General features: G+C 76.1%; 57 protein-coding genes (1 of these 57 running past the window's edge). 30 read left to right on the top strand and 27 right to left on the bottom strand.

The window, feature by feature from the left end; all coding sequences use genetic code 11:
- Positions 1 to 1,706, top strand: partial view of an HAD-IC family P-type ATPase gene (locus E9549_RS02640; RefSeq protein ID WP_236825023.1) — the 3' portion only. The gene continues 988 nt to the left of window position 1, outside the view; 1,706 of the gene's 2,694 nt are visible here — the last part of the coding sequence; the start codon falls outside the window, past its left edge; its stop codon occupies positions 1,704 to 1,706.
- A 94-nt stretch (positions 1,707 to 1,800) separates the two neighbouring features.
- Positions 1,801 to 3,465 carry a cation:proton antiporter gene (locus E9549_RS02635; protein WP_236825022.1) on the top strand — a complete coding sequence of 555 codons (1,665 nt, stop codon included), beginning with the start codon at positions 1,801 to 1,803 and terminating at the stop codon, positions 3,463 to 3,465.
- Between the two features lie 32 nt (positions 3,466 to 3,497).
- Here the strand turns inward: E9549_RS02635 and E9549_RS02630 are convergent, their stop codons facing one another.
- On the bottom strand, positions 3,498 to 4,034 hold the full coding sequence (locus E9549_RS02630; RefSeq protein WP_236825021.1) for a hypothetical protein: 537 nt from the start codon (positions 4,032 to 4,034) through the stop codon (positions 3,498 to 3,500).
- A 99-nt stretch (positions 4,035 to 4,133) separates the two neighbouring features.
- Between E9549_RS02630 and dtd the strand changes: the two genes are divergently transcribed.
- A complete protein-coding gene (gene dtd / locus E9549_RS02625) occupies positions 4,134 to 4,616 on the top strand; it encodes a D-aminoacyl-tRNA deacylase (RefSeq protein WP_374201697.1) in 483 nt (160 codons plus the stop codon).
- A 277-nt stretch (positions 4,617 to 4,893) separates the two neighbouring features.
- Entirely contained in the window at positions 4,894 to 5,877 is a 984-nt protein-coding gene (gene sigB / locus E9549_RS02620; protein WP_308113054.1) for an RNA polymerase sigma factor SigB, read from the top strand.
- 78 nt (positions 5,878 to 5,955) lie between these two features.
- On the opposite strand, the gene E9549_RS02615 is transcribed toward sigB, so the two are convergent.
- Together E9549_RS02615 and E9549_RS02610 are read right to left on the bottom strand one after the other, a co-directional pair.
- On the bottom strand, positions 5,956 to 8,649 hold the full coding sequence (locus tag E9549_RS02615; protein ID WP_236825019.1) for a bifunctional GNAT family N-acetyltransferase/acetate--CoA ligase family protein: 2,694 nt from the start codon (positions 8,647 to 8,649) through the stop codon (positions 5,956 to 5,958).
- Positions 8,642 to 9,823 carry an acetoin utilization protein AcuC gene (locus E9549_RS02610; protein WP_236825018.1) on the bottom strand — a complete coding sequence of 394 codons (1,182 nt, stop codon included), beginning with the start codon at positions 9,821 to 9,823 and terminating at the stop codon, positions 8,642 to 8,644. Before E9549_RS02610 ends, E9549_RS02615 begins: the two co-directional genes overlap by 8 nt.
- 154 nt (positions 9,824 to 9,977) lie before the next feature.
- Between E9549_RS02610 and E9549_RS02605 the strand changes: the two genes are divergently transcribed.
- Positions 9,978 to 10,703, top strand: a complete 726-nt coding sequence (locus E9549_RS02605) for a metal-dependent transcriptional regulator (protein WP_236825017.1) — start codon at positions 9,978 to 9,980, stop codon at positions 10,701 to 10,703.
- Between the two features lie 145 nt (positions 10,704 to 10,848).
- Positions 10,849 to 12,927 (top strand): S9 family peptidase, encoded by a 2,079-nt coding sequence (locus E9549_RS02600; RefSeq protein WP_236825016.1) that lies wholly within the window; start codon positions 10,849 to 10,851, stop codon positions 12,925 to 12,927.
- A gap of 9 nt (positions 12,928 to 12,936) precedes the next feature.
- Here the strand turns inward: E9549_RS02600 and E9549_RS02595 are convergent, their stop codons facing one another.
- The 3 genes from E9549_RS02595 to E9549_RS02585 all read right to left on the bottom strand — a co-directional run bounded on the left by E9549_RS02595 (position 12,937) and on the right by E9549_RS02585 (position 15,171).
- Positions 12,937 to 14,031, bottom strand: coding sequence for a DUF4192 domain-containing protein (locus E9549_RS02595; RefSeq protein ID WP_236825015.1), 1,095 nt, complete (start codon positions 14,029 to 14,031; stop codon positions 12,937 to 12,939).
- Positions 14,032 to 14,109: 78 nt separating this feature from the next.
- On the bottom strand, positions 14,110 to 14,850 hold the full coding sequence (locus E9549_RS02590; protein ID WP_236825014.1) for a hypothetical protein: 741 nt from the start codon (positions 14,848 to 14,850) through the stop codon (positions 14,110 to 14,112).
- A gap of 27 nt (positions 14,851 to 14,877) precedes the next feature.
- Complete coding sequence (locus E9549_RS02585; protein ID WP_236825013.1) at positions 14,878 to 15,171, bottom strand: Dabb family protein; 294 nt, start codon at positions 15,169 to 15,171, stop codon at positions 14,878 to 14,880.
- A gap of 94 nt (positions 15,172 to 15,265) precedes the next feature.
- Between E9549_RS02585 and E9549_RS02580 the strand changes: the two genes are divergently transcribed.
- Genes E9549_RS02580 through E9549_RS02560 form a run of 5 tightly spaced genes read left to right on the top strand, consistent with a single transcriptional unit; the run spans position 15,266 to position 20,198 of the window.
- Positions 15,266 to 16,519 (top strand): glycosyltransferase family 4 protein, encoded by a 1,254-nt coding sequence (locus E9549_RS02580; protein WP_236825012.1) that lies wholly within the window; start codon positions 15,266 to 15,268, stop codon positions 16,517 to 16,519.
- A complete protein-coding gene (locus tag E9549_RS02575) occupies positions 16,513 to 17,277 on the top strand; it encodes a class I SAM-dependent methyltransferase (protein ID WP_236825011.1) in 765 nt (254 codons plus the stop codon). The genes E9549_RS02580 and E9549_RS02575 overlap by 7 nt, the downstream gene beginning before the upstream one ends.
- Before the next feature lie 10 nt (positions 17,278 to 17,287).
- A complete protein-coding gene (locus E9549_RS02570; protein ID WP_236825010.1) occupies positions 17,288 to 18,376 on the top strand; it encodes a prenyltransferase in 1,089 nt (362 codons plus the stop codon).
- A complete protein-coding gene (locus E9549_RS02565) occupies positions 18,373 to 19,254 on the top strand; it encodes a glycosyltransferase family 2 protein (protein ID WP_236825009.1) in 882 nt (293 codons plus the stop codon). Before E9549_RS02570 ends, E9549_RS02565 begins: the two co-directional genes overlap by 4 nt.
- Complete coding sequence (locus E9549_RS02560) at positions 19,251 to 20,198, top strand: glycosyltransferase family 2 protein (protein WP_236825008.1); 948 nt, start codon at positions 19,251 to 19,253, stop codon at positions 20,196 to 20,198. Before E9549_RS02565 ends, E9549_RS02560 begins: the two co-directional genes overlap by 4 nt.
- 76 nt (positions 20,199 to 20,274) lie before the next feature.
- Here the strand turns inward: E9549_RS02560 and E9549_RS02555 are convergent, their stop codons facing one another.
- From E9549_RS02555 to E9549_RS02540, 4 genes are read right to left on the bottom strand one after another with little or no spacing between them, the layout of a single operon-like run.
- Positions 20,275 to 20,607 carry a TraR/DksA C4-type zinc finger protein gene (locus E9549_RS02555; RefSeq protein WP_236825007.1) on the bottom strand — a complete coding sequence of 111 codons (333 nt, stop codon included), beginning with the start codon at positions 20,605 to 20,607 and terminating at the stop codon, positions 20,275 to 20,277.
- 48 nt (positions 20,608 to 20,655) lie between these two features.
- Positions 20,656 to 21,273 (bottom strand): class I SAM-dependent methyltransferase, encoded by a 618-nt coding sequence (locus E9549_RS02550; RefSeq protein WP_236825006.1) that lies wholly within the window; start codon positions 21,271 to 21,273, stop codon positions 20,656 to 20,658.
- 14 nt (positions 21,274 to 21,287) lie between these two features.
- Positions 21,288 to 22,565 (bottom strand): YibE/F family protein, encoded by a 1,278-nt coding sequence (locus tag E9549_RS02545; RefSeq protein WP_236825005.1) that lies wholly within the window; start codon positions 22,563 to 22,565, stop codon positions 21,288 to 21,290.
- Positions 22,566 to 22,613: 48 nt separating this feature from the next.
- The gene (locus E9549_RS02540; RefSeq protein WP_236825004.1) at positions 22,614 to 23,090 is read right to left on the bottom strand and encodes an STAS domain-containing protein; all 477 of its coding nucleotides are present in this window, start codon (positions 23,088 to 23,090) and stop codon (positions 22,614 to 22,616) included.
- 144 nt (positions 23,091 to 23,234) lie between these two features.
- Between E9549_RS02540 and E9549_RS02535 the strand changes: the two genes are divergently transcribed.
- The 7 genes from E9549_RS02535 to E9549_RS02505 all read left to right on the top strand — a co-directional run bounded on the left by E9549_RS02535 (position 23,235) and on the right by E9549_RS02505 (position 28,597).
- On the top strand, positions 23,235 to 23,735 hold the full coding sequence (locus tag E9549_RS02535) for an Hsp20/alpha crystallin family protein (RefSeq protein ID WP_236825003.1): 501 nt from the start codon (positions 23,235 to 23,237) through the stop codon (positions 23,733 to 23,735).
- Positions 23,736 to 23,847: 112 nt separating this feature from the next.
- Complete coding sequence (locus tag E9549_RS02530; protein ID WP_236825002.1) at positions 23,848 to 24,174, top strand: MerR family transcriptional regulator; 327 nt, start codon at positions 23,848 to 23,850, stop codon at positions 24,172 to 24,174.
- A gap of 118 nt (positions 24,175 to 24,292) precedes the next feature.
- Positions 24,293 to 24,562 (top strand): metal-sensitive transcriptional regulator, encoded by a 270-nt coding sequence (locus E9549_RS02525; RefSeq protein WP_211435140.1) that lies wholly within the window; start codon positions 24,293 to 24,295, stop codon positions 24,560 to 24,562.
- A 26-nt stretch (positions 24,563 to 24,588) separates the two neighbouring features.
- Entirely contained in the window at positions 24,589 to 24,801 is a 213-nt protein-coding gene (locus E9549_RS02520; RefSeq protein WP_236825001.1) for a heavy-metal-associated domain-containing protein, read from the top strand.
- Positions 24,802 to 24,814: 13 nt separating this feature from the next.
- Positions 24,815 to 25,708 carry a DUF748 domain-containing protein gene (locus tag E9549_RS02515; protein ID WP_236825000.1) on the top strand — a complete coding sequence of 298 codons (894 nt, stop codon included), beginning with the start codon at positions 24,815 to 24,817 and terminating at the stop codon, positions 25,706 to 25,708.
- Positions 25,709 to 25,758: 50 nt separating this feature from the next.
- On the top strand, positions 25,759 to 28,041 hold the full coding sequence (locus E9549_RS02510) for a cation-translocating P-type ATPase (RefSeq protein ID WP_236825118.1): 2,283 nt from the start codon (positions 25,759 to 25,761) through the stop codon (positions 28,039 to 28,041).
- A 196-nt stretch (positions 28,042 to 28,237) separates the two neighbouring features.
- Positions 28,238 to 28,597 (top strand): hypothetical protein, encoded by a 360-nt coding sequence (locus E9549_RS02505; protein ID WP_236824999.1) that lies wholly within the window; start codon positions 28,238 to 28,240, stop codon positions 28,595 to 28,597.
- Here the strand turns inward: E9549_RS02505 and E9549_RS02500 are convergent.
- Complete coding sequence (locus E9549_RS02500) at positions 28,583 to 29,506, bottom strand: M56 family metallopeptidase (RefSeq protein ID WP_236824998.1); 924 nt, start codon at positions 29,504 to 29,506, stop codon at positions 28,583 to 28,585. The two genes, E9549_RS02505 and E9549_RS02500, sit on opposite strands and share 15 nt — an antisense overlap.
- Positions 29,507 to 29,521: 15 nt before the next feature.
- Positions 29,522 to 29,890, bottom strand: a complete 369-nt coding sequence (locus E9549_RS02495) for a BlaI/MecI/CopY family transcriptional regulator (protein WP_236824997.1) — start codon at positions 29,888 to 29,890, stop codon at positions 29,522 to 29,524.
- A gap of 113 nt (positions 29,891 to 30,003) precedes the next feature.
- Between E9549_RS02495 and E9549_RS02490 the strand changes: the two genes are divergently transcribed.
- Genes E9549_RS02490 through cydC form a run of 3 tightly spaced genes read left to right on the top strand, consistent with a single transcriptional unit; the run spans position 30,004 to position 35,995 of the window.
- A complete protein-coding gene (locus E9549_RS02490; RefSeq protein WP_236824996.1) occupies positions 30,004 to 31,584 on the top strand; it encodes a cytochrome ubiquinol oxidase subunit I in 1,581 nt (526 codons plus the stop codon).
- Between the two features lie 32 nt (positions 31,585 to 31,616).
- Positions 31,617 to 32,660: a cytochrome d ubiquinol oxidase subunit II gene (gene cydB / locus E9549_RS02485; protein ID WP_236824995.1), complete on the top strand. Its 1,044-nt coding sequence runs from the start codon at positions 31,617 to 31,619 to the stop codon at positions 32,658 to 32,660.
- Positions 32,657 to 35,995 (top strand): thiol reductant ABC exporter subunit CydC, encoded by a 3,339-nt coding sequence (gene cydC, locus E9549_RS02480; protein ID WP_236824994.1) that lies wholly within the window; start codon positions 32,657 to 32,659, stop codon positions 35,993 to 35,995. Before cydB ends, cydC begins: the two co-directional genes overlap by 4 nt.
- Before the next feature lie 195 nt (positions 35,996 to 36,190).
- On the opposite strand, the gene E9549_RS02475 is transcribed toward cydC, so the two are convergent.
- The gene (locus E9549_RS02475; protein ID WP_236824993.1) at positions 36,191 to 36,820 is read right to left on the bottom strand and encodes a hypothetical protein; all 630 of its coding nucleotides are present in this window, start codon (positions 36,818 to 36,820) and stop codon (positions 36,191 to 36,193) included.
- Positions 36,821 to 36,839: 19 nt separating this feature from the next.
- Here E9549_RS02475 and E9549_RS02470 point away from each other — a divergent pair, with 19 nt between their 5' ends.
- Both E9549_RS02470 and E9549_RS23955 read left to right on the top strand, forming a co-directional pair.
- Positions 36,840 to 37,073: a hypothetical protein gene (locus E9549_RS02470; protein WP_236824992.1), complete on the top strand. Its 234-nt coding sequence runs from the start codon at positions 36,840 to 36,842 to the stop codon at positions 37,071 to 37,073.
- 100 nt (positions 37,074 to 37,173) lie between these two features.
- Positions 37,174 to 38,478, top strand: coding sequence for a PP2C family protein-serine/threonine phosphatase (locus tag E9549_RS23955; protein WP_236824991.1), 1,305 nt, complete (start codon positions 37,174 to 37,176; stop codon positions 38,476 to 38,478).
- Here E9549_RS23955 and eutC read toward each other — a convergent pair.
- The 5 genes from eutC to E9549_RS02440 form a co-directional block, all read right to left on the bottom strand.
- Positions 38,475 to 39,203, bottom strand: a complete 729-nt coding sequence (gene eutC / locus E9549_RS02460) for an ethanolamine ammonia-lyase subunit EutC (protein ID WP_236824990.1) — start codon at positions 39,201 to 39,203, stop codon at positions 38,475 to 38,477. The two genes, E9549_RS23955 and eutC, sit on opposite strands and share 4 nt — an antisense overlap.
- Entirely contained in the window at positions 39,200 to 40,615 is a 1,416-nt protein-coding gene (locus E9549_RS02455) for an ethanolamine ammonia-lyase subunit EutB (protein WP_236824989.1), read from the bottom strand. Before E9549_RS02455 ends, eutC begins: the two co-directional genes overlap by 4 nt.
- Positions 40,612 to 42,075, bottom strand: coding sequence for an ethanolamine permease (gene eat, locus E9549_RS02450; protein ID WP_236824988.1), 1,464 nt, complete (start codon positions 42,073 to 42,075; stop codon positions 40,612 to 40,614). Before eat ends, E9549_RS02455 begins: the two co-directional genes overlap by 4 nt.
- A 111-nt stretch (positions 42,076 to 42,186) precedes the next feature.
- Positions 42,187 to 43,086, bottom strand: a complete 900-nt coding sequence (locus E9549_RS02445; protein WP_236824987.1) for an SDR family oxidoreductase — start codon at positions 43,084 to 43,086, stop codon at positions 42,187 to 42,189.
- Between the two features lie 81 nt (positions 43,087 to 43,167).
- On the bottom strand, positions 43,168 to 43,569 hold the full coding sequence (locus tag E9549_RS02440) for a hypothetical protein (RefSeq protein ID WP_236824986.1): 402 nt from the start codon (positions 43,567 to 43,569) through the stop codon (positions 43,168 to 43,170).
- Between the two features lie 76 nt (positions 43,570 to 43,645).
- Between E9549_RS02440 and E9549_RS02435 the strand changes: the two genes are divergently transcribed.
- On the top strand, positions 43,646 to 43,915 hold the full coding sequence (locus E9549_RS02435) for a DUF2277 domain-containing protein (protein ID WP_236824985.1): 270 nt from the start codon (positions 43,646 to 43,648) through the stop codon (positions 43,913 to 43,915).
- A gap of 457 nt (positions 43,916 to 44,372) precedes the next feature.
- Here E9549_RS02435 and E9549_RS02430 read toward each other — a convergent pair whose 3' ends face one another.
- On the bottom strand, positions 44,373 to 44,642 hold the full coding sequence (locus E9549_RS02430) for a hypothetical protein (protein ID WP_236824984.1): 270 nt from the start codon (positions 44,640 to 44,642) through the stop codon (positions 44,373 to 44,375).
- A 106-nt stretch (positions 44,643 to 44,748) separates the two neighbouring features.
- Between E9549_RS02430 and E9549_RS02425 the strand changes: the two genes are divergently transcribed.
- Positions 44,749 to 45,261, top strand: a complete 513-nt coding sequence (locus tag E9549_RS02425; protein WP_236824983.1) for a GNAT family N-acetyltransferase — start codon at positions 44,749 to 44,751, stop codon at positions 45,259 to 45,261.
- Entirely contained in the window at positions 45,258 to 46,712 is a 1,455-nt protein-coding gene (locus E9549_RS02420) for a glycosyltransferase family 39 protein (protein ID WP_236824982.1), read from the top strand. The genes E9549_RS02425 and E9549_RS02420 overlap by 4 nt, the downstream gene beginning before the upstream one ends.
- A gap of 11 nt (positions 46,713 to 46,723) precedes the next feature.
- Here the strand turns inward: E9549_RS02420 and E9549_RS02415 are convergent, their stop codons facing one another.
- The 6 genes from E9549_RS02415 to E9549_RS02390 all read right to left on the bottom strand — a co-directional run bounded on the left by E9549_RS02415 (position 46,724) and on the right by E9549_RS02390 (position 52,817).
- On the bottom strand, positions 46,724 to 47,425 hold the full coding sequence (locus E9549_RS02415) for a glycosyltransferase (protein WP_236824981.1): 702 nt from the start codon (positions 47,423 to 47,425) through the stop codon (positions 46,724 to 46,726).
- A complete protein-coding gene (locus E9549_RS02410; protein WP_236824980.1) occupies positions 47,422 to 48,273 on the bottom strand; it encodes an NAD(P)-dependent oxidoreductase in 852 nt (283 codons plus the stop codon). The genes E9549_RS02415 and E9549_RS02410 overlap by 4 nt, the downstream gene beginning before the upstream one ends.
- Positions 48,270 to 49,073 (bottom strand): aldolase, encoded by an 804-nt coding sequence (locus E9549_RS02405; RefSeq protein WP_236824979.1) that lies wholly within the window; start codon positions 49,071 to 49,073, stop codon positions 48,270 to 48,272. Before E9549_RS02405 ends, E9549_RS02410 begins: the two co-directional genes overlap by 4 nt.
- A gap of 20 nt (positions 49,074 to 49,093) precedes the next feature.
- Positions 49,094 to 50,203 (bottom strand): ABC transporter ATP-binding protein, encoded by a 1,110-nt coding sequence (locus tag E9549_RS02400; RefSeq protein ID WP_236824978.1) that lies wholly within the window; start codon positions 50,201 to 50,203, stop codon positions 49,094 to 49,096.
- The gene (locus E9549_RS02395; protein WP_236824977.1) at positions 50,200 to 51,702 is read right to left on the bottom strand and encodes an iron ABC transporter permease; all 1,503 of its coding nucleotides are present in this window, start codon (positions 51,700 to 51,702) and stop codon (positions 50,200 to 50,202) included. The genes E9549_RS02400 and E9549_RS02395 overlap by 4 nt, the downstream gene beginning before the upstream one ends.
- Before the next feature lie 107 nt (positions 51,703 to 51,809).
- A complete protein-coding gene (locus E9549_RS02390) occupies positions 51,810 to 52,817 on the bottom strand; it encodes an iron ABC transporter substrate-binding protein (protein ID WP_236824976.1) in 1,008 nt (335 codons plus the stop codon).
- Between the two features lie 94 nt (positions 52,818 to 52,911).
- Between E9549_RS02390 and E9549_RS02385 the strand changes: the two genes are divergently transcribed.
- Both E9549_RS02385 and E9549_RS02380 read left to right on the top strand, forming a co-directional pair.
- Entirely contained in the window at positions 52,912 to 53,157 is a 246-nt protein-coding gene (locus E9549_RS02385; protein ID WP_236824975.1) for a hypothetical protein, read from the top strand.
- Between the two features lie 9 nt (positions 53,158 to 53,166).
- On the top strand, positions 53,167 to 53,871 hold the full coding sequence (locus E9549_RS02380; RefSeq protein ID WP_236824974.1) for a hypothetical protein: 705 nt from the start codon (positions 53,167 to 53,169) through the stop codon (positions 53,869 to 53,871).
- A gap of 61 nt (positions 53,872 to 53,932) precedes the next feature.
- On the opposite strand, the gene E9549_RS02375 is transcribed toward E9549_RS02380, so the two are convergent.
- Positions 53,933 to 54,532 carry a hypothetical protein gene (locus E9549_RS02375; protein ID WP_236824973.1) on the bottom strand — a complete coding sequence of 200 codons (600 nt, stop codon included), beginning with the start codon at positions 54,530 to 54,532 and terminating at the stop codon, positions 53,933 to 53,935.
- A 185-nt stretch (positions 54,533 to 54,717) separates the two neighbouring features.
- Between E9549_RS02375 and E9549_RS02370 the strand changes: the two genes are divergently transcribed.
- Positions 54,718 to 55,101: a PaaI family thioesterase gene (locus E9549_RS02370; protein WP_236824972.1), complete on the top strand. Its 384-nt coding sequence runs from the start codon at positions 54,718 to 54,720 to the stop codon at positions 55,099 to 55,101.
- Between the two features lie 10 nt (positions 55,102 to 55,111).
- On the opposite strand, the gene E9549_RS02365 is transcribed toward E9549_RS02370, so the two are convergent.
- Entirely contained in the window at positions 55,112 to 55,342 is a 231-nt protein-coding gene (locus E9549_RS02365) for a hypothetical protein (protein ID WP_236824971.1), read from the bottom strand.
- Positions 55,343 to 55,474: 132 nt separating this feature from the next.
- Between E9549_RS02365 and E9549_RS02360 the strand changes: the two genes are divergently transcribed.
- A complete protein-coding gene (locus tag E9549_RS02360) occupies positions 55,475 to 55,756 on the top strand; it encodes a DUF427 domain-containing protein (RefSeq protein ID WP_236824970.1) in 282 nt (93 codons plus the stop codon).
- Positions 55,757 to 55,850: the final 94 nt, after the last annotated feature.

The raw sequence follows: 55,850 nt of genomic DNA, 5'->3' as shown, positions 1-55,850 counted from the left end.
TCTCGACCATCGTGGCGGGCCGGCGGAGCTACGCGGTCTCCGGGACCGGGTACGCGGCCGACGGCGACGTCCGCGACGACGCCGGGCGGGCCGAGCCGGGCAGCCACCCGGCGCTCCGGGAGTGCCTGGTCGCCGGGGCCCTGTGCAACGACACCCGGCTGGTCGGGGACGCCGGCAGGCGCGAGGTCGCCGGCGACCCCACGGAGGCGGCGCTGCTGGTCGCCGCCGAGAAGGCCGGCCTGGACCTGGACGGCCTGCGGCACCGGCTTCCCCGGGTCGGCGCGGTGCCCTTCGACTCCGATCGCCGCTACATGGCCACGCTCCACCGCGACGCCGGGTCCGGCCGGGTCGTCGCGTACGTCAAGGGAGCCGTCGAGCGGCTGCTGGACATGGCCGCCGACGAGCTGTGCGACGACGGGTCGGCATCGCCGGTCGACGTCGACGCGGTGCACGCCCGCGCCGACGAGCTCGCCGGGCAGGGCCTCCGGGTGCTGGCGATGGGCCGGGTCGAGCTGCCTGCGGGCACCACCGCGCTCACCGAGCAGCTGCTCGACGGCACCGTCACCCTGCTCGGCCTCCAAGCGATGCTCGACCCGCCGCGCCCCGAGGCGATCACCGCCGTCGCCGCCTGCCGCGACGCCGGCATCCAGGTCACGATGATCACCGGCGACCACGCCGGCACCGCCCGCGCCATCGCCGAGCGCTTCGGGCTGGGCTCCCCCACCCCGGCCGTGGTCACCGGCACCGAGCTGGCCGCCTGCCCGGAGGAGGAGCTGCCGGAGCTGGTCAGCAGCACGACGGTCTTCGCGCGGGTCAGCCCCGAGCAGAAGCTGCGGCTGGTGCAGACCCTCCAGGCCCTCGGCCACGTGGTGGCGATGACCGGCGACGGGGTCAACGACGCGCCGGCGCTGCGCCGGGCGGACATCGGCGTCGCGATGGGCCTGAGCGGGACCGAGGTGGCGAAGGAGGCCGCCGACATGGTCCTCACCGACGACGACTTCGCCTCGATCGAGGCCGCCGTGGAAGAGGGGCGCGGTGTCTTCGACAACCTGCGGAAGTTCATCACCTTCATCCTGCCGACCAGCATCGGGCAGGGCCTGGTCATCCTCGTGGCGATCGCGCTGGCCACCACCCTGCCGATCCTGCCCGTCCAGGTGCTCTGGGTGAACATGACCACCGCCGTGGCCCTCGGCCTGGTGCTGGCCTTCGAGCCGCTGGAGGCCGGGGTGATGCGCCGGCCGCCGGTGCCGCCCTCCCGTCCCCTGCTCACCGGGCCGCTCGCCGGACGCATCGTGCTGGTCTCGGCGCTGATGCTGGTGGGCGCGTTCGGGTTGTTCGAGTGGGCGCTGGCCCAGGGGGCGGGCGTCGAGGTCGCCCGCACCGTCGCGGTCAACGTGTTCGTCGTCGTCCAGGTGGCCTACCTGCTGAACTGCCGTTCGCTCGAGCGGCCGATGTGGCGGGTGGGCCTCGTCAGCAACAGGTGGGTGCCGGCCGGCCTGCTCACCATGCTCGGCCTCCAGCTGCTGTTCACCTACGCCCCGTTCATGAACGCGATCTTCCACAGCGCGCCGATCGAACCCCTGTGGTGGGTGGGGATCTCCGGCGTGGGAGTCGTCGTCTTCCTGGTCATCGAGGCCGAGAAGTGGCTGCGCGGGGCGCAGCGGCGGGCACCCGCTACCGTCGTCGGACCCCGCGACCCGTCGTGAACGAGGAGGACCGGGTGCCCGACGTCGCCCCCCGCCGGAACCGGCTGCAGGAACCCCACGGGTCGGTCTGAGCCAGGTCGCCGGAGGAGCCACCGTGTTCGAGCACGAATTCCACGTCATCGCCGCGCTGCTCGCGCTCGCCGCCGTCATCGCCGCGGCCGCGGTGAAGCTGCGCCAGCCGCTGATCATCAGCTTCATCGCCGTCGGCATCGCGGTCGGCCCGGTCGGTCTGGGCTGGGTCGAGGAGAACGACCAGGTCGCGCTGCTCGCCGAGCTCGGCATCGCGCTGCTGCTGTTCCTGGTCGGCCTCAAGCTCGACCCCCACCTGATCCGCACCACCGGGCCGGTGGCCGTCGCCACGGGGCTGGGCCAGGTCCTCTTCACCTCGGTGGTCGGCTTCGGCCTGGGCCTGCTGCTGGGCCTGTCACCGGTCGAGGCCGTCTACGTCGCGGTCGCGCTGACGTTCTCGAGCACGATCATCATCGTCAAGCTGCTCTCCGACAAACGGGAGATCGACCAGCTGCACGGCCGCATCGCCGTGGGCTTCCTCATCGTCCAGGACATCGTCGTCGTCCTGGTGATGATCACGCTGACCGCCGTCGGCACCGCCGGGCAGGGCGACAGCCTGGCCGTCGACCTGGCGCTCGTCCTCGGCAAGGGCGTCGTGTTCGTCGGCGGCATCTTCCTGGCGGTGCGGTACCTGCTGCGGCCGGCGCTGGCCTGGATGGCCCGGTCCAAGGAGCTCCTCGTGCTCTTCGCCCTGGCCTGGGGCATCGCGCTGGCCGGCCTCGGGGACTGGCTGGGCTTCAGCATCGAGGTCGGCGCCTTCCTCGGCGGGATCTCGCTCGCCACCACCCCCTACCGGGAGGCGATCAGCTCCCGGCTGATCAGCCTGCGGGACTTCCTGCTGCTGTTCTTCTTCATCGACCTCGGCTCCCGGCTCGACTTCGCCGACGCCGGCAGCCAGGTGGTCGCCGCCGCCGTCCTCTCGGCGTTCGTGCTGATCGGCAACCCGCTGATCGTCCTCGCGATCATGGGCCTGATGGGCTACCGGAAGCGGACCAGCTTCCTCGCCGGGCTCACCGTCGCGCAGATCAGCGAGTTCTCGCTGGTCCTGGCGGCCCTGGGCCTGGGCCTCGGGCACATCACCGGGGACGTCGTCGGGCTGATCACCGTGGTCGGCATCGTCACGATCGCGCTCTCCACCTACCTCATCCTCTACTCGGCGCCGCTGTACGCCCGCCTCGCGCCGCTGCTGTCGGTGTTCGAGCGCCGGCGCCCGCGCCACGGGGAGGGCGTCAGCGGGCAGGAGTCGGGGGTGGACGTCGTCGTCGTCGGCGCCGGTCGCTACGGCGGCCGCCTGGTGCGGCGGCTGCTCGACCGGGGCCTGCGGGTCCTGGTCGTGGACACCGACCCGCAGGCGCTGGAGGACATCGGGCACGCCGGCGCCCAGACGCTGTACGGCGACGCCGAGGAGCCCGAGCTCATCGACGCGCTGCCCCTGCGCGGCGCCACGTGGGTGGTCAGCACCGTGCCCGACCGGTCGATCAACCTCGCCCTGCTGCACGGGCTGGAGCAGGCGGACTTCACCGGCTCGGTGGCCCTCACCGCGCACAACGACCACGACGCGCAGCGCCTGGAGACGGCCGGGGTCGACGTCGTCCTGCGGCCGTTCCACGCAGCCGCTGACCGGGGAGCCGATCTCCTGCTCGACGGCGCCCGCGTCGGCGGGCAGCCCGGCGGCCCCGTCGCGGGGTGAGCCGCCGGGCGGCCCGGACGTGCGCGACCTGATCAGTCGCGGTGGCCGCCCCCGCGCCCGCCGGGACCGCGTTCCTCGTCGGCCACCCGCTCGGCCACCCGCTCCTCCAGGTCGGCGAGGCGCTCGTCGGCCTCCTCCTGGGTGAGGTGACCGTCCTCGACGGCCTGGGCGAGGCGTTCCCGCTGCGCCGTCACGAGGGCATCGACGAGGGCGTCGACGGCCACGCCCTGCTGCTCGGCGACGTCGGCCAGGGAGGTGCCCTCGGTGGCCAGCGCCTCCCGCAGCTCCTCCCCGGTCAGGCCGAGCGCCGCCGCGGCAGCGTCGAGGCCCGGCCTCCCCCCGTGGCCGTGACCGCCGCCGAGACCGCGCTCGGCCAGGGTCGCGGCCACCTCGTCGGCCTGCGCCCCGGTGAGCGTGCCGTCGTCCACCAACCCGCCCAGAGCGTCCCGGATCCGGTCCTCCCGGGCCGTCGGGGCGTCGCCGTCGGCCAGCGCCGGTACGGCGACCGCCAGCCCCCCGCCCAGCGCCAGCGCCCCGGCGGTCGTCGCGATGATCAGTCTCCTCCGCACGTTCCCCTCCTCGGTCCGGACCGGCCGGTGGTGGCCGGTCCGGCAGCAGCCTGCGCACGCCGCCTGTGCTGCACCTGTGCGCCGGCCGGGCGGCTCCCTGTGAAGCCGGCCGCCCGGCGCGGCCACGCCGCCGTCGGGGACGATGCCCTGGTGAGAGCGGTGGTGAGCCGGGTGGCTGCAGCGGCTGTAACGGTCGGGGGTGCCGTGGTGGGTGAGATCGGCCCGGGGCTGCTGTCACTGGTCGGAGTGGGGCGGGACGACGACGCCGGGCGCGCGCGGGCGATGGCCCGGAAGATCCACGAGCTGCGGATCTTCGCCGGGCCCGGCGGCGCGGTCTCCGCCTCGGACCTCGGGTTGCCGGTGCTCGTGGTCAGCCAGTTCACCCTCTACGCCGACACCCGCAAGGGACGGCGCCCGTCGTGGCAGGACGCCGCACCGGGCGAGCTGGCCGAGCCGCTGGTCGAGGAGGTCGTCCGCGAGCTGCGCCGCCGGGGCGCCACCGTGGCCACCGGGGTGTTCGGCGCGAGCATGCGGGTCTCGTCGGTCAACGAGGGGCCGATGACCCTGCTGCTGGAGGTCTGAACCGCCGGAGCCGTCACGGGAATGACATGTCTGGCCTTCTCCGTGCGCGGGTACCGGAGGTGACCGAAGACACTCCCTGTCGGTTTGCTGTGAACGACCGGATCGCGGAACACCGGACACCTCAGTGGCCGTTGTGCAGGGCGTACCACACCGGACAGAGAAGAGCGGGACCGGCCGGTGATCCCGGATCCGTGGCCCCGCTCCACGCCTGGACCGCACCGCCGCCACCGACGCCCGGCGGGTGCATCCGAAACCAAGGCAAGGACGAAGACCCATCGTGACGCTGCTGCAGTCCTCCACCGACACCCTGGACGTGCGCGCCCCCCGGCGGGAGCCCGACACCAGCGGGCTGGTCTCCACCGACCTCGTGCGCGTCTACCTCAACACCATCGGCAAGACCGCTCTGCTCACCGCGGAGCAGGAGGTGGAGCTGGCCAAGCGGATCGAGGCCGGGCTCTACGCCGAGCGGCTGCTCGCCGAGCAGGAGGGGCTCACGCCCGCCCGCAAGCGCGACTACAAGATCCTCGCCACCGACGGCAAGGCGGCCAAGGCCCACCTGCTGGAGGCCAACCTGCGGCTGGTCGTCTCGGTGGCCAAGCGCTACACCGGCCACGGCATGACGTTCCTGGACCTCATCCAGGAGGGCAACGTCGGCCTGATCCGCGCCGTCGAGAAGTTCGACTACACCAAGGGCTTCAAGTTCTCGACCTACGCGACGTGGTGGATCCGCCAGGCGATCACCCGGGCGATGGCCGACTCCGGGCGCACCATCCGGCTGCCCGTCCACCTGGCCGAGCAGGTCAACAAGGTGGTCCGCACCCGCCGGCGCATGCACCAGGAGCTCGAGCGGGAGCCCACCGCCGAGGAGCTGGGCCTGGAGCTCGACCTGCCCGAGGAGCGGATCACCGAGCTGCTGGAGTACAGCCGCGACCTGGTCAGCCTCGACCAGACCGTCGGCGCCGACGAGGAGTCCCGTCTCGGTGACTTCATCGAGGACGCCGACGCCGCCGTGGCCGAGGACGCGGTGGCCTTCCAGATGATGAAGGGCGACGTGCGCAACGTCCTCTCCACGCTGGAGGACCGCGAGCGCGACGTCGTCGTCCTGCGCTTCGGCCTGGACGGCGGCCAGCCCCGCACGCTGGAGCAGATCGGCAAGCAGTTCGGGCTCTCCCGCGAGCGGGTGCGCCAGATCGAGCGCGAGACGATGGCCAAGCTGCGCGACCCGCAGCGCGCCGACGCCCTGCGCGACTACCTGGCCTGAGGAAGGCCCCTCGACGGGGGCCGCTCCGACGGCGCACCGAGAGCCCGTCCCCGGCAGGGGACGGGCTCTCGGCGTCTCTCAGATCGGCGAGCGCATGCGGCGGGGGCCCGGGTCGACGCGGGCGGTCGGCGGGCCGACCAGCCCGGTGCCGCCGGCGACCACGAGCGAGCGGCCGCCGTGCCACGGGTTGGCCGGGCCGACGATCACCGGCTCGAGCCTCAGCCGCAGCACCTCCGGCAGGTCGTCGGCCAGCCGGGCCACCCGCAGCAGCAGGTCCTCCAGCGCGGCGAGGTCGACCGGCTCGGACCCGCGGTAGCCGTCCAGCAGCGGGAACGCCCGCGGTGAGCGCACCAGCTCCGCGGCGTCCAGGTCGGTCAGCGGCAGGGTGCGGTAGGCGCGGTCGCCCAGCAGGTCGGTGGCGACGCCGCCGAGCCCGAAGCTGACCAGGGCGCCGAACGACGGGTCGTCGACGATCTCCACGACGGTGGCCACGCCGGGCGCCGCCATCTCCTGCACGATCACCGGGTCGCCGGAGGGGATCGCGGCGAACGCGGTGCGCACCGCCTCGGCGTCGGGCAGGTCCAGCCGCACGCCCCCGAGATCGGACCGGTGCCGCAGCCACGGCGCCGTCGACTTGAGCACCACGGGGTACCCGACCGCGTCCGCGGCCGCCACCGCCTCGTCCGCGTCGGTGACCGTGCGGGTCCCCAGCAGCGGGACGCCGTAGGCGGCCAGCAACCCGATCAGCTCGTCGTCGGTGAGCTCCCGCCCGCCCGGCGCCTCCGCGAGTGCGCCCCGCACGATCCGCTCGGCGGCGGCCTCGTCGACGTCGGGCAGCTCGGGTACGTCGCCGACCGGCCGGCGGCGCCACTGCGCGTACTCGCAGACCTTGGCCAGGGCGATGACCGCCCGCTCCGGCGTGCTGTAGGACGGGACCGACCCGCGCGCGGGCATGCCGTGCTCGTCGGGCACGGTCAGCTCGGGTGGGATGCCCTCCGTGGAGAGGAAGCTCGCGACGATCGGCTTGGCCGAGCGCACCGACACCTCCCGCAGCGCCGGGCCGTACTCCCGCGAGCCGGCCATGAGCGGCGGCAGGAAGACCGCGACGACGGCGTCGACGGCGTCGTCGTCCACGGCGGCCTGCAGCGCCGCGCGGAACGCCTCCGGGCTCCCGGAGACCCCGATGTCCACCGGCGCGGCCTGCGCGAGCTCCATCCCCTCCTCGAGGACGGCGTCGGCGACGAGGACCCCGATCGCGGTGGAGTTGCCGACGACCGCGACCCGCCTCCCGGCCGGCAGCGGCTGATGGGCCAGCAGCATGCCGACGTCGAACAGCTGGGCCACGGTCTCCACGCGGATCACGCCCGCCGAGGCGAACAGCGCCGCCACGGACTGCTCGGGGACCGCCACCGACGTCCCGGCCAGGCCCGGGGTGACCCCGACGTGCCGGCCGCTCTTCACCGCGACCACCGGCTTGGTGCGCCCCACGGTGCGGGCCAGCCGGGCGAACTTGCGCGGGTTGCCGAAGCTCTCCAGGTGCAGGAGCACCACCTCGGTGCCCGGGTCGGTGGCCCAGTACTGCAGCAGGTCGTTGCCGCTGACGTCGGCGCGGTTGCCGGCGGAGACGAACGTCGACAGCCCGATGCCGCGGCTGCGGGCCCGCTCCAGCAGGGCCACGCCGAGCGCCCCCGACTGCGCGAAGAACCCGACGCGGCCGCGCCCGGGCACCCTCGGCGCGAGGCTGGCGTTGAGCCGCACCTCCGGGTCGGTGTTCACCACACCCAGGCAGTTGGGCCCGACCACGCGCATGCCCGAGGCCCGCGCCGCGGCGACCAGCCGGCCCTCGGCCGCCCGCCCGTCCGGGCCCGACTCGCCGAAGCCGCCCGAGATCACGACCAGGCCGCGGACCCGCTTGCGGCGGCAGGCCTCGACCACCCCGGCCACCTCGTCGGCCGGCACCGCCAGGACGGCCAGGTCGAGGTCGTCGGGGATGGACTCGATGTCGGCGTAGGCCGGGACGCCGCGGACGTGCCGGGTCCCGGGGTTCACCGGGTAGACCGGTCCGGCGAAGCCGTAGTCCAGCAGGTGCCGGAGCACCGCGTTGCCGATCTTGCCGTCGTCGTTGCTGGCCCCCACCACGGCGACGGAGGACGGCGTCAGCAGCCGGGCGATCGACCGCGACTCGCTGCGCTGCTCGCGCTCGTAGGCGACCGCGAGCGCGTCCTCGGTCTGCTCGATCGGGAAGGTCAGGTGGACGACGCCGTCCTCGTAGCTGCGCTCGGCCTTGTACCCGGCGTCGCGGAACACCCGCACCATCTTGCTGTTCTGCGCGAGCACCTCGGCGACGAAGCGCTTGATGCCCCGCTCGCGGGCCGCGGCGGCGAGGTGCTCCAGCAGCACCGACCCCAGCCCCCGCCCCTGGTGGGCGTCCTCGACGAGGAAGGCGACCTCGGCGTCGTCGGTGCCCGGGTACCGGTCGTAGCGGCCGACGGCGACGACCTGGTCGCCCAGGAGCACGACGAAGGCCACCCGGGAGTCGTGGTCGACGTGGGTGAACCGGTGCAGGTCGCGCTCGGACAGCCGCTTCATCGGCCCGAAGAACCGGTAGTAGCGGGTCTGGTCGCTGCTGCGCTCCATCAGGCCGTTGAGGCCGTCGGCGTCCTCGGGGCAGATCGGGCGCAGGTGCACCGTGCCGCCGTCGGCGGCGACGATGTCGGCCTCCCACCCCGGCGGCGGTGCGGGGTTCTCCTCCGTCACGGTCCGTTCAGTCACGGGGGTCGTCCGGGTCGAGGCCGAAGTAGGGGAAGCTCGCGCGGCGGGTGCGCATGATGGCGCGGTCGACGCGGGACTCGGTGAAGGCGTCCCAGCGGGAGAAGCCGGTGTACCCGCCCTCGGTCATGTGCGTCGGTGGCCGGGCGCGCAGGCCGCGGCGCAGCACGTCCTCCCGCCAGGACTCGGGGATCTCGGTGGCCGGGTCCAGCTTCGCGCCACCGGCCTCGGCGATCAGGTGGGTCCAGGCCCGCGGGACGCACCGCACCAGGCCGTACCCGCCGCCGCCGAGGGCGATCCAGCGCCCCTCGCAGATCTCGTGGGCGAGCTCGTGCATGGCCTGGTAGCTGGCGCGCTGCCCGTCGACGGTGAGCGCGAGGTCGGCCAGCGGGTCCTCGTGGTGGGCGTCGCAGCCGCACTGGGTCACGATGATCTGCGGCTGGAAGGCCTTCAGCACGCTGGGGACGACGGCGGTGAACGCCCGCAGCCAGGACGAGTCGTCGGTGCCGTTGGGCAGGGCCAGGTTGACCGCGCTGCCCAGCGCCTTGTCGGGGTCGCCGGTCTCCTCCGGGAAGCCGGTGCCCGGGAACAGCGTGAGCGGCGTCTGGTGGATGCTGACCGTGAGCACCCGGGGGTCGTCGTAGAACGCCGCCTGGACGCCGTCGCCGTGGTGGACGTCGAGATCGACGTAGGCGATCCGCTCGTAGCCCTGGCCGAGCAGCCAGGCGATGGCGACGGCGGCGTCGTTGAAGACGCAGAAGCCGGACGCCGACCCGCGCATCGCGTGGTGCAGCCCGCCGGAGATGTTGACCGCGTGCTGCGCGGCGCCGCTGTGCACCTGCTGGGCGGCGAGCACGCTGCCGCCGGTGATGAGAGCGGCGGCCTCGTACATCTCCGGGAAGATCGGGTTGTCCGGGGTGCCCAGGCCGTGGCCGACCCCCGGGTCGGCCGGCGCCTGCCGCACCGCCTCGAGGTACAGCGGGTCGTGCACGAGGGTGAGCAGGTCCTCCCCGGCCGGTTCGGGCTCGATCACCGTCAGCCGGTCCGAGGCCAGCAGGCCCAGGCCGTCGGCCAGGCGCATGGTCAGGTCCAGCCGGACCGGGTGCAGCGGGTGGTCACCGCCCATCGTGTAGCCGAGCAGCGCGTCGTCCCAGACGACCGCGACCGAGTCGCTCACGGGCACCTCCCCTCCCGGCGCGCCCGGCCGGGCGCGGTGGCTCGACCGGACGCTACCGGTCCGGCGCTACCGGGTGCGTCGCCGAGACCACTCCCGGATGGGCCGGTGGACGCCCTCCGGCCCCGTAGACTGGCCGCCGACACGGAGGAGAGCTGTGAACGACCTCATCGACACCACCGAGATGTACCTCCGGACGATCTTCGAGCTGGAGGAAGAGGGCATCGTCCCGCTCCGGGCCCGCATCGCCGAGCGGCTGCACCAGAGCGGCCCGACGGTGAGCCAGACGGTCGCCCGCATGGAGCGCGACGGCCTGCTCACCGTCGAGGGCGACCGGCACCTGCAGCTGTCCGAGGAGGGGCGCCAGCTCGCCACGGCGGTCATGCGCAAGCACCGGCTCGCCGAGTGCCTGCTCGTGGACGTCATCGGCCTGGACTACGCCGACGTCCACGAGGAGGCCTGCCGCTGGGAGCACGTGATGAGCGAGGCGGTCGAGCGCCGCCTGCTGTCGCTGCTGGGCAACCCGACGGTGTCACCGTTCGGCAACCCGATCCCCGGGCTGGAGGCCCTGCGCGGCGACGAGCCGCTGGGCGGCGAGACCTCCGCGGTGCTGGACTCGCTGACCCTGCTGTCCTCGACCGCCACCGCCGAGGGCCGCCCGGTGGTGGTCCGCCGGATCAGCGAGCAGCTGCAGGAGAACGCCGAGCTGCTCCGCGCGCTGGCCGACCACGGGGTGCGCCCGGGCGTGACGATGACCGCACAGCTCGTCGAGGGCTCGGTGAGCCTCGACGGGTACGTGCTGCCGATGGGCGTGGCCCAGCACATGTTCGTCAGCGCCACCGACGAGGAGCTGACCCCCCTCGAGGCCGCGCCGCTCCTCTGAGCGGGCGGGCCGGGCGGGGGTCGGGCCGGCCCCGCCCGGCCCGACGGGTCCCCCGAGGCCGGGGACGCCCGCCGACGCCCGGCGGGGGCGGCACCGGCTCACTACGGTGAGGCGGTCCCCCCGCTGCCGCGTGAGAGAAGGCCCCGTGAGCTCGTCCGCCCCCGCCCCCGACGACCCGGCCGGCGAGCCGGCGCCCACGCCGTTCCACCGCCTGGCCGACTTCGTCGCGCTGCCGCGGATCGGCGGCCTGGCGCTCTCGCCGGACGGGACGCGGCTGGCGGTGCCGATGCAGACGCTCGACCGCGAGGGCAAGAAGTGGCAGACGGCGCTGTGGGAGATCGACCCGCAGGGGGCCCGGCCCGCCCGGCGGCTCACCCGCAGCGCGCCGGGCGAGTCCGCCCCCGCCTGGGCGCCGGACGGCTCGCTGCTGTTCACCTCCGCCCGGCCCGACCCCGGTGCGGAGCCCGCGACCGAGCCGAAGCCCGCCCTGTGGCGGCTGCCCGCCGACGGCGGGGAGGCGCGGCCGGTGCTGGCCCGCCCGGGTGGCATCGGCGGGTTCGCCGTCGCCGCCGGCAGCGGTGACGTCGTGGTGGTCTCCGCGACGTCGCCCGGCGGCTCCGCGCCGGAGGCCGACGAGGAACGGCGCAAGGCCCGGGCCGACGCCGGCGTCTCGGCGATCCTGCACGAGGCCTACCCGGTGCGGTACTGGGACCACGACCTGGGGCCGGCCGTGCCGCACCTGTTCTGGGCCGGGCAGCTCCCGGCCGACGAGCAGCCCGCCGGCGAGGAGCCGCTCGAGCTGCGCGACCTGACCCCCGACGCGGCGCCGCCGAACGGCTCCGGCGACGACATCGACCTCTCCCCCGACGGCACGCTCCTGGTCCGCACCGAGGAGGTGCCCGACGGCCCCGCCGGCCGGCGCACCCGGCTGGTGCTGGTCGACACCGCCTCCGGGGAGGCCCGGGTGCTCGTCGACGACCCCCTGGCCGACCTGCACGGGGCGGCCTTCTCCCCCGACGGTGACCGGCTGGTGTGCGTGCGGGAGGCGATGTCCTCCTACGCCGAGCCCCCGGACTACACCCTGCTGCTGGTCGACGTCGCCGACGGCTCCGCCCGCGACCTCACCCCCGGCTTCGACCGCTGGCCCAGCGCCCCGCAGTTCTCCGCCGACGGCGACGCCGTGTACTTCCTCGCCGACGACGACGGCCGTCACGCGCTGTTCCGCGTGCCGCTGGACGGCGGGGAGCCGCTGCGGCTGACCGCCGACGGCGCCTACAGCGATCTCCAGGTGGCCCGAGACGGCAGCGCCCTGTACGCCCTGCGGTCGGCGGTCGACTCCCCTCCCCTGCCGGTGCGCCTGGACCCGGTGGCCCCGCTGCAGGACCCCGCTCCCCTGCCGACCCCCGTGGCGCTCGACCGGCTGCCCGGGACGCTGCACGAGCTCGACGCCACCGCCGCCGACGGGGCGCGGGTGCAGTCCTGGCTGGTGCTGCCCGAAGGAGCGTCGGCGGACTCCCCCGCGCCGCTGGTGCTCTGGATCCACGGCGGGCCGCTGATGAGCTGGAACTCGTGGTCGTGGCGCTGGTGCCCGTGGGTGCTGGCGGCCCAGGGCTACGCCGTGCTCCTGCCCAACCCGGCGCTGTCCCAGGGCTTCGGCCAGGACTTCGTCCGCCGCGGCTGGGGCGAGTGGGGCGGCGCCCCGTACACCGACCTGATGGCCGCCGTGGACGCCGCCGAGCAGCGCCCGGAGATCGACGGGACGCGGACGGCGGCGATGGGCGGCTCGTTCGGCGGCTACATGGCCAACTGGGTGGCCACGCAGACCGACCGGTTCCAGGCGATCGTCACCCACGCCAGCCTGTGGAACCTGGAGCAGTTCACCGGCACCACCGACGCCGCGTACTACTGGGAGAAGGAGTGGGGCGACCCGTTCACCGAGCCCCGGCGGTACGAGCAGAACTCCCCGCACCGCTACGTGGACCAGATCCGCACCCCGGTGCTGGTCATCCACGGCGACAAGGACTACCGGGTGCCGATCGGCGAGGCCCTGGCGCTCTGGTACGGCCTGCAGAAGCGCGGCGTCCCCTCGAAGTTCCTCTACTTCCCCGACGAGAACCACTGGGTGCTGACCCCGGGGAACAGCCGCGTCTGGTACGAGACGGTGCTGGCCTTCCTGGCCGAGCACGTGCGGGACGAGGAGTGGCGGCGGCCGGAGCTGCTCTGACACCGGAGCTCACGCCGGCGGGCCGTCCGCCGGCGTGAGCGCGGCCGCGCGGCCGACCAGGTCGCGCAGGTCCGCCGGGGGGAGGCACGCGTCCAGCGCCTGCCGGAGCAGCAGCGCCAGGGTGTACCCGGGATCGGCGTCCAGTGCCCGGTCCAGCGCGATGCCGGCCGTCGCCCCGTCGCCCCGCAGCCACGCGCTGACGGCCAGCAGCGTGGCCGGGGCGGCGTCGAGCGGCGCGGGCACCCGGCGCGCGCACTCGGTCCAGAGCACCTCCGCCGCGGCGCCGTCCTCGCCCAGCGCCAGCTGCAGGGCGTGGTCGCGAACCCGGACGTCGCGCAGCGCCCAGCCCACCCCGGCGAGCTCGTCGTCGTCCAGCGGACCCTGCCCGGCCGCCCCGGGCCGGCAGCGCCCGACCGCCTGCCGCACCACGGCCCACGACTCCTCGGCCAGCGCCCGCGCCCCCACCTCCCGGAGCCGGGCCGAGCGGTCGGTGGCGGCGCGGGCGCAGGCGGCCCGCATCCCGGCGCCCGACCCGGGCGGGGCGTCCAGCCGCTGGGCCAGCGCCGCGCGGTCGGCCGCGACGACCTGCCCGGCGCAGACGGCCGCGGCCGCCAGCGCGCTGACGCCGCCCGGCACGGGCGTCCCGGCCGCCGGGGCGCAGCAGGGGTGCGGGCAGTCGTAGGACCACCAGCGCCCCCGCCGCACGAGCAGCACGTCGCGAGGGGCGATGCGCGCCGCGGCCAGGGCGAGCACCAGCTCGTGCACCAGCGCCCGGTGCGGCAGCAGGCCTGCCGCCGGGTCGCCGTCCGGACCTGGGTCGTCCGGCGCCTCGGACACCACCACGGCCAGCGCCGCCGCGGGCTCGTCGCTGCGAAGACTCCGCACCAGCAGCCGCGCCAGCGGCGCCGCGCTGCCGCCCGGCGGCAGGTCGGCCCGGACGGTCAGCCCGACCCGCCCGCCGGACGGCCCGCCGAGGCCGACCAGGACCAGCGACTCGGCCGGGTGGAACCCCAGCAGCTGCGGCAGCGCGGCGGCCACCTCCCCGGGGTCGGAGAGCCGGATCTCGAGGTGGTCGGCGGGCTGCTGGGCGGTGGGGAGGTCCATGCGGCGACCCTGCTCGCGCCCGGCCGGCCGCGGGGGCCCGCCGGAGGATCCGTGGACACGTCCACGGCTGTGGACGCCTCAGCCCAGCGCGTCGGCCTGGACCTGGTAGGCCTGCTCGACCAGCTCCGCGAAGGCCGCGGGGTCGGCCGGTGCGGCGCCCCCGAGGCCCGTGTCGAGGGTCAGCAGGAGCAGCAGCCGGTCGCCGTCCTCCACCGCCGCGACCAGCGTCGGCACCGTCACCCGCGACCCGCCGGGCGCGGCGATCGTGGTGGTGTACCGCAGCAGGGCCGATCCGTCCCCCAGGTCGGCGACCGGGAGCTGCTCGAAGGTGATCGTCGCCTCCCCGATCTGCGGGGCGACCAGGCGCGCCTCGGGGCACCGCTCGGCGGCCTCGGCGAGCTGGGCCGCGGCGTCCCGGACCGGGCCGCCGCGCACCAGCACCTGCACCGTCGTCGTCGAGCCGGCCGTGGCGCTCTGCGCGGCGACGTCCTCGAACGCGTCCAGGGCGGGCTGGGTGCCGTCGACGGCCGCCCGGCAGCTCTCCGGGGTGATCTCCACGTCCGGCCCACCCGCGACGATGCCGGTCCCGGCGCGCAGCTGCTCCGGCGGGAGCGCCAGCACGGTCGCGTCCGGCCCGAAGGCGTCCGCGGGCAGCAGCCCCGAGGCGAGGTCGGGCACGTCCGCGGCCTGCGCGGAGGACGCCGCCGCGGCCGAGGAGGCGGCCGCGGCGGTGCGGTCGGAGGCGTCCCCGCCCCCGCAGCCGGTGAGCAGGAGGGCGGCGGCCGGCCCGGCCACGAGGAGACGGCGCGCGGAGCTCACGCCCACGACGCTAGCCCGTGCAGCCGGTCACATGCGGTGCTGGATCGCGCTCCGCGCGGCCAGGATGGGCCGCACGTGCTCGGCGATCACCGCGAGGTGCACGGGGTCCTGCGCGTAGCGGAGAAAGGACTCGGCGTCGGGGAACTCCGCGATCAGCACGGTGTCGGCGTTGCCGTCGACCAGGTCGGCGTCGTCGGCGACGACCAGCGAGGTCATCCCGCCGACCGAGCGCCGCAGCCCGCGCAGCGCCTCGACGGTCTGCGCCCGCCGCTCGGCGTCGGCGTCCGGGGACCAGGTGAAGAGCACGACGTGACGGATCATGGGGAAACTCTGCCAGCCGTGCCGTGGACCGGCCGGGTGGTGCCCCTACCGGCTGGTAGCCGGAGGGCGCTGCGCGGTCGTTAGAGTCCGACCCATGGGACGGTCGTTGCGGATTGCACTGCTGTCCTACCGGAGCAAGCCGCACAGCGGCGGCCAGGGCATCTACGTGCGGGCGCTCTCCCGGGAGCTGCGCGAGCTCGGGCACCGCGTCGAGGTGCTCAGCGGCCAGCCCTACCCCGAGCTGGACGCGGGCGTCCCGCTCACCCGCGTGCCGAGCCTGGACCTCTACCGCGAGCCCGATCCCTTCCGCACCCCACGCCCCTCGGAGATCCGCGACTGGGTCGACGTCGCCGAGTGGGCCACGATGTGCACCGCCGGTTTCCCGGAACCGCTCACCTTCACCCTGCGCGCCGCGCGCCACCTGCTCCCCCGGAGGGGGGAGTTCGACGTCGTGCACGACAACCAGTCACTGGGCTACGGCCTGCTCCGGCTGGTGCGGGCCGGCGTGCCCACCGTCGCGACCGTGCACCACCCGATCGCCATCGACCGCGACCTGGAGCTGGCGGCAGCCCCCACGCTGCGCCGGAAGCTGACCCTGCGCCGGTGGTACGCCTTCACCCGGATGCAGGCGCGGGTGGTGCAGCAGCTGGACGCCGTCACCACCGTGTCGGAGAACTCCCGGCGCGACATCGCCGCGCACATGGGGCTGGCGCCGGACCGGATGAGCGTCATCCCGGTGGGCATCGACCCCGACCGCTTCTCCCCGCCACCGGCCGACCGGCCGCGCGAAGCAGACTCGATCCTCGCGGTCACCAGCGCCGACGTCCCGCTCAAGGGGCTGGTGCACCTGCTGGAGGCGCTGGCCAAGCTGCGCACCGAGCGGCCCGTGCGGCTCACCGTCGTCGGCAGCACCCGGCCCGGCGGCCCCGCCGAGGCGGCGCTGGACCGGCTCGGCCTGCGCGACGCCGTCCGGTTCACCGGCCCGGTGCCCGAGGAGGAGCTGATCCGCCTCTTCCGGGCGGCGTCGCTGGTCGCGATCCCCTCCCTCTACGAGGGCTTCTCGCTGCCCGCCGTGGAGGCGATGGCGTGCGCCACCCCGCTGGTCACCACCGACGCCGGCGCGCTGCCCGAGGTCGTCGGCAGCAAGGCGGGGATCCGGGTGCGGGCCGGCGACGTCGGGGAGCTGACCGCGGCCCTGCAGCTGGTCCTGGACTCCCCCTCGCTGGCCGAGCAGCTGGGGCGCGCGGGCCGGCGCCGGGTCCTGGACACCTACACCTGGCGGGCCACGGCCGAGCGCACCGCCGGCTGGTACGCCGAGACGCTGGACCGGAAGGGACGCCCGTGCTGACCGTCGACTACGACCGGCTCGACCTGCGGCCGGGGATGACCGTGCTCGACCTGGGCTGCGGCGAGGGGCGGCACGCGTTCGAGGCCTACCGGCGGGGCGCGCACGTCGTCGCCGTCGACTGGGGCCGGCACGAGGTGACGACGACGAAGCGCTGGCTGGGCGCGATCGCCGAGGCCGGCGAGGCCCCGGAGGGGGCGCGCTCCGAGGTGGTCCGCGGGGACCTGCTGCACCTGCCCTTCCCCGACGCGAGCGTCGACCGGGTGATGGCCTCCGAGGTGCTCGAGCACATCCCCGACGACGCGACCGCGATGGCCGAGATCGCCCGCGTGCTCAAGCCCGGCGGACGGGTGGCGGTGACCGTCCCCCGCTACGGCCCCGAGCGGGTCTGCTGGGCGCTGTCGGACGCCTACCACGCCAACGAGGGCGGGCACATCCGCATCTACCGTGCGGACGTGCTGCGGGCCCGGCTGGCCACCGCCGGCCTGGTGCCCGGGGCCGGCCACCACGCGCACGCGCTGCACGCCCCGTACTGGTGGCTCAAGTGCGCCGTCGGGGTGGAGAAGGACTCCGCCGTGGTGCGCGCCTACCACCGGCTGCTGGTCTGGGACCTGACGAAGCGCCCCTGGCTGACCCGGACCGTGGAGCGCGTGCTCGACCCGCTCATCGGCAAGAGCTTCGTGGTGTACGCCGACAAGCCCGCCGAGGTCGTCGCCGCCGCGGCCGGGCTGGAGCGGGAGCGGTCCGCTGCGGCGCGCTGAGCGGGGCGCGGTGGCGCTGCCGGAGCTGCCCGGCGTGCTCGACGCCGACCAGGTGCGGCAGACCGTGGCCTGGATCGCCGGGGAGCAGCACCGCGACGGCTCGCTCCCGTGGTTCGCCGGGGGGCAGCTCGACCCGTGGGACTCCGTCGAGGCTGCGATGGCGCTGGACCTCGGCGGCGAGCACGCCCGCGCCGCCGCCGCCTACCGCTGGCTCGCCGGCCGGCAGCGGGCCGACGGCAGCTGGGCGGCCGAGTACCGCGACGGCACCGAGGCCGCGCCCGCCGCGGAGAGCAACCACGCCGGCTACCTCGCCGTCGGCCTCTGGCACTCCTGGCTGACCACCGGCGACGAGGAGCTGGTCGCCGGCCTGTGGCCCGTGGTCCGGGCCGGGCTGGACCTGGTGACCCGCATGCAGCTGCCCGGCGGGGCTGTCTCCTGGGCGCTGCGGCCCGACGGCACCCCCGACGACCTCGCGCTGCTGACCGGCAACGCCAGCCTGTTCCAGGCGCTGCGCTGCGGCCTGGCGCTGGCCGAGCTGGCCGGAGAGGCCCAGCCGGACTGGGAGCTCGCCGTCGCCGACCTCGGGACGGCGCTGCGCGGGGGGCCCGGCGCCTTCGCCGACCGGTCCCGCTACTCGATGGACTGGTACTACCCCGTGCTCGGCGGCGCGGTCACCGGCGAGGCCGCCCGCGACCGGCTCGCCGCCGGCTGGGACACGTTCGTCGTGCCCGGGCTGGGCATCCGCTGCGTCGCGGACCGCCCGTGGGTCACCGGGGCGGAGACCTGCGAGCTCGCGCTCGCCCTCGTGGTCGCGGGGCAGCGGGACGCCGCCCTGGAGCAGGTGGCGGCCATGCAGCACCTGCGGGACGCGGACGGGTCCTACTGGACCGGGTTCGTCTACCCCGACGACGCGCGGTGGCCGGTCGAGCGCACCACCTGGACGGCGGCGGCCGTGCTGCTGGCCGCCGACGCGCTGTGCGGCGCCTCCCCCGCCAGCGGGCTGTTCGCCGACCCCTGGGCCCTGCCGGCCGCGGGCATGGCCGATGCCACGGCCCCCGTTGATTGGCTGACCGGGGGTGCGGGCACGGTGCACCCGTGACCCCTCCCCCCAGCAGCGACCGGACCCGGCCTCCGTCCGCCGACGTGACCGTGGTCGTCGCCAGCCGCAACCGGCGCGACGACCTGCTCGCCACCCTGCCCCGCCACGAGGCGCCGGTGGTGCTGGTCGACAACGCCTCCACGGACGGCACGGTGGACGCCGTCCGGCAGGCCCACCCCGAGGTGACCCTGCTGCCGCTGGACCGCAACGAGGGCGCGCACGGCCGCACGCTGGGCGCCGCGCACGCGCGCACCCCGTTCGTCGCCTTCGCCGACGACGACTCCTGGTGGGCACCGGGCGACCTGGCCCGCGCCGTGGAGGTCCTGCGGGCCCACCCGCGGCTGGCCCTGCTCAACGCCCGCATCCTGGTCGGCCCGGAGGAGCGGCTGGACCCGGTGTGCGAGGAGATGGCCGCGAGTCCGCTGGGCACCGCCGTCGACCTGCCCGGGCCCTCGCTGCTGGGTTTCGTGGCCTGTGCCGCGCTGGTGCGCACCGAGGCGTTCGAGGCCGTCGGCGGCTTCGACGAGGTCGTGCGGTTCCCCGGCGAGGAGGAGCGGCTGGCCCTCGACCTGGCCGCCGCCGGCTGGGGGCTGGCCTACGTCGACGACGTGACCGTGCACCACCACCCGTCCCCCCGCCGCGACGCACCCGGGCGCCGGCAGGCCGGGATCTGGCGGAGCCGGCTGCTCACCGCCGCGATGCGGCTCCCGGCGCGGGACGTCGCCCGGACGGCGGGGCGGGCCGTGCGGGCCGGGCGCCCGGGCGTGGAGGGGCTGCTGGCGGCGCTGCCCGACGCCCCGGCTGCGCTGCGCCGGCGGGAGCCGGTGCCGGCGTCGGTGCGGGCCGGGCTGCGCACGCTGGCCGGGGAGGCGCGGTGAGCACCACCGGCACCTCGTCAGCGGCGTCCACCGGCAACCGCGCGGTCGGGCCCGACCCCCGCGTCGCCGTCGTCGTGATCACCCACCAGCGGCGCGACGAGCTGCTGCTCGCCCTCGACCGCCTGGTGGCGCTGCCCGAGCAGCCGCACGTCGTCGTCGTCGACAACGGCTCGACCGACGGGACCGCGGAGGCCGTGCGCGCCCGCTTCCCCCAGGTGGAGCTGGTCGCCAGCCCCGAGAACCTCGGCGCGGTGGGGCGGAACCTCGGCGTGGCCCGGCTGGGCACCCCCTACGTGGCCTTCTGCGACGACGACACCTGGTGGGAGCCGGGCTCGCTGCGCGCCGCGGCCGACGTCCTCGACGCGCACCCGCGGCTGGCGGTCGTCACGGCCCGGATCCTGGTGGAGCCCGGGGGCACCGAGGACCCGATCGTCGCCGAGCTCCGCGACTCCCCCGTGGTCGGCGCCGACTGGCTGCCCGGCCCGGCGCTGGGCAGCTTCCTCGCCGGCGCCAGCGTGCTCCGCCGGGACGCCTTCGACGAGGTGGGCGGATTCTCCGAGCGGCTGTGGCTGGGCGGCGAGGAGGAGCTGATGGCCGGCGACCTCGCCGCCCGCGGCTGGGAGCTGTGCTACCTGCAGCAGCTCACCCTCCACCACCAGGCCAGCACGGCGCGCGACCCGCACAAGCGGCGGGCCGACGGCATCCGGAACACCCTCTGGACCACCTGGCTCCGCCGCCCGCTCCGGCCGGCGCTGCGGCGCACGCTGCACCTGCTGCGCACCGTGCCGCGCGACCGGGTCACCGCGCTGGGGATCGCGCGCGCCGTCCGGGGCCTGCCGTGGGTGCTGCGCGAGCGGCGGGTGCTGCCCCCGCACGCGGAGGCCCGCTTCGCCGCGCTGGAGGAGGCCCAGCGGAACTCCACCGCCCGCCGCTACGTGAGCTGACACCGAGCGTGTGCGCCGGCGCGGAGGTTCCGCGGCCGGACCACCCCCTCGGGGCACGCTCGGCGCCGGGGGCGCCTCAGCGGGCGCAGTCGATGCAGGTGCGGGCGGTGGGGCGGGCGGCGAGCCGCTCCGGCGCGATCGGCCGACCGCAGGTCTCGCAGCGGCCGTAGGTGCCGTTCTCCACCGCCACGACCGCGCCGTCGACGTCGGCCAGCCGGCGGCGCGCCTGCTCCAGCAGCGCGGCCACCTGCTGGCGCTCGAACGCGATCGTGGCGCCCTCGGGGTCGTGCTCGTCGTCGGCGTTGGACGCCTGCGACGCCGCGACGATCGCGTCGAACTCACGGGTCAGCGCCTCGATCTGCGCCAGCGCCTCCGTGCGGGCGCGGGAGAGGTCCTCGGGTGGGAGCACCGCGCCATCCTCCACCCCGCTGCCGGCAGGACGGCAGCCCGCACGGGTTCAGGCGGTGCGGCGCAGCAGCCGGAGCGACCCGGTGCCCGGCAGCTCCTCGAACTCCCCGCTCGCCAGCACCCGCCGGTACACCCCGTAGGGCGCCTGGCCGCCGTCGGCCGGGTCGGGGAAGACGTCGTGGATCGCGAGCGTCCCGCCCACGGCGAGCTTGGCCACCCAGGCGTCCTGGTCGCGGCGCGCGGACTCCTCGGTGTGGCTGCCGTCGAGGAACAGCAGGGCCAGCGGCGTGGCCCACAGCGGGGCCAGCACCTCCGACCGGGTGACGACGGCGACGACGACGTCCTCCGCGCCGGCCTCGGCGACGGTCCGGCGGAAGCGCGGCAGCGTGTCGATCCGCCCGACGGCGGGGTCGACCAGCGACGGGTCGTGGTACTCCCAACCCGGCTGGTGCTCCTCGGAGCCGCGGTGGTGGTCCACGGTCACCACCTGGCGGCCGGTCTCGCGCGCGGCGGCGGCGAGGTACAGCGCGGACTTCCCCATCCAGCTGCCCACCTCCAGCAGCGGTCCCGGGACGGGGACGGCGCGGGCGGCCTCGTACAGGGCACGGCCCTCGTCGTCGGGCATGAAGCCGGGGGCGGCCCGGGCGGCCAGCAGCAGATCGGTCACGGCCACAGCCTCGCTCATCGGGCGAACCGCGCCCGCAGCGCGGTCAGGCTGCGCTCGGTCGCCGCGCCGGCCTGGGTGTCCGCGGCCTTGGCGAAGAACGCGCCGGCCGCCGTCGTCACCGGGACGGCGAGCACCAGGGCGATCGCCCCGACCAGCGTCCGGATGACCTCCTCGGCCAGCGCCGCGCTGGTGACCAGGGTCCAGACCGGGGTGGCGTAGATCTCGAGGAGCAGGAGGAGGGGCAGCGCCGCCCCGGCGTAGGCGAAGACGATGGTGTAGACCGTCGAGGCGATGTGGTCGCGGCCGACCGCCATGCCGCGGGTGTAGAGCTCCCGCCAGGTCATCTCCGGGGAGACCTCGTGCAGCTGCCAGATCGCCGAGGCCTGGGTGATGGTGACGTCGTTGAGCACGCCCAGCCCCGCCACGACGACCCCGGCCAGCACCAGCCCGGAGAAGTCCAGCGTCGGGTCGAAGCGCTGCAGCGTGAACGCGTCGTCGCTGGTGAGCCCGGTGAGCCGGGCGGCCGAGACCGCGAGCGACCCCATGACCGCGACCATGGTGAGCCCGAACAGGGTGCCCACGAGCGCGGTGGTCGTCCGGGCGGTGAAGCCGTGCGCGAGGTAGAGGACGACGAACATGATCGCCGCCGAGCCGACCAGGCTGACCAGGGTCGGCGAGTCCTCGCTCAGCAGCCCGGGCAGCATGAACTGGAGCAGCACGAAGAACGCGAACGCCAGGCCCAGCAGCGACGCCAGCCCCCGGAGCCGCGCCACCACCCCGACGACCACCGCGAAGGCGACGGCCAGGACGATGATCGGGGCGTCCCGCGCGTAGTCGTAGAACGCGTACGTCGGGCCGCCCTCGGCGCTCGCGTCGCGGGTCAGCACCAGCGTGTCGCCCTCCGAGACACCGGCGGCGACCACCTCCGGCGGCATGTCGATCTGCTCGAAGTCACCGGCCCCCTCGCCCCCGAGCACCTCCACCACCGCGGTGGCGCAGGTCTGCGGCGGGGCCGTGGGGTCGGGGTCGACGCCGCAGTCGAACGTCTCGACCGAGACGATCCGCCCGTCGGGATAGGTGGTCCCCGGCGGCAGCGCCTGCTCCGCCGCCAGCTCCGCACGCGTCGGCTCCCCGCTCGGCCAGAGGGCGACCAGGCCGATCACCGTGGCCAGGCCGACGGGCACCAGCAGCAGGAGCATCAGCCAGACGGCGCGCCGCCGGCGTCCGAGCGCCTCCTCCGTGGGCGGGGGCGCGTCCGGATCGGGACCGTGGCTGTGGGCGTGCGACGACACCCGATCAGGCTAGGAGCCGCGCCGCTCCGCGGGCGCGCCGGTGCCGGTTCAGGTGTGTCGGGGGTCCCGCGGTGCCGGTCCACCGCCACCCGAGGGTTCGGCGACCACCCGGCCGTCGTCGGCCACCACGGTGAAGCGGTGCCACAGCCCCGAGAGCTGCAGCGGCCTGGACACCGCGGGCGGCGGGTCGACCAGCACGGTCTCGATGGCCCGGGGCACGCCGAGCTTCTGCACCTGCACCAGCACCGCCAGCCCGGCGGAGTTCATGAACCCGATGCCGCGCAGGTCCAGCTCCACCCGCTGCAGGGCGTGCTCGGCGAGCAGCAGGTCGGTCAGGGTGCGCACCAGGGGGCGGCGGGCCGCCTCGGTGAGCTCCCCGCCGACGACCAGGCGGACGGTGTCCCCCTCGACCGTGTGCGCGACGGAGGGCTCGGCAGGCGGTGCGTCGTGGTCGGGGGCGGCGTGGCGCGGCGCGTCGTTGGTCTCTCCCACGGTGCCGTCCTGCCCCGTCGGCGGACGGTTCACGCACCCGGCTCCTGCGGGCCGGCCGGGAACATTTCGTGCCGACGAACGTTTACACGGGTGCACGACCGAGGTAATCTCCAGTCGCCACTAGAGGTTTACCTCGGGCAGCGAACACCAGCACGACCGTCACAGGAGGTTCCAGCCATGATGCTGACCGCTTACGACCCGTTCGCCGCCACGTCCGCCGCCTTCCGCGCGCTGGACCAGCTGACCGGTCGCGGCGGCACCGCCACCGCCCGCCCGCTGTCGGGCATGCCGATGGACGCCTACCGCGTCGGCGACAACTTCGTCGCGCACTTCGACCTGCCCGGGGTGGACCCCGGCTCGATCGACCTCTCGGTCGAGGGCAACACCCTCACCGTGAGCGCCGAGCGCTCGGTCCCCCAGCTGGAGAACGCGGAGTGGACCATCGCCGAGCGCCCCTTCGGCAGCTACACCCGCCAGCTCGTGCTCGGGCGCAGCCTCGACACCGACCGGCTCGAGGCCAGCTACCACGACGGGGTGCTGACCATCAGCATCCCGGTGGCGGAGAAGGCGAAGGCACGCCGGATCACCGTGACCCGCGCCGACACCCCCGCCGCGGTGGAGGCCCGCACGATCGAGGGCGAGTCGCAGCAGGAGGAGGCCAAGGCGGTCGAGAGCTGACCGCGGCCTGACCGGCAGCACCGCAGGGGCCGGGCCCGTCGAGGGCCTGGCCCCTGCGCCGTTCGCGGTCCGCCCGCCGGACCGCGCCCCACCAGGACAGGAGCGCGCCGCGATGACCCCCGAGGAGCAGGACCCGCTGCGCCGGCTCGACGATCCCGAGTACCCGGCGCTGACGGTGAGCCAGGCGGCCGAGCTGCTCGGCGTCCAGGCCGCGTTCCTCCGTAGCCTGGACAGCTCCGGCATCCTCTCCCCGCACCGCTCCCCCGGCGGCCACCGGCGCTACTCCCGCCGGCAGCTGGCCCTGGCCGCCCGCATGCGGGTACTGCTCGACGACGGCCACCCGGTCGCCTCCGCCGAGGTGATCGTCGGCCTCCAGGACGAGCTCGCGGCCGCCCGCGCCGATCTGGCCCGGCTGCGCGACCGACCCCGCGGCGGTTGACAGGGAACCCTAGGGGGGTATGGTTCTTCCCGGCGGCGCAGGGTGCGCCGCCGGCAGGAGGGACGACGTGGAGACGACCGACGGTGCCTGCACCGGCCACGACCACGCGCACGGGTACATCCACCGCAAGGAGGACTACCTCAAGCGGCTGCGGCGCATCGAGGGGCAGGCCCGCGGCCTGCAGCGCATGGTGGAGGACGAGAAGTACTGCATCGACATCCTCACCCAGGTCTCGGCCATGACGAAGGCCCTCCAGGCGGTGTCGCTGGGCCTCCTCGAGGAGCACCTGAGCCACTGCGTGGTGGACGCCGCGCGGGCCGGCGGCCGCGAGGCCGAGGAGAAGGTCCGCGAGGCCACCGACGCGATCGCCCGGCTCGTCCGCTCCTGACCCCCCCGACCCCGAGAGGAACTCCCATGAGCACCACCGCCACCTGGACCGTCACCGGCATGACCTGCGGCCACTGCGTGAACGCCGTGACCGAGGAGGTCTCGCAGGTCCCCGGCGTCACCGACGTCGAGGTCGACCTCGCCACGGGCGGTCTCACCGTCAGCAGCGAGGGCCCGGTGGACGACGGCGCCGTCCGCGCCGCCGTCGAGGAGGCCGGATACGAGGTGAGCGGCCGCTGACGCGGCCGCCGCCATGAACACGCCCACGAGGATCGCCGCGTTCGCCGTCGGCCTGGTCGCCGTCTTCGGCGCCGCGGTCGGCGTGGGTTCCGCGGTCGGCCCGGTCGGCACGGTCGGGGGCAGCACCGGCGGCGGGCACGGGGACGGCGGGCACGCCGCCGCCCCGGCGCCCGCGACCGTGCCGGGCGGCCTGCAGGTGAGCCAGGACGGCTACACCCTCGCCCTGGCCAGCGGCACGGCCGCGGCGGGGCCCTCGACCGAGGTCGCCTTCCGCGTCCTGGGGCCCGACGGCTCCCCGGTCACCGCCTACGAGACCGACCACGACGTCGACCTGCACCTGGTCGCGGTGCGCCGCGACCTCACCGGCTACCAGCACGTGCACCCCGACCTCGGGGACGACGGCGTCTGGCGCGCTCCTCTCGCGCTGGAGCCGGGCAGCTGGCGGCTGTTCGCCGACTTCACCGCCGCGGCAGACGGCGAGAACCGCGTCCTCGGCGCCGACCTCGCCGTCCCGGGCGCCTACGACCCCGCTCCCCTGCCGGCCCCGTCGCAGACCGCGCAGGTCGACGGCTACACCGTCGTCCTCACCGGCGGGCTGACCCCCGGCGAGGAGTCGGAGCTGACGCTGAGCGTGAGCCGCGACGGCGCCCCGGTCACCGACCTGCAGCCCTACCTCGGCGCCTACGGCCACCTCGTCGCCCTGCGCGACGGCGACCTCGCCCACCTGCACGTGCACCCGGCCGGACGCGGGGGCACGCAGCTCGCGCCCGGGCCGCACATCCCCTTCGCCACCACCGCCCCGTCGGCGGGCGCCTACCGGCTGTTCCTGGACTTCCGGCACGGCGACGCCGTGCACACGGCCGCCTTCACGGTGACCGCCGAACCGCACGAGGAGCACGGATCGTGACCACCGCCTCCGGCACCGCCACCAGCGACGTCGAGCTGCTCATCGGCGGGATGACCTGCGCCTCCTGCGCCGCCCGCGTGGAGAAGAAGCTCAACAAGCTCGAGGGCGTCACCGCCACGGTCAACTACGCCACCGAGAAGGCGAAGGTCAGCTACGCCGACGGCGTGAGCACCGACGACCTCATCGCCACCGTGGAGCAGACCGGCTACACGGCCACAATCCCCCGGCCCCGCCCGGAGGCTCGCCCCGAGGCCGGGAGGGGTGAGGAGGACGGGGTCCCGCCACCGGCCGACCAGCCGGTGCGGGCACTCCGGACCCGGCTGGTGGTCTCGACGCTCCTGACCGTCCCCGTCGTCGCCATGGCGATGGTGCCGGCGCTGCAGTTCGAGTACTGGCAGTGGCTCTCGCTCACGCTCGCCGCGCCGGTGGTGGTGTGGGGCGGGCTGCCCTTCCACCGGGCCGCGTGGACCAACCTGCGCCACGGCGCGGCGACCATGGACACCCTGGTCTCCCTGGGCACGCTCGCGGCCTTCGGCTGGTCGCTGTACGCGCTGTTCTGGGGCACCGCCGGCGTACCGGGCATGACCCACCCGTTCGAGCTCAGCATCGCCCGCACCGACGGCGGCGCGAACATCTACCTCGAGGCCGCGGCCGGCGTGACGACGTTCATCCTCGCCGGGCGCTGGTTCGAGGCGCGGTCCAAGCGGCGGGCCGGGGCGGCGCTGCGCGCGCTGCTCGAGCTCGGCGCCAAGGACGTCGCGGTGCTGCGCGACGGCACCGAGCGGCGGGTGCCGATCGCCGAACTGGGCGCCGGCGACCTGTTCGTCGTCCGCCCCGGCGAGAAGATCGCCGCCGACGGCGAGGTGACCGAGGGCAGCTCCGCCGTCGACGCCTCGATGCTGACCGGCGAGTCGGTGCCGGTCGAGGTGCGGCCCGGCGACACCGTCACCGGGGGCACGGTCAACGCCGGCGGGCGGCTGGTCGTGCGGGCCACCCGGGTGGGCAGCGACACCCAGCTGGCCCAGATGGCCCGGCTCGTCGAGGAGGCGCAGAACGGCAAGGCCGAGGTGCAGCGCCTGGCCGACCGCATCTCCGGCGTCTTCGTCCCGGTCGTGCTCGCGATCGCCGCGGCGACCCTCGGGTTCTGGATCGGCACCGGCGCGGGGCTGCCGGCCGCCTTCACCGCCGCGGTCGCCGTACTGATCATCGCCTGCCCGTGCGCGCTGGGCCTGGCCACGCCGACCGCGCTGATGGTGGGCACCGGCCGCGGCGCGCAGCTCGGCATCCTGATCAAGGGCCCCGAGGTGCTGGAGTCGACCCGCCGGGTGGACACCGTCGTCCTGGACAAGACCGGCACGGTCACCACCGGGCGCATGTCGCTGCTCGACGTCGTCCCCGCTGCGGGCGAGGAGGCCGACCGGGTGCTCCGGCTGGCCGGTGCCCTGGAGGCCGCGTCCGAGCACCCGATCGCGCAGGCCGTCGCCGCCGGCGCCGTGGAGCGCACCGGCGAGCTGCCCCCGGTGGAGGGGTTCACCAACGTCGAGGGCCTCGGGGTGCAGGGCGTGGTCGAGGGCGCCGCGGTGGTCGTCGGCCGGCGCCGGCTGCTGGCCGACTGGTCGCTCCCGCTGCCCGCGGAGCTGGAACGGGCCGCCGACGAGGCCGAGGCCGCGGGCCGCACGGCCGTCGCCGTCGGCTGGGACGGCGCCGCCCGGGGCGTGCTCGTGGTCGCCGACGCGGTCAAGGACACCTCCGCCCGCGCCATCGCCCAGCTCCGGGCGCTCGGGCTGACCCCGATCCTGCTCACCGGCGACAACGAGCGGGCCGCCCGCTCGGTCGCCGCGCAGGTCGGGATCGACGAGGTCGTCGCGGAGGTGCTGCCCCAGGAGAAGGTCGACGTCGTCCGCCGGCTGCAGGACGAGGGACGGACGGTGGCGATGGTCGGCGACGGCGTGAACGACGCCCCCGCGCTGGCGCAGGCCGACCTGGGCCTGGCCGTGGGCACCGGCACCGACGTGGCCATCCAGGCCAGCGACCTGACCCTGGTCCGCGGTGACCTGCGGGCGGCCGCGGACGCCATCCGGCTCTCCCGCCGCACGCTGGCCACCATCAAGGGCAACCTGTTCTGGGCGTTCGCCTACAACGTCGCCGCCCTGCCGCTGGCCGCCGCGGGGCTGCTCAACCCGATGATCGCCGGGGCCGCCATGGCGTTCAGCTCGGTGTTCGTCGTCTCCAACAGCCTGCGGCTGCGCGGGTTCGCGCCGCTGCCGGAGAACCGGGACGCGGCGCGGGCCGTGGCCGGCGGCCGCCGCGCCGACACCCGCACCCCCGCCTGACCGACCGGCCTGACCACAGCACCGCCCCTGCCACCGACCACCCCGTCAGGCACAGTCGCGCTCTGCCCACACGAGCGGGGCACAGCGCTACCTGCCGAGGACCCAGCACCCCTCGGGCACAGTCGCCCTCTGCCCACACCAGCGGGGCAGAGCGCTACGTGCCGACCACCCACCCACCAACCCCGGAGGCCGACCGATGAGGAACGTGCAGCGAGCGGCGATCCGCGCCGTCGCGACGGCGGGGCTGGCCGCGGGCCTCGCCCTGGCCCTGCGGCCGGCCAGGACCGTCGGCGCGGTCGACCCGCGGTTCCCCCGCGAGCGGCTCTGGGCGACCCGGGTGCTCGGCGCCCGGCTGGTCGCCCAGCACGCCGCGCTCCTGGTCCGGCCGCGGCCGTCGGCGGCGCGCGCGGCGGCGGCCGTGGACGCCCTCCACGCGGCCAGCATGCTGCCGCTGCTCGCCTCCCCGGCCTACCGCCGGACCGCCCTGGTCAGCGGCGGGTTCGCGGCCGCGACCGCGGGGCTGCTCGCCGCCGCGGCGCGCTCAGAGGGCCGGTAGCAGCAGGAGGACGGTCGGCACCAGCAGGAGGAGGACGGCGGCGGCGAGCGCGGCCGCGCGGGCCCCGGGGGGGAGCGGGTCGGCGGGCTCCAGCAGCCGGACGACCCTGGCCCGCACCGCGGCCCCCGCCACCGACAGGGCGCCGGCCGGCACCCCGCCCGCGCCGCCCGCGGCCGCCACGATCGCCGCCGCGAGGGTGCGCCGCGGCGCGGCGCCGCGCAGCGACCCGAGGGCGACGTCGTCGGCCCGCATCTCGACCAGCTCGCGCACCGCGCCGTGGGCGCGCTCGGCCGCCGGGAGCACCGGGAGTGCCGCCTTCCACGCCACGAACGGCAGCAGCAGCAGGTGGTGGTGCTCGCCCAGGTGCGCCCGCTCGTGCGCGACGACGGCGGCCAGCTGCTCGCCGTCGAGCTCGGCGACCATGCCGGAGGAGAGCACCAGCAGCGGCCGGGCGCCGGGGATGCAGAAGGCCACGGGGGCGGGGTGCTCGAGCAGCCGGGCGTCGGGCTCCGGAGCCGGCTGCACCACCAGCTCCAGCAGCTCGCGGTGCCGGCGGCGGGTGCGGGCGATGCGCGCCCAGGAGAGCAGCAGCACGCCGACCAGCTCGAAGGCCAGCACGCCGGCGAGGGTCAGCGCGACCCAGTGGTCCCCGCGCGCGGCCTCGGCCGCCGCGCGGCCGTGCACCACCGCCCAGACCGCCTCGGGCAGCGAGTGCCCCCACGGCGCCAGCCCGTGCACCAGCAGCGCCCCGATGATCGACAGCCCGCCGGCCAGCCCGACCGCCTGCCAGCAGAGCAGCGCCACCAACGGGTCCCGCCGCGGCCAGCGGGCACGGGCCAGCAGCGCCGGCACCGGCCAGGCAAGCAGGGCGGCGAGGACGGCGAGCAGCGCGGCGGTGACGGGCAGCACGGGGAGCGGCCCGGGTCAGCCCTGGGCGGAGTCGTCGGCGCCGGCGGCGGCCAGCAGGTCGCGGAGCATGCGGGCCTCGTCGGCGTCGACGGCGCCGACGAAGCGCGCCAGCACGGCCTGCCGGTCGGCCGCCTGCCCCAGCACCTCACGCATCACCTGGGCGGCGTGGTCCTCGCGGCTGGCCCGCGCGGAGAACCGGCGCGGGCGGGCGTCGTCGTGGACGACGAACCCCTTGTGCTCCAGCCGGCTCAGCACCGTGTGCACGGTGGTCAGCGCGAGGCCCCGGTCGGTCAGCTCGTCGCGCAGCCAGGTGGCGGCCACCGGGACGTCCGCGGCCCACAGCCGCTCCATGACGGCTCGCTCCAGGTCTCCCAGCGATGCCATCGGTCCTCCTGTCCGGCAGATCACACGCGACTCTTCTACGTGTCGTAGAAAAACGTCTTCTACGAGGCGTAGAAAGAACGTGTCGATAGTAGACCGCAGAGAGGATCCGGGCCGTGGACGTCCTGGACATCGCACGCTGGCAGTTCGGGATCACCACCGTCTACCACTTCATGATGGTCCCGCTGACCATCGGCCTGGGGATCCTGCTGGTGGTCATGCACACCATGTGGGTGCGCACCGACGACCCCGAGTGGCTCCGGATGACCCGGTTCTGGGGCAAGATCTTCTTGATCAACTTCGTGCTCGGCGTGGCCACCGGCCTGGTGCAGGAGTTCCAGTTCGGTCTGGCCTGGAGCGAGTACTCCCGCTTCGTCGGCGACGTCTTCGGCTCGCTGCTGGCCCTCGAGGCGCTGCTGGCCTTCTTCCTCGAGTCCACCTTCCTCGGTCTGTGGATCTTCGGCTGGGGCCGGATCCCGAAGAAGCTGCACCTGGCGACGCTCTGGGCCGCGGTGCTCGGCTCGATCGTGAGCGCCTACTTCATCATCGCGGCCAACTCCTGGATGCAGCACCCGGTCGGGGTCGTCGCCGACGACGCGACCGGCCGCCCGGTGCAGGTCGACTTCCTCGCGGTGCTCACCAACAACACCGCGCTGGCCGCCTTCACCCACACCATCGTCGCCGCGCTCATGGTCGCCGGCGCCCTGCTCGTCGGCGTCGGGCTCTACCACCTGCGCAAGCGGAAGCTCGCCGGGAAGCCGGCCGGGGAGATCGACCACGGGGTGTGGCGCCGGTCGGTGCGGATCGGCGGCTGGGTCTCCCTCGCCGCCTTCGTCCTGGTCGCCGCCACCGGCGACTGGCAGGCCAAGCTGATGTACCACCAGCAGCCGCTCAAGATGAGCTCGGCCGAGGCGCTCTGCGAGACCGAGGCGCCGGCGTCGTTCTCGATCTTCGCCTGGAACAAGCTCGGCTCCAACGAGTGCGACGACGTCCACTCGATCACCGTGCCGGGGCTGCTCTCCTTCCTCGCCCACGGCGACTTCACCAGCGAGGTCCCCGGCGTCAACGAGCTCCAGGAGCGGTACTCCGAGGTCTACGGCGCGACCTACCCCGACGACCCGGCGCGCTTCGGCAACCTGGCCGGGGAGCCGGTCGACTACCAGCCGGTGCTCGCGGTCACCTACTGGAGCTTCCGGCTCATGATCGGCATGGGCGCGGTCTCCGCCGGTGTGGCGGCGTACGCGCTGTGGTCGACCCGGCGCGGGAGGGTGCCGACCTCCCGGATCGGCGTCTACGGGTCGCTGGCCGCCGTGGGCGCGCCGTTCGTCGCCAACGCCGCCGGCTGGATCTTCACCGAGATGGGCCGCCAGCCCTTCGTCGTCGTCCCCAACCCGGACGTGCCGGTCGAGGACCAGATCTGGTTCTTCACCGCGCAGGCGGTCTCCCCCGGCGTCACCCCCGCGGAGGTCTGGACGTCGCTGGGCGCGCTGACCCTGGTCTACGGGGTGCTGGCGGTGATCGAGCTCTGGCTGATCACCACATTCGTCCGGTCGGGCATCACCGCCGGCGACACCAGCGCCACGCCGCCGATCGGCCCCGGCAAGGACGACGACCGCCGCGAGGGCCCGGACGGCGACGCCGGTGGTGCCGGCAGTGGCCGCCGCGCCGACGACGACGTCCTCCAGTTCGCCTACTGACCGCCCACCCCGCAGACCCGAGGAACCCCGTCATGGACCTGCAGACCCTGTGGTTCGCCGCCGTCGCCGTGCTCTGGATCGGCTTCCTGCTGCTGGAGGGCTTCGACTTCGGCGTGGCCGCCCTGCTGCCGGTGCTGGGCCGCCGTACCGCCGACCGGCACCTGATGCTGCGCAGCATCGGCCCGCTGTGGGACGGCAACGAGGTGTGGCTGATCACCGCCGCCGGTGCGGTGTTCGCCGCCTTCCCCGGCTGGTACGCCACCTGGCTGCCGGCCCTGTACCTGCCCTTCGTCTTCGTGCTGTTCGGGTTGATCATCCGCGCGGTGGCCTTCGAGTGGCGCCACCAGTCGCACGACCCGCGCTGGGACGGCACCTGGACGCACGTCATCACGGTGGGCTCGCTGATCGCCGCCCTCGGTGTGGGCGCGGCGCTGGGCACCACCACGCTGGGCCTGCCGATCGACGGTGACGGCATCCGGGTCGGCGGCAGCTTCGCCGGCGTGGGCTGGGCGGCGCTGCTCGGCGCGGTCGCGGTGCTGGCCTTCTCGGTGGTGCACGGCGCGCTGTTCCTGGCGCTGAAGACCGACGGCGACGTCCGGCTGCGGGCACGGGCTTTCGCCCTGCGCTGGTCGCCGGTGGCCGCGCTGCCGCTGCTGGCCTGGGCCGGCTGGGTGCACCTGCGCTCCGGGACGCCGGTCACCGGCGTGCTGTGGGTCGTCGGCGCGCTGGCCGTCCTGGTCACCTGGGCCCGGATCCGGGTCGACCGCGAGGGGCAGGCCTTCGCCGGCTGGGCGGTGCTGCTGGTCAGCTCCGCCGCCACCGTCTTCGGCGCGGCCTACCCCGTCGTCGTCCCCTCGACCATCGACCCCGCGTTCGACGTGACGATCGCGGACGCCGCGGTCAGCGACTACACCCTCACCGTCATGACGTGGGCGGCCGCCGTCGGGCTGCCGGTCGTGCTGGCCTACCAGGCCTGGACCTACTGGGTGTTCCGCAAGCGGCTGACCGCGGAGCCCCAGCACGAGGACGCGCCCCGCAGCGGCGAGGCCCCCGCGCCCAGCGAGCTGCCGGCATGACCACCGGCGCGCCGCGTGGCCCGCTCGCCGCGCTGACCGGCGTCCCGGGCCTGCGCGGCGCGCTGGTGCGGGCCGGTCTCGCCGCGCTCGCGCAGACCGCGGGCCTGGTCCTGCTCGCCGCCGGCCTGGCCCACGCCGTCGCCCGCGCGAGCGGGCTGGACGAGGGCTCCCCCGCGGTGCCGCTGCTGCTCGCTGCCGCCGGTGTCGCGGTGCGCGCCGTCGCCGGCAGCGTCGGCGAGGCGGTGGCCGCGCGGGACGCCCGCCGCGCGGAGGAGCTGCTCCGGCGCCGGCTCCTCCAGCGGCTCGCCACCTCCCCCGCCGCGGTGGCCGCGGCCGGCGGCCCGGCCCCGGCCGCCGTGCTGGCCACCACCCGGCTGCACGACCTCGGCCCGGCGCTGGCCACCTACCTGCCGGCGGTCGCGCAGACGGTCGTCGTCCCCCCGGCGCTGCTGCTGGCGCTGGCCTGGACCGACCTGCTGTCGGCGGTCGTCGTCGCGGTCACCCTGCCGCTGGTGCCGCTGTTCATGGTGCTGGTGGGCAAGCACACCCAGGACGCGACGGCCGGCTCCGCCCGGGCGCTGGACCGGATCGCCGCGCACGTGGCCGAGCTGGTCCGCGGGCTGCCCGTCCTGGTGGGGCTGGGCCGGGCGGCCGAGCAGACGGCGGCGCTGGCCGCGCTCGGCGAGGCCCACCGCACCCGCACCCTGGCCACGCTGCGCATCGCCTTCCTCTCGGCCCTCGTGCTGGAGCTCATCGCCACGCTGTCGGTGGCGGTCGTGGCGGTGACCGTGGGCGTGCGGCTGGTCGAGGGCCACCTGGTGCTGGCGCTCGGGCTCACCGCGCTGCTGCTCGCCCCCGAGGCGTTCGCCCCGCTGCGCGCGCTCGGCGCCGCCCACCACGCCGCTGAGGACGCCTCGCTCGCCGCCGCCGAGGCGCGCGCCGCCCTGGCCGCCCCCACCGGCATCTCGCCCGCCCCGGCGCCGGCGGACGACGACCCGCGCGGTGCGGAGGTCGCCGTCGCCGGGCTGCGGGTCGCCTACCCGGGTCGCGCCGTGCCCGCGCTCCCGCCCACCGACCTCGTCGTCCGCCCCGGGGAGCTGGTGGTGCTGCGCGGGCCCAGCGGGTCGGGCAAGTCCACCCTGCTGGCCGCCCTGACCGGCCTGACCGACCCGGGCGCCGACGTCGGCGGCGTCGTGGTCGCCGGCGGCCCCGCCGCGGTGGTCCCCCAGTTCCCCCGCGCCACCGGCGCGACCGTCGCCGACGAGCTGCGCCGGCACGCCGCCGCGGCCCCGGGTGCCGACGAGATCGTCGCCGAGGCCTACGTCGTCGAGGCGCTGGGCCGGGTGGAGGCGCACGACCTCGCCGGCCGGGCGCCGGAGTCGCTCTCCCCCGGCGAGCTGCAGCGGGTGGCGCTGGCCCGCGCGCTGGTGCGGGTGCGCCGCGGCGCCCGGCTGCTGCTGCTCGACGAGCCGACCGCGCACCTCGACGACGACGCCCGCGGGCTGGTGGCCGCCGTCCTCACCGCCCTCCGTGGCACCGTGACCGTCGTCCTGGTCACCCACGACCCGGTGCTCGCGGGTCTGGCCGACCGCACCGTCGACCTCCCCGCCCCGGTCGCGCCCGCGGAGCCCGCCGCCCCGGCCTCGTCCGCGATCACCTCCCCTCCGGCGGAATGTGCACAAAGCGCCCAGGACCCGACGCCGGCGGCCCCGGTCCACACCAGCCGTGCGCTCCGCCGCGCGGTGCTGGCCGGCGCGCTCTCCTCCGCGGCGGGGGTCGCGCTGACCGCGGCCTCGGGCTGGCTGATCGTGCGGGCGGCGGAGATGCCACCGGTGCTCACGCTGCTCGTCGCGACCGCCGGCGTCCGGTTCTTCGGCCTGGCCCGCGCCGTGCTGCGCTGGCTGGAGCGCCTCTCCGCCCACGACGTCGCGCTGCGCCAGGCAGCCGACCTGCGGGTGCGGGTCTGGCGGGCGCTGGCCGCCCAGGGGCTCGCCGCCGACCGCACCCCCGGCTCGGCGCTTGCCCGCGTGGTCGGCGACGTCGGCGTGGTGCAAGACCTCACCGTGCGGGTCCGCCCCCCGGTGCTGGTGGCCGCCACGGTGCCCACCGCCACCGTCGCGGTGCTCGCGCTGGTGGACCTCGCCGCCGCGGGCGTGGTCGCGGCGGTGCTGGCGGCCACGGTGGCCGCCGTCGTGCTCGCGCACCGCGGCCTGGACGCCGGCGCCGCCCGCGCCGAGAGCACCGCGCGGGTCGCGGCGCTGCGGGAGACCACCACGCTGCTCGAGGGGCTGGCCGACCTGCGGGCCCACGGGCTGGCCGGCCGGGCCGCCGCCGACCTGGACACCGCCGCCCGGCAGGCCGGCAGCGCCCGCACCCGTGACCGCGCCGCCGCCGTGGGAAACGGCCTGGTGGTGCTGGGCACCGGGTCGGCCGCGGTGCTCGGCACGGTCGCGGCGTGGGCCGGCGGGCTCACCGGCCCGGTGCTCGCCGTGGTCGCGCTGGCCCCGCTGGCGCTGGTGGAGCCCCTGACCGGGCTGGTCGCCGCGCTGCAGCGCCGCGGCGCGCTCGCCGACGCGCAGGCCCGCATCGACGCCGTCCTCACCGCCCCGGTCGCCGCCGAGCCCGCCGACCCGCTGCCCGCCCCCGACGGCGTCCGCTCGCTGCGCACCGAGGCGCTGGCCGCCGGCTGGCCGGGCGGGCCGGACGTGCTGCGCGGGCTCGACGCCACCGCCCGGGCCGGGGACGGCTGGCTGGTGCTCCGGGGGCCGTCGGGCTCGGGCAAGTCCACTCTCCTGGCGGTGCTCATGGCCTCGCTGCGGCCCCGCGCCGGCAGCTACGCCGTCGACGGGGTGCCGGCCGACCGGGTCCGTGGCGACGACCTGCGCGCCCGCATGGCGTGGCTGCCGCAGGAGGCGCACGTGTTCGCCTCGTCCATCCGGGCCAACCTGGCGATGGCCGCCCCCCGCGGGGAGCTGGCCGGCCCCGCCGGGGAGGCCCGCATGCGCGCGGCCCTGGCCGCGACCGGGCTGTCCGGGCTGGTCGCGACCCTGCCCGACGGGCTGGACACGCCGGTCGGCGCCGGCGGCACGGCGCTCTCCGGTGGCGAGCGCCGTCGCCTGGCCGCGGCGCGCGCCCTGCTGGCCGACCGGGACCTCGTGCTGCTCGACGAGCCGACCGCCCACCTCGACCCCCCGACCGCCGCGGCGCTGGTCCGCGACCTGCGGGCGGCCTTCGCGGGGCGGGTCGTGGTGTGCGTGACGCACGACGGCGACGTCGAGCGCCCCGGCGACACCGTGCTGGACCTCGGTGAGCCGGCGGCCCGGGCGGCCGCCTGAGAGGTCCGGGCCGCCGTCCGCGGGGTCCAGCCGGCGTCCTGCCGAGTCGTCCCCCAGCAGTAGCGCTCTGCCCACCCCCACGGGGCAGAGCGCTACTGCCCCGGCACCCTCTGCTCGTCGCCCCTCCCGCTGCACCGGCGGCGTGGGACCGGGAGGCGCCGGGAGGGCCCTGCGGCGCTCCGCCGGCGCCGTGGGTCAGCCGGCCGGGACGTCGACCGGGATCTCCGGGCCGAGGCGGGCGCCCTGCAGCAGCGGCAGGTCGTCGCCGGACCAGAAGCTCCCCGGGTCGTAGGCGTTCAGCGGGCGGTGGCCGGGCAGCAGGCCCATGGCCGTGTACGTGGCCGCGACCAGCTCGGCGCAGAAGACGGTCTCCGCGGACGTGTGCCGCCGCAGCCGGCCGTTCACCCAGCCGCGCACGAGGCCGCGGGTGGTCGGGAACGGCCGCCCGTCGAGGCGGGCGATCGTCCGCAGCACGGCGTCCTCCATCGCGGGGGTCACCCCGCCGTCCTCGGCGGGGCCGACGAGCTGCCGCAGCCAGGCGCGCTGGCCGTACCGCCCGCGCCAGGTGAGGACGGCGTCGCGCAGGTCGTGCAGCTGGACCCCGCGCTGGTGGGTGCCGCTCCACGCGTCCGGCAGCGACTTCCCGAGCTCGGCGTGCCAGAGCAGCGGGGGCAGGTCCTCCAGCACGACCGCCATGCCGACGTGGTTGACCGGCGCGTTGGTCAGCGCCCGGATGGCGCGGTCGGCGAGCGAGGGGCCGCGGAAGACCCAGACGTCGCCGGTGCGCGTGAGGTCGACGGCGGCATCCAGGGAGAGGTCGGGCACGGGCCGCTACGTTACGGACGTGCGCCTCTGGAAGCTGCTCGGACTGGCCGGCCTCGCGGGAGTGACCGCCGGGGGTGTCGTGCTCGCCCGCGACGAGCGGCAGCGCCGTGCCTACACCGCCGACGACGTGCGGGCCCGGCTGCACGAGCGGGCCGCGGCGGTCCCGGAGCCGGAGGCACCCGCCCCGGCGACCGCCGCCGAGCTCACCGGGGGCCGGAAGCACCGGCTGGCCCGCCTCCTCCGCCGCCCCTGACGACGGCCACCGGCGACCCCACCCGGTCGGCTCCGCATGGACGGACGGGCAGCGGCCGGGGCCACGTTTCGCCCCCGCCCACCCCGCGCATGCACCGGGGGTGGCCGACGACCAGCACGCCGAGGAGCAGGCCCCCACGGAGGGGTTCCGCGACCGCGACGACACCGCGGTGCGCGAGGAGAGCCTGGGCGAACGGGTGCTCGGCTCACTGCTCGACCGGGCGCACCTGATCCCGCCCCGGCTGGTCGGACCGCTGGTGGCCCAGGAGCTCGCGGGCCTCGGCTGCCGCGATGTCGCCATCCACCTCCAGGACTACGACCAGCGCACCCTCCAGCCGCTGCGCGGGCGCGGGCTGCACGCGGAGGTGCTGCCCATCGACGGCAGCGCCGCCGGCCGGGCGTTCGCCACCGAGCAGCCGGTGGAGACCGACGAGGGCGGCGGTGCGGTGCGGCTGCACCTGCCGATGCTCGACGGCTCGGACCGGGTCGGCGTGCTCTCCTTCACCCTCGACCGGGTCAACGCGCACGACCGCCGGCTGGCCCAGCGGCTCGCCGGCCTCGTCGCGGACCTGGTCGTGACCAAGAGCGAGTACACCGACGCCTTCGCCCAGGCGCGCACGACCCGGCCGATGAGCCTCGCCGCGCAGCTGCAGTGGCAGACGCTCCCCCCGCTGTCGATGAAGACCCCCGAGCTCGACCTCGCCGGCGTCCTCGAACCGGCCTACGAGGTGGGTGGCGACTGCTTCGACTACGCCTACGACCACCACACGCTGCACCTCGCCGTCTTCGACGCCATGGGCCACGGCCTCGAGGCCGCGACCATGTCGACCGTCGTCACCGCCGCCTACCGCCACGGCCGGCGCGCGGACGTCGAGCTCGCCCGGCTGTGCGCGGACATGGACGGCGTCGTCGCCGCCGCCTACCCGGGCCGGTTCGCCACCGCCCACGTCGGGCAGCTGGACACCCGCAACGGCGTCCTCACCTACGTCAACGCCGGGCACCCGGCGGCGCTGCTCGTCCGCGACGGTCGGGTGGCCGACGAGCTCCCGGGTCCCACCGCGCGCCCGCTGGGGCTGGGCACCGGGGAGCCGGGCGCGGAGAAGGTGCAGCTGCAGCCCGGGGACCGGGTCCTGTTCTTCACCGACGGCGTCGTGGAGGAGCGCCTCGACGACGGCGAGCAGTTCGGGGAGCACCGGCTCCGCGAGCTGCTGGAGCAGAGCAGCGCGGACGGGCTGCGGGTGCCCGAGACGGTGCGCCGCCTGTCGCACGCGCTCATGGACGCCCGGCACGGGAGGACCAGCGACGACGCGTCGCTGCTGCTGGTCGAGTGGAAGCAGCCCCCGCACGACGACGAGCTCTCCCCCGACATCCCCGAGGCGCGGCCCACCCGCGGGCACGACGGCTAACCGGCCGGGAGCGCGGGACCCTCGTCCTTGAGCGCCACCCCCGAGGCCCCCAGCTCGCGGGCGGACGCCAGCAGCCGCGCCACCACGTCGGCCGCCTCCGCGTAGCCCAGCCCGTGCGGCGGCCGGACGTTCGAGACGCAGTTGCGCTCGCTGTCGGCCCGGCCGGGCCGCGGGTCCCAGGTGAGGTAGACGCCGAGGGAGTCCGCCGAGGAGAGCCCCGGGCGCTCACCGATGAGCACGAGCACCACCCGCGCCCCCAGCGCCGCGCCGATCTCGTCGCCGAGCGCCACCCGCGCCTGCGTCGCGAGCACCACCGGGCCCACCGACCAGCCGGTCAGCCGGTCCAGCAGCGCCGTCACCAGGGCGGCCCCGTGCTCGTGCACCGCCCGCGGCGAGAGCCCGTCGGCGAGCACGAGGGCGACGTCGGCGCCCTCCCGGGGCAGCGCGCACCCGGGTGCCAGCCGCCGGCCGAGGTCGGGCCGCTGCAGGTACTCGGCGCGGTCGGCCGCCGCGGAGCGGACCTCCACCACCGGCACCCCGTCGAGGCCGGCCCGCACCACCGCCGGGTCCAGCGGCGTGTGCACCGCGTCGCGGGCGACGGCGTGGGCCAGCCGGAACTCCAGCTCGCGCGCGGTCGGCAGCCCGTCGCCGGCCCGGCCCAGCGCGACCCGGGCCCGGGTCGCCGCCCGCAGCACCGCCCACGGGTCGTTCCCGGTGACGGTCACGGCCGGGCCGCCGCGAGCAGCGCCCTGGCCGCCGGCGCGTCGGCGGTCAGCGTGCGCACCCGCCCGTCGGCGTCCAGCAGGTCCATCCGCGCCAGCCACGCCTCGAACTCCGGTGCCGGGCGCAGGCCCAGCACCCGCCGGGCGGTGAGGACGTCGGAGAACGACAGCGACTGGTAGTGCAGCATCACGTCGTCCGACCCCGGGACGGCGATGACGAACGAGCAGCCGGCCGCCCCCAGCAGCAGGGTCAGGGTGTCGGTGTCGTCGGCGTCGACCTCCGCGTGGTTGGTGTAGCAGACGTCCACGCCCATGGGCAGGCCGAGCAGCTTGCCGCAGAAGTGGTCCTCCAGCCCCGCTCGCACCACCTGCTTCCCGTCGTACAGGTACTCCGGCCCGATGAACCCCACGACCGTGTTCACGAGCAGCGGCTCGAAGTGCCGGGCCACCGCGTAGGCGCGGCACTCGAGCGTCTGCTGGTCCACCGGCCGCCCGTCCACCCCGCGGTGCGCGTCGGCCGACAGCGCCGACCCCTGCCCGGTCTCGAAGTAGGTGACGTTGCGCCCGACGGTGCCCCGGCCGAGCTCCAGCGCGCCCGCCCGCGCCTCGGCGAGCAGGTCCAGCGTCACGCCGAAGCCGCGGTTGGCCGCCTGCGTGCCGGCCACCGACTGGAACACCAGGTCCACCGGCGCGCCCTGCTCCAGTGCGCGGAGGGTGGTGGTCACGTGCGCGAGCACGCAGGACTGGGTGGGGATCTCGTAGCGGCGGATCACGGCGTCGACGAGCTCCAGCAGGGCGACCGTGCGCGCCGGGGAGTCGGTGGCCGGGTTGATGCCGATGACCGCGTCCCCGGACCCCTGGAGCAGCCCGTCGACGATGGACGCCGTCACCCCGACCGGGTCGTCCGTCGGGTGGTTGGGCTGCAGCCGGGAGGCCAGCCGCCCGGGCAGGCCGAGCGTGCTGCGCAGGCCCGTCACCACCCGCGCCCGCCGCCCGACCGCCACCAGGTCGGCGTTGCGCATGAGCTTCGAGGTGGCCGCCACCATCTCCGGGGTCAGGCCGCGGGCCAGCGCGCTGATCGAGGTCTCGTCGCCCTCGGCGGCCCAGGTGAGCAGCTCGTCGCGGAACTCCCCCACGGTGAGCCCGGCCACCGGCGCGAACGCGACCGGGTCGTGCGTGTCGAGGATCAGCCGGGTGACGTCGTCCTCCTCGTAGCCGACCACCTGCTCCTCCAGGAAGGTCGCCAGCGGCAGGTCGGCGAGCACCACCTGCGCGGCGACCCGCTGCGCCGCCGACTCCGCCGCGCACCCGGCCAGCACGTCACCGGAGCGGGCCGGCGTCGCCTTGGCCAGCAGGTCCGACAGCGAGGCGAACTCGTAGGTGCGCCCGCCGAGCGTGGTGCGCCGCACGGTCATCGCACCTCCTCCTCGGCCGCGGCGAGCAGCTCGAACTCCTCCTCGGGTGCCGAGGCCACCAGGTGGTGGCGGCTGTAGACGGCGAAGTAGCCGAGGAAGAGCGCGTAGGCGCCGAGCGTCCACAGCGCAGCGACCTCGTCGACCAGGAAGGTGGCGACGACGGCCGCGGCGGCCAGCACCAGCGCGACGCCGGTCGTCGCCGTGCCGCCCGGCGTCCGGTACGGGCGGGGCAGGTCGGGCTCGCGGCGGCGCAGCACGATGTGGCTGACCATCATCAGCACGTAGGAGACGGTGGCCCCGAAGACGGCCATGTTCAGCAGCATCGCGCCCTGCCCGGTCAGCGACAGGACGAAGCCGATCGCGCCGGGCACCAGCAGCGCCAGCACCGGGGCCTTGCGGCCGTTGGTCACCGACAGCGCCCGCGGCAGGTACCCGGCGCGGGAGAGCGCGAAGGTCTGCCGCGAGTAGGCGTAGATGATCGAGAAGAAGCTGGCCACCAGGCCGAAGAGCCCGGCGTAGTTCACCACCGTGACCAGCGCCGAGGGCGACCCGGCCACCTCCAGCGCCTCCACGGGCGGGTTCCCGCTGGCCGACATGGCCGCCGAGCCCCCGGCGCCCGCGGTGAAGACCAGCATGAGCAGCGCCAGCACCAGCAGCAGGCCCATGGCCGCGACGATGCCGCGCGGCATGGCCCGGGCGGGGTCGCGGGCCTCCTCGGCGGCCAGCGGCACGCACTCGACCGCCAGGAAGAACCAGATGGCGAACGGGAACGCCGCCCAGATGCCCATCAGCCCGAACGGCAGGAAGTCCGAGGCGCCGGCGGCGTCGGTGGGTGCGATGTCGAGCAGGTTCGCCGAGTCGAACGCCGGGACCGCCCCCACCAGGTACACGACCAGGCCGGCGACGGCGATGCCCGCGATGACCAGCATGACCGAGAGCGCCTCGCCGACGCCCATGAGGTGGATGCCGATGAACAGCGCGTACACCGCCAGGTACACCCACCAGCCGTCGGTGATGCCGAAGAGCCCGAGCGACTCCACGTAGGCACCGATGAAGGTGGCGATCGCGGCGGGCGCGATGGCGTACTCGATGAGCACCGCGACCCCGGTGGCGTACCCGCCCCAGGGGCCCAGCGCCCGGCGGGCGAAGGTGTAGCCACCGCCCGCCGTCGGCAGGGCGGAGCCGAGCTCGGCGAGCCCGAGCACCATGGCCGAGTACATGACCGCCATGAGGATTACGGCGATGAGCAAGCCGCCGAAACCGCCCTCGGCCAGGCCGAAGTTCCAGCCCGCGTAGTCCCCGGAGATGACCGCGGCGACGCCGAGACCGGCCAGCAGCACCCAGCCGGCGGTGCCGGTGCGCAGCTGCCGCTTCTGGTGGTAGCCGGCCTCCACCGTCTCGGCCTCCACGCCGTGCCGGGCGACCGGCCGGGGGTGGTGTTCCTGCGGTTCCGCGGTCATGGGCCGGCCTCCGGGTGAGCCCCCGCAGGTCGGGTGGGGTCAGCCTGGCCCGGCGCCGTCGCCGGGGCAATGCCCTGCGACGGGACGGAACAGGCTGTTCACACGCCCGCCTCAGATGCTGCGCCAGCGCCCCTCGACGGCGTTGCCCTCGGGCCGCGACCGGAACACGTTGCCCTCGGTGGGCGGCGCGTCGTCCCCGGCCAGGGCGAAGGTGCGCAGCAGCGGCTCGACGAGCCGGTCGTAGAGCCCGGGCAGCAACCGGAACCCCGCCGTGACGACGTGGTTGAACGCGCCGGCCTGCACGGCCCGGCGCGGGCGGTCCACCGTGGCGAGCACCCGGCGGGCCACCCGCGCCGCGGAGTAGACCGGCGGGGGCGGGCGGCCGGTCGAGCCGGCGTACGAGGCCCCCTGGTAGTAGATCGGCGTGTTGACACCGCCCGGGTGCACCACGGAGACGGAGATCCCCGGCTCGTCCCGGGTCTCCTGCTGCAGCACCCGGGCCAGCGCCAGCTGACCCCACTTGGCGACGGCGTAGCTGCCCAGCACGGGAGTCGTCACGGTGCCCAGCAGCGAGTTGACGATCACCAGGTGACCGCCGCGCTGCCGGCGGAAGACCGGCAGGACGTGCCGGGCCAGCGTCGCGGTGCCGTGCAGCGAGGTGTCGACGACGCGCTCGTACACCTCCTTGGGGACGTCCTCGATCCGGCCGTAGGCCATCACCTGGGCGGAGTGCACGACGACGTCGAGGCGGCCGAACTCGCGCACCGCGGCGGCGACGACCGCGGCGATCCCCTCCTCGTCGAGGACGTCGGCCGGGCAGACCGTCACGGCCGCGGCACCGGCGGCGCGCAGCTCCTCGGCGGTCTCCTCCAGCGCCGACCGGCCGCGGGCGACCAGCACCAGGTTCGCGCCGCGGCCGGCCAGCCGCAGCGCCGTCGCCCGGCCGATGCCGCTGGACGCGCCGGTGATCAGCACGGTGAGGGGTGACCCGCTGGGGTCGGGGATCGGCACGGGGGGTGCTCCTCGCTGCGGCGGCGGCCGGTGCCCGAGGACACCGGTTGTCCGCAACCGGCTACCCGACCGACCCCGCGGTCATGCGGTGCGCCGGTCCAGTTCGGCCAGCAGCCAGCCCGGCCCGGTCACGGCGATGCCGCCGGGCAGCCGGGCACGCAGCCCCCGGTCGGCGGTCACCACGAGCACCTCCTCACCGGCTCCCGCGAGCTCGGCGGCGGTCGCGGCGAGGGCGTCGTCCCCGCTGCCGGGCGCGCGCACCACCGCCACCCCGTCGGGCGCCGGCACGTCCCGGGCCCGGCCCTCGACGACGGCGATCACCCGGGTGCCGGGCAGCTCCTGCCCGTCGGGGCCGGGCACCGTGCTGCCCGCGAGGCCGGCCAGCCGGTCCAGCAGCCGGGTGGCCGCCCCGGCACGGTCCCGCCACCAGCCGTCGGGGCGTGCGCCGACCACGTTGGCCACGTCCACCAGCAGCACCGCCACCGCGTCCTCCTCCGCTCCCCCAGGAGCGTGCGCCGCGCCCGCCCCGCCGGACGGATCCGCCCCTACGCTGCCCCGCATGTGCCGGAACATCCGCCCGCTGGCCAACTTCGCACCACCGGCCGCCGATGAGGAGATCCACGCCGCGGCCCTGCAGTACGTGCGCAAGATCAGCGGCACCACCAAGCCGTCCCGGGCGTACGCCGAGGTGTTCGAGCAGGCCGTCGCCGAGGTGGCCGCCGCCTCCGCCCGGCTGCTCGACGCCCTGGTCACGACCGCGCCGCCGAAGGACCGGGAGGTGGAGGCCACCAAGGCGCGCGCCCGGTCCGCCGCACGCTACGGAACCTGATCGCCGCGACGGCGGAGTCCGTCCCGGTGCCGGCGCACCTGCGGGGCTCGGCAGGCTGTCGGCGCCGGGGCGCAGCACCTGCCCCGGCACGCTCTGCCTCTGTGCCCCCGGGTAGTCGCGCTCTGCCCCGCCGGGGTGGGCACAACGCGAGCCAGGCAGCCTGGGCACAGCGCTACTCGCACAAGTGATCAGCGGCTCCGCCCCGCTGCGGCACACGGCACCGCGCTGCGCGCAGCGGCCCGTGGTCGACCGAGTTCGCCCGGGCCCGCCGCTCCTCCACCAGCTTCGGATGCAGGGCGCAGGAGGCGTGGCAGCACGCGCGCCGGCACCCGGTCAGCTCGGTCGCGGTGACCGTGGGCGGGCCCGTCCTGGCGGGCGCCACCTTCCGGGCGGTGGGCCACGTCCAGCTGGTGGACCGGGCCGTCGCCGCGGTGAGCGGCTGACGGCCCGGGGCCGCTCAGTTCTCCGTCGTGGGGCCCACGTCGTGCGGGTCCGGCGTCCGGAAGCCCGGGTCGTCGGCGGAGCCGGCGTCCTGACCGGCGACGTCCACGGGCGATCCGGCGGGGTCCGCCGGCGTTCCGGCGGTCTCCTCCGGCGGATCGGGCGCCCCACCCGGCTCGCCGAAGCCCTCGGCGGTCGGCGGCGCACCCGCACCGGGGTCGGCGGCGGGGATGCCGTCGTCGGCCTCGCGGCCGGAGAAGGGGTCCAGGGGGTCCATCATCGACATGCCCTGCCCCTACCCCGCGGCCGTGCCCCACTCCCCGGTGCCCGGAGTTTCCCCCGCCCGACCCCCGCGCGCCGGTGCGGCGGCCTCCCCCGGCTACAACTGCTGCATGACCTCCGCCGGGACCGCCCCCGAACCCGTGCTGCGCCGCGCCCGGTTCGCCGATCTGTCGCCCTTCGAGGTCTACGCCCTGTGCCGGCTGCGCGTCGACGTCTTCGTGGTGGAGCAGGAGTGCCCCTACCCGGAGCTGGACGGCCGGGACGTCGAACCCACCACCGAGCACCTCTGGTTCGAGCAGGACGGCGAGGTGCTTGCGACCATCCGCGTGCTGGACGACGGCGCGACCCGGGCCGTCGGCCGGGTCTCCACCGCCGCGGGGGCCCGCGGGCGTGGGCTCGCCGGGCGGCTCATCGAGGCCGCGGTGGCCAGCTACGGCGACGGGCCGCTGACGATGGGGGCGCAGGCCCACCTCGAGGAGTGGTACGGCCGCTTCGGCTTCCGCCGGAGCGGGCCGGGTTACCTGGAGGACGGCATCCCGCACGTCCCGATGCGGCGCGAGGCCGGCCGCGTGACGGCGTCGTCCCCGGGTGCCGACGAAGGGTCGCCTAACCTGCTGGGGTGAGCACGGCGACCGAGGCGACCGCGGCGGCCCGGACCACGGGCGGCCGCGACCGGGCTCCCGTGGCGCCGGTCCGCTGGTCGCCGGTGGAGCTCCTGCCCGCGGCGCTCATCGGGCTGCTCGGCGGCTGGCTGCTGCTCCCCGGCCACGGGCTGTGGTTCGACGAGTTATTCACCGCCGAGGTGGCCCGCCTGCCGCTGGGCGACATCCTGACCGCGATCGCCACCGGCGAGGGCACCGCCAGCTACCTGGCCGGGGTGCCGCCGTCCTACAACGCCCCGTACTACCTGGTCACGCACCTGTGGGTGTCCCTGCCGGGCCTCGGCGGGGACACCTCCCTCCGCGTCCTCTCCCTCCTGGCGACGGCCGGCGGCCTCGCGCTGATCACCCGGACCCTCACCCGCCTGGCGGGCCGGGCCACCGGGGTGCTGGCGGGCCTGGTGCTCGCGGCCAGCCCGCTGCTGCTCGAGCACTCGGTCGAGGCACGCAGCTACGGGCTCGCCGTCCTCGCCACCGGGGGCGCGCTCCTGGGGCTGGTGCGCTGGCTGCAGGAGCCACCTCGCGGACTGCTGCTGTTCGGGCTCGCCGGCGCCGGGATGGGCCTGGCCCACTGGTACGCGGTCACGGTGCTCGCCGCGTTCGTCGTCGCAGCCGCGGTGCTGCGCCGCCGGCGGGCGGTGCCGGTCGTGCTCACCGGCGCGCTGGCCACCCTTCCCGCGGTCGGCTTCGTGACCCTGGCCGTGCTCAACGGCACCGGCGCGCGCAACGCCGAGCACCTGACCGACACCGACGGGGAGTTCCTCCTGCGGGCCGCCGAGGCGTGGGCCGGCGGCAGCAACCCGCTGCTGTACCTGGCAGCGGGGCTGGCCGTGGTCGGCGCCGTCCGGGCCACCGGTGCGCGGGTGGTGGGGGCCTGCTGGCTGCTGGTCCCGCTGGCCCTGCTGCTGGTCGCGGAGCTGGCGCGGCCGGTCTACCACCCCCGCTACCTGCTGGTCGGGCTGCTCGGGCTGGGAGTGCTGGCGGCGGCCGGCGCGATGTCGCTGCCGCGGCCGGCCCGGGTGCCGGTGAGCGCGCTGCTGCTGGCCTGCGCCCTCCTCGCCTCCGCCCCGCTGGCCGACCGCGGCCCGCGGGAACGGGCCGACGACCTGGTCGCGGTGCTGGCGCAGGTGCACGCACCGGGCGAGCCGGTCGTCGCCGCCGACCAGCGGTCGGCGACCGGCCTGGACCACTACGTCCGCGGCCTCGCCCCCCGGCTCCGCCCGGACGTCGTCCTGCCGCCGGAGGACGCGCCGGCCGACGCCGAGCGGGTGTGGCTCGTCCGCCGCCTGATCGACGGCGAGCCCGAGCCCACCGACGACGACGGCATCCTCCGCGCGGCGGGCCTGCGCATGGCCGAGCAGTACGACTTCCCCGCGACCAGGACCCACCTGGTCCTGCAGCTCTGGACCCGCTGAACGCCTCGGCGTCAGCGGCGGGCCCGCACCGCCCAGGCCAGCGATCCCAGCGACTGCCGCAGCCGGGCACGGGCGGTCCAGGCCGACCGGCCCACCGGCCGCCGGTCCCGGACGACAGGCACGCTCGCGACCGGCCGGCCCGCGCGACCGACGGCGAGGACCACGCTCGGCGCCCCCTGCTCGCGGACGGCGGTGACGACGGCGGCGCGCACGGCCGGGCCCATGGCCAGGAAGGCGCCCGCGTCCGGTGGAAGGCCGGTCAGCCTGCCCGCCACGCGCCGGTGGAGCGTGCCGGTGAGCCGCCGCAGCGGCGACTCGTAGCGGCCGCGCCGCCCGGCGAAGACCGCCGCCACGTCCCCGGCCGCGAGCCGGTCGAGCAGCAGCGGCACCGCCTCCGGCGGGTCCTGGAGGTCGGCGTCCAGGCAGACCCAGACGTCAGCGGCGGCCTCCTCGGCGAGCCCGTGCGCCAGGGCCGCGTGCTGCCCGACGTTCACCGCGAGCTCGGTGACGGCGATCCGGGCGTCCGCGGCGGCGAGGGAGCGCGCCACGGCGGCGCTGGCGTCGGGCGAGGCGTCGACGACCAGCCGCAGCCGCCACGGCCGGCCGGCGAGCGCCGCACCGAGCCGGTCCGCGAGCTCGACGAGGGTCGCCTCGTTGCCGTGCACGGGGACGACGACCGCCACCGGGGGGCCCGCCTCCCCGCGGGCGGTCACCCGGCGGCCCACGTCCGGGCCAGGCCGTCGGCCAGGTCGACCTCGGGGGTCCAGCCCAGCAGCCGCCGGGCCAGCGCCGGGTCGCAGACCCAGTCGGCGGTGTCCCAGCCGCGCCCGGGGTGCGCGCCCGGGGCGGTCGCGATCGGGCGACCCGTCACCCGCTCGGCGGTGGCCACGAGCTCCTCGGTCCCGGTCTGCACCCCGGTGCCGATGTTGAGCACGGCGCCGGGGGGCAGGTCGTCGGCCACCGCGGCGCGGACGCAGGCGTCGACGACGTCCCCCACCCACACCCAGTCGCGCCGGCTCAGGTGGGCCGGCAGCGGCACCGTGCCGCCGGTGCGGGCGGCAGCCATCACGACCGGCACCAGGCGGGTGGGGTGGTCGCCCGGCCCGTACACCTGGAAGGCGCGCAGCACGGCCGCCCGGATCCCGCGCTCGGCCGCCGCCGCCTGGAGGAGCAGCGAGCCCGCGGCCTTGGTGGCGCCGAAGAAGCCGCGCGGCTCGAGCGCGGCGTCCTCCGCCAGCGGGTGCGGTGCGGCGGCGTACTCGGTCGACGAGCCCAGCCGGACCACGACCCGGCAGCGGTCGGGCAGCGCGTCGACCAGCCAGGGGCTGGTGTTGACCGCGGTCGTGGCGGCGCGCTCCGCCGCGGTGGCCTTGGCCCGGCCCGCGGCGAGCGCGAAGACGACGTCCGGGTCCGCGGTGCGCACGGCCGCCGCACCGGCGACCGGATCGGCCAGGTCGACGTCCCGGCGGGTCAGCCCGGTGACCTGCCAGCCCTCCCGCTCGAGCCGCTCCACCAGGTGCCGCCCGACGAAGCCGCCGGCGCCGGTCACGAGGGCTCTCACGCCGGCAGCGCCACCCGTGCCGGGGGCTCCTGCACCGCGGCGGTGACGGCGTCGACGAACGCCCGGCGGTGCTCGGTGGCGCGCTCGGCACCGGCCCGGCGCAGCTCGTCCAGACCGTGGAGCAGGCGGGGCACCTCCACGAACGGGTCGCGCCCGGCCATGTCGGCGGTGAACGAACGGCGCAGGAACGTGAACTCGGTGCCGATGCGGACGAGCTCGGCGGCCAGCAGGTCCCCGGGCACCGGGAAGCCGCGGCCCGGGAGCGTCAGGCCCCCCACCCCGAACGGCACGGCCACCTGGGCCCGGACCGCCTCCACGGTGCCGTCCACGAGCGGGCCGAACAGCGAGGTGGACCGGCGGTCGATCCGCAGGTCGTTCAGCCCGACGTAGATCCGCGAGAGGGGGCGCCGCGCCAGCTCCGCCGCCCGGTCCACCGCGTCCTGGGTCTCCACCAGGATGCCCAGGCCGCACCGGCCCGCGACGAGGTCGAGGGTCCGGTCCACCTCCTCGCTGGAACGCACCATGGGCAGCAGCAGCTCGTCGGCCCCGCGGGCGATCGCATCGGCCACCTCGCCGGCCGTCCACGGCCCGAAGCCGTTGATCCGGCAGAGCACGCGCCCCGGGGTCGCCGCCCGCACGCGCGTCAGGTCCTCGGGGGTGTCCTCGTTGACCTGGGTGCCCTCCCCCTCCTGACGCCGCAGCTTGCCGCGCCGCTCCCAGTCGACGACGATCCCGGCGGCACCGGCAGCCACGACGTCGCGCCCCCACTGCGGGTCGACGGTGAAGAGGAACAGGTCCATGCGCGTCAGCTTAGGCTTTCCTAACCTGCGCGCGCGGCCGGGTCGCGGCGCGTCCCCGAGATCGCGGGGTCGGCGAGGACCGGCCGTGCGGCTCGGGCACCGGCCGGGAAGGTCAGCGCCGCACCTGCCACCTCGATGGTGACCTCCTGCCCGACCGCCGGGAGCTGCGTACCCTCCAGCCGCGCGGTCACCGTCCCGCCGCCGGCCAGCGTCAGCCACACCCGGGAGTCGTGGCCGTAGAAGTCGACGGCGTGCACCAGCGCCCGCGCACCCGCGCCGAGCGGTGGCCCGAGGCGCAGCTGCTCCGGGCGCAGCAGGACCCGGGCGGGCCCGTCGGCCGCGACGCCGTCGACCGGGAGCGCGCCGAGGACGCAGAGCGCGCGGCCCCCCCGGATCTCGGCGTCGAGGACCACCGACTCCCCCACGAAGGCGGCCACGTCGAGGTCGGCCGGCCGCCGGTAGAGGGTGCGCGGATCGGTCAGCTGCACCAGCCGGCCGCCGCGGAGGACCGCCACCTGGTCGGCCATCGACAGCGCCTCGGCCTGGTCGTGGGTGACCAGCACGGCTGTCGCCCCGGCGGCGGCGAGCGCGGCGAGGACGGCCCGCCGGGTGTCCTCCCGCAGCGCGGCGTCCAGGGACGAGAACGGCTCGTCGAGGAGGACCAGCGCCGGCTCCGGGGCCAGCGCCCGGGCGAGGGCGACCCGCTGCTGCTGGCCGCCGGAGAGCTGGTGCGGCGCCCGGTCCGCCAGGTCGGCGTCCAGCCCGACCAGGGCCAGCAGCTCGGCCACCCGCCCCCGGTCGGCGCGCCGGCGGCGGGGCAGGCCGAAGGTGATGTTGCCGGCGACGCTCAGGTGGGGGAACAACCCGCCCTCCTGCGGCACGAAGCCGATCCCCCGCTGCCGGGCGGGCACGCCCCGGCCGGCACCGGCCACGACCCGGTCACCGACGGCGACGGTGCCGCTGTCGGGTTCGTCGAAGCCGGCGACCAGCCGCAGCAGCGTCGTCTTGCCGCAGCCCGAGGGGCCGAGCAGGGCGGTGAACCCGCCGGCCGGCACGTGGAGGTCCACCCCGGTGAGCACCGGGGTGGCGCCGAACGCCTTGGTCAGGCCGGTCACGGTGAGGGAGCTCATGGGGTCGGACCTCGTCGGGTGTGGCGGGACAGCAGGACGGTGGCCGGGGCGGACAGCAGCACCATCACGGCCGCGTACGGGGCGGCCGCACCGTAGGCGAGCGCGCTGCTGGCCGACCAGAACGCGGTCGCGAGGGTGGCGGTGCCGGTGGGCGCGAGCAGCAGCGTGGCGGTGAGCTCGGTGACCACCGCCAGGAACACCAGGGCCGCGCCGGCGCCGAGACCGGGCGCGAGCAGCGGCAGCGTGACGCGGCGCAGCCGGTCGACGCCGGAGGAGCCCAGGGAGGCGGCGACGTCGTCGTAGAGCGGTGGGGACTGCTCGACCGCCGCGCGGACGGGGACGATCGCCCGGGGCAGGAAGAGGATCGCGTACGCGGCCAGCAGCACCGGGACCGTCTGGTACAGCCACGGCGTGACCCGGATGCTCAGCGTGACCAGCGCCAGGGCGACGACGATGCCCGGCAGCGAGCTGCCCAGGTACGTGGCCCGTTCCAGGAGCGTGGCCGTGCGTCCCCGGGCGCGGACGGCCAGCCACCCGGTGGGCAGGGCCATGGCGGTGGTGAGCGCCGCCGCAGCGGCGGCCAGGGCCAGCGTGGTCCCCGTCGTCGCGGCGAGGTCTCCCCAGTCGGGGCCGGCCGGCGTCCCACCGGCCAGCCAGTAGGCCAGTGCGCCGAGGGGGACCAGCAGCGCCAGGGCGACGAGCCCGGCGAGCGCCACCAGCGCCGGCGCGGTCAGGGCCCGCAGCCGCACCGGCGGGGCCGGACGGACCGCACCCCGCCCGGTGCCGGCGTAGCCGCGGTGCCCCCGCAACCGGACCTCGGCCAGCAGCAGCAGGAGGCAGAGCAGCACCAGGACACCGGCCAGCATGGTGGCCGCCGGGCCGTTGAAGGTGGCCCGGTACTGGTCGTAGATGGCGGTGGTGAAGGTCGGGTAGCGCAGCATCTGCAGCGCCCCGAACTCGGCGAGCACGTGCAGCGCCACGAGCAGGCAGCCGCCCAGCAGCGCCACGCGCAGCTGCGGCAGCTGCACCCGCCGGAAGACCGCCCAGCCGGACAGGCCCAGCCCGCGGGCCGTCTCCTCCAACGCGGGGTCCAGGCCGCGGAACGCCGCGACCACGGGCAGGTAGACGAAGGGGAAGTAGGACAGCGAGACCACCAGCAACGCGCCGGCGTAGGTGTCCAGGCCCGGCAGCAGGGAGATCCACGCGAAGCTGTTCACGAACGCCGGTACGGCCAGCGGCGCCACCAGCAGCACGTGCCACGTGCGCCGCCCGGGCACCGACGAGCGCGCCACCAACCAGGCGGCACCGACGCCCAGGACCGCGCAGACAGCGACCGTGCCCGCGGCGAGGCGGGTGGTGTTCCAGAGCAGTTCGGCGACCCGCGGCCGGAGCACGAGCTCGCGGACCCCCGACCAGCCGACGTCGGCGGTGTACCCCGCGATGTGGATCAGCGGCAGCAGCGCCAGCGCGGCGACGCAGGCGGCCAGCGCGACGGTCACCGGCGACCGGCGCAGCGGTCGCCGCCCACGGCTCGCGGACGCGCCGGAGCCCCGGGGCGCCGGCGGGGCCGGTGCTCCGGGGCTCGCGGTGACGGGCACGGGAGGGGTCAGAGCAGCCCCACTTCCTGCATCAGCTCGGTGACCCGCCGGGAGTCGAGGGTCCCCGGGTCGACGGGCGGCGCCTGCAGGTCCGCCAGCGGCGGCAGCGCCTCGGCGGAGGCGACACCCGTCCCGACGGCGTACTCGAGGGCGCTGCTGCCGGCGAGCCGCTCCTGCGCGGTGCGGCCGGTGAGGTACGCGACCAGCTGCTGGGCCTGCTCCGGCTGGTCGGAGGAGGCGAGCACCCCCGCACCCGACGTGCTGAGGAAGGCGCCCGCGTCCTGGTTGCGGAAGTAGTGCAGCGCGGCGTCGTCGCCGATGAGGCCGTCCTGGGCCTGGTCACGGAACCAGTAGTAGTGGTACGTGATGCCGACCGGGACCTCGCCCTCGTCGACCGCCTTCATGATCGCGGTGTTGCTCGCGTAGATCTCGGCGTTGTCCTCGAGCCCCGCGAGCCAGTCCCGGGTCGCTTCCTCGCCCTCGAGCTCGAGCACGGCGCTGACGATCGCCTGGAAGTCGGCACCACCGGCGGCGATCCCCACGCGGCCGGCCCAGGCGGGGTCGGCCAGGTCGAGCATCGAGGCCGGCAGCTCCTCCTCGCCGATCTCCGCGGGGTTGTAGATCAGCGTCGTCGATCGGGCGGCGAAGCCCACCCAGTTGCCCGAGGACGGCCGGAACTGCTCGTCGACCTGGTCCAGGGTGGCCTGGTCCAGCGGCGCGAGCAGCCCTGCCTCGTCCACCGCCGAGATGGCCGGGCTGTTCTCGGTGAGGAAGACGTCGGCCGGCGAGGCCTCGCCCTCCTCGATGATCTGGTTGGCCAGCTCCGAGTCGTTGGCGTCGCGGAACTCGAGCTCGATGCCCGTCTCCTCGGTGAAGTCCTCGAGCATCGCGCGGACCAGGCTCTCGTGCTGGGCGCTGTAGACGGTCAGCGTGTCCGCGTCGGATCCGCACGCGGCCAGGGATGCCGCGAGGGTGAGGGTGGAGACGGCGGCGGTCGCTCGCCCGAGCCTGGTCACTGAGGTCCTCCTCGAGGTAGGTGAGGCACACCTAAGCATGCCGGTCCCGCGGGGGACGAGCCGCCCGTCCCCACCGGGCTGCGATCGTGATGTCATGCGCACCGGCACCCGCGAGGAGCCCCACGACCCACCGGCGGGCGACGCGGCGCTGCTGCGCGAGGCCGCGGACCGGCTGGAGGCGCTCGCCGCCACCACCACGCCCGGCGACTGGCGCCTCGGCGGGTTGCTGGCCAGCCGCCCGGAGGTCGTGGCCCCGGCCCCGGCGGCCGCACCGAGCACGTCGCCGAGGCGCGCACCCGGCTGCCCTGATCCGGGAGGCACCGCCGCGCGCACGGGGTAGGGGACGTCGATGCAGCCCCCGCACCCCGACCGCCCGGACCGGCCCGCCGGCGCCTCCGTCCCCGAGGCCGACGACACCCCGGAGCGGACGGGGCTGGCCCGGCGGCTGGACAAGCCGATGGGCGCGCTCGGGCTGGTGTTCGTGCTCGTCGTCCTGGGCCAGTCGCTGGCGCGGCAGCCCTGGCTGACCACCACGCTGAGCGTGGTCGGCTGGGTGCTGTGGGCGGTGTTCGTCGCGGAATTCGTGCACCGGGCGGTCACCGCCCGCGACCAGCGCCGGTTCTGGCAGCGCAACTGGTGGCAGGTCGTCTTCCTCGCGGTGCCGTTCCTGCGGTTCGCCCGCGCGCTGACGCTGCTGCGCGCGGCGCGGGTCGGGGGCGTGGTGTCCGCGGCGGTCCGCGGGTCGCGGTCGGCGGGGCGCCTGCTCAGCGGCCGGATCGGCTGGCTCGGTGCGGTGACGACCGTCGTCGTGCTGGCGACCAGCCAGCTGCTGTACGTGCTCGGCGCCTACGAGTCCTACGGCACCGCGCTCTACGACGCCGCCCTGGCCACGATCGTCGGGCAGCCGCTCACGGCCGACGGCGGGCTGGCGCGCGTCCTCGACGTCGCCCTGGCGACCTACTCCGTGGCGGTCTTCGCCACGCTGGCCGGCGCGCTCGGCGCCTTCTACCTGGAGCGCCGGGGCGGCGAGGACCCCGCCGCGCAGCAGGGGTGACCGCCCGGGACGACGGGTGCCCCGCCGGCGGACCGGCGGGGCACCCGGTGGCGCGGAGGGATCAGACCGGCTCGGCGCAGTAGATCGTGCCGGGCTCGGCCTCGTCGGCACCCACCCAGATGGCCCCGACGGCGGACTCGAAGTCGAGGCAGACGTCCTGGGCGAGGAAGTCCGCGTAGTTCAGCTCCTGCTCGTCGATGCCGACGATGCGGGCCTCGGCCTCGGCGGCGTCGCACTCGACGGTCTCGACCTCCTCGCCGGCGAGGTTGGCCACGCAGTCGCCGACCTCGGGGTCACCGCCGCCGAGCATGTCGAACAGCAGGCCGACGGCGACGAGGGCGACCAGGACACCGCCCACGGCCAGGAGGACCTTCTTGGCCGTGCTGCCCTTCCGGTCCGGCTGACCCCACGGCGTCGCGCCGCCCTCCGGCGGCACCCAGCCGCCGCCGGGCTGGTACGGCTGCTGGCCGGGCTGGTACGGCTGCTGGCCGGCCTGGTCGAAGGGCTGGTACGGCTGACCGGGCTGGCCGTGCGGGCCCGGCTGCTCCGGCTGACCGTGCGGAGCCGGCTGACCGGGCTGACCCGGCTGGCCGGACGGCCCGGGCTGGCCCGGCTGCTGGCCGGACGGGTTCTGGTCCGGGCCGTTCCCGGGGTGGCTCATGGGTGCTCCTGGATCGCTGGACGTCGTGCGTACGCACGGATCCTCGCCCATCGGGGTGGCACCGTTGGGCGGCTGGACGGGGCCGGTGCCCCGGACGGGTCACGACGGGCAGCGCGCCCACGCCCCGTCCCGGCCGCCCCGCGCGCCGGGGCGTGCACCTGCCCGCGCCGGGGTAGCCGCCGGGGATGAGCGACGACACGGCCTCCAACGGGTTCGCCGAGCGGCTGGGCGCCCGGCCCGAGCCGGACGGGGAGGGCGCCGCCCGGATGGCGTTCGAGGTGGGCGAGGAGCACCTCAACCCGGCCGGGACGCTGCACGGCGGGGTGCTGGCGACGCTGGTCGACACCGCGATGGGCCAGGCGGTGCGCACCACCACCGACGACGGCGAGGTGCCCGCGACCAGCCAGCTGACGGTGACCTACCTGCGCCCGGGCACCACCGGACCGGTGCAGGTGACCGCCCGGCTGCGCACCCGCGGGGAGCACCTCACGGTGTGCGAGGCCGACGTGGAGCAGGACGGCAAGGCCCTCGTGCACGCCGTGGCGACCTTCGCCCTGCTGCACTCCTGACCGCGGGAGATCAGCCGGCCGGCGGGGCCGGCAGCTCCAGCACCACGGCGGCCGCCGCGCCCTCGTTCTCGAAGAGCTCGTCCTCGTCCTCGGTGCTGCCCAGGGTGACGACCAGGATGTAGGTGAAGATGCCGAGGATCACCAGCAGGATGCCCAGCGGGATCAGCACCCGGCCGAGCCGCCTGCCCTTCGGGCTGCCCTCGCCCCGGTCGTCGGCACCCTGCTGGTGGGGCTGCGCCATGGGAGGTCCTCCTGTGGTCCGGATCGGGGTCGGTGACCGGGCGGTCACCCCCTCCTCCATGCCCACGCCGTCGCGGGTCACGCCCCTCGATCGCGACCGGCGCGGCGAGGCCGGGCGGAGGACCATCGGGGCATGACCACCGCTACCTGGAACGGCGTCGTCATCGCCGAGTCCGACGACATCGTCACCGTCGAGGGCAACGCCTACTTCCCCCGTGGCTCCGTCCGGGCCGACGTGCTCCGCCCCTCGGAGACGCACACCGTCTGCCCCTGGAAGGGCACCGCCTCCTACTTCACCCTGGAGGTCGACGGGCAGCAGAACCCCGACGCCGCCTGGTTCTACCCCGAGCCCGAGACGGCCGCGCGCGAGATCACCGACCGGGTGGCGTTCTGGCGGGGCGTCGAGGTGCGCTGAGCCTGAATCCACCGGTCCTGAGCGGGTGATCGGTGTGGCAACGAGAAGAGGGTGCTTCTGAGCTGGACGATCACGGTTACCAGGCCAAGATCGT

This window comes from Blastococcus sp. MG754426, assembly GCF_021699055.1.
Classification (GTDB): Bacteria; Actinomycetota; Actinomycetes; order Mycobacteriales; family Geodermatophilaceae; genus Blastococcus.
This window is presented reverse-complemented; position numbering and strand designations above follow the sequence as displayed.

What these genes read in the sequence shown, in the direction of transcription:
- E9549_RS02595 (WP_236825015.1), bottom strand. Translation starts at nt 14,031, where the DNA reads ATGGACCTCCCCACCGCCCAGCAGCCCGCCGACCACCTCGAGATCCGG.
- E9549_RS02585 (WP_236825013.1), bottom strand. Translation starts at nt 15,171, where the DNA reads ATGATCCGTCACGTCGTGCTCTTCACCTGGTCCCCGGACGCCGACGCC.
- E9549_RS02580 (WP_236825012.1), top strand. Translation starts at nt 15,266, where the DNA reads ATGGGACGGTCGTTGCGGATTGCACTGCTGTCCTACCGGAGCAAGCCG.
- E9549_RS02535 (WP_236825003.1), top strand. Translation starts at nt 23,235, where the DNA reads ATGATGCTGACCGCTTACGACCCGTTCGCCGCCACGTCCGCCGCCTTC.
- E9549_RS02530 (WP_236825002.1), top strand. Translation starts at nt 23,848, where the DNA reads ATGACCCCCGAGGAGCAGGACCCGCTGCGCCGGCTCGACGATCCCGAG.
- E9549_RS02520 (WP_236825001.1), top strand. Translation starts at nt 24,589, where the DNA reads ATGAGCACCACCGCCACCTGGACCGTCACCGGCATGACCTGCGGCCAC.
- E9549_RS02515 (WP_236825000.1), top strand. Translation starts at nt 24,815, where the DNA reads ATGAACACGCCCACGAGGATCGCCGCGTTCGCCGTCGGCCTGGTCGCC.
- E9549_RS02510 (WP_236825118.1), top strand. Translation starts at nt 25,759, where the DNA reads ATGACCTGCGCCTCCTGCGCCGCCCGCGTGGAGAAGAAGCTCAACAAG.
- E9549_RS02505 (WP_236824999.1), top strand. Translation starts at nt 28,238, where the DNA reads ATGAGGAACGTGCAGCGAGCGGCGATCCGCGCCGTCGCGACGGCGGGG.
- E9549_RS02495 (WP_236824997.1), bottom strand. Translation starts at nt 29,890, where the DNA reads ATGGCATCGCTGGGAGACCTGGAGCGAGCCGTCATGGAGCGGCTGTGG.
- cydB (WP_236824995.1), top strand. Translation starts at nt 31,617, where the DNA reads ATGGACCTGCAGACCCTGTGGTTCGCCGCCGTCGCCGTGCTCTGGATC.
- cydC (WP_236824994.1), top strand. Translation starts at nt 32,657, where the DNA reads ATGACCACCGGCGCGCCGCGTGGCCCGCTCGCCGCGCTGACCGGCGTC.
- E9549_RS02455 (WP_236824989.1), bottom strand. Translation starts at nt 40,615, where the DNA reads ATGACCGTGCGGCGCACCACGCTCGGCGGGCGCACCTACGAGTTCGCC.
- eat (WP_236824988.1), bottom strand. Translation starts at nt 42,075, where the DNA reads ATGACCGCGGAACCGCAGGAACACCACCCCCGGCCGGTCGCCCGGCAC.
- E9549_RS02435 (WP_236824985.1), top strand. Translation starts at nt 43,646, where the DNA reads ATGTGCCGGAACATCCGCCCGCTGGCCAACTTCGCACCACCGGCCGCC.
- E9549_RS02430 (WP_236824984.1), bottom strand. Translation starts at nt 44,642, where the DNA reads ATGTCGATGATGGACCCCCTGGACCCCTTCTCCGGCCGCGAGGCCGAC.
- E9549_RS02425 (WP_236824983.1), top strand. Translation starts at nt 44,749, where the DNA reads ATGACCTCCGCCGGGACCGCCCCCGAACCCGTGCTGCGCCGCGCCCGG.
- E9549_RS02405 (WP_236824979.1), bottom strand. Translation starts at nt 49,073, where the DNA reads ATGGACCTGTTCCTCTTCACCGTCGACCCGCAGTGGGGGCGCGACGTC.
- E9549_RS02400 (WP_236824978.1), bottom strand. Translation starts at nt 50,203, where the DNA reads ATGAGCTCCCTCACCGTGACCGGCCTGACCAAGGCGTTCGGCGCCACC.
- E9549_RS02385 (WP_236824975.1), top strand. Translation starts at nt 52,912, where the DNA reads ATGCGCACCGGCACCCGCGAGGAGCCCCACGACCCACCGGCGGGCGAC.
- E9549_RS02380 (WP_236824974.1), top strand. Translation starts at nt 53,167, where the DNA reads ATGCAGCCCCCGCACCCCGACCGCCCGGACCGGCCCGCCGGCGCCTCC.
- E9549_RS02375 (WP_236824973.1), bottom strand. Translation starts at nt 54,532, where the DNA reads ATGAGCCACCCCGGGAACGGCCCGGACCAGAACCCGTCCGGCCAGCAG.
- E9549_RS02370 (WP_236824972.1), top strand. Translation starts at nt 54,718, where the DNA reads ATGAGCGACGACACGGCCTCCAACGGGTTCGCCGAGCGGCTGGGCGCC.
- E9549_RS02365 (WP_236824971.1), bottom strand. Translation starts at nt 55,342, where the DNA reads ATGGCGCAGCCCCACCAGCAGGGTGCCGACGACCGGGGCGAGGGCAGC.
- E9549_RS02360 (WP_236824970.1), top strand. Translation starts at nt 55,475, where the DNA reads ATGACCACCGCTACCTGGAACGGCGTCGTCATCGCCGAGTCCGACGAC.